This window comes from Streptomyces sp. A2-16 (genome assembly GCF_018128905.1).
In the GTDB taxonomy this organism is placed as follows: Bacteria; Actinomycetota; Actinomycetes; order Streptomycetales; family Streptomycetaceae; genus Streptomyces.
Genome location: NZ_CP063808.1, coordinates 5,922,620 through 5,978,532, shown reverse-complemented (window position 1 = coordinate 5,978,532; position 55,913 = coordinate 5,922,620). Strand labels below are relative to the sequence as shown.

The window sequence follows — 55,913 nt, the reverse complement described above, 5'->3', positions numbered from 1 at the left end:
GCCCCCGCACCGGCCGGCGCCACAGGCGGTGCGCCGTGGCGACCGGATGGGGGCGGGTGGCGAATCCTTCCGCCACACGCAGCTCACGGGTCTTGAGCCAGTCCTTCCACTCCTTGTCGCCGCGCCCCATGTCCATCAGCCGCGCCCCGCGCCGGCCCGCCGCCTCGGCCATCCGCAGATGCATGATCAGGCCGGGGGAGTAGTAGCGCAGTTCGGGGTCGTACGCGGTGAACCACGGGGCGAAGACCGTGCGGGAGGTCGGCCCGAAGTGGGCTGCCACCGGCCGGTCACCGGCGTACAGCACCGACAGGAGGCCGGTGAAGTGCTCCTCGCGGATCTGGAAGAGGTCCTCCACCAGCTGCACGATCCAGGGCCGCGCGAACCGGTCCATCCGGCCCGTCCTGCGGTACTGGGCGGACTTCCACTGCATCAGCGTGCGCAGCGGCCCCGGGTCGCGCTCGTCGAACACGAACCGCATCTCCCCCAGGTCACGCGTGAGCCGGCGCTCCTTCTTGAGGGTCGTCTTGGCCAGCCCCGGGTACGCCCCGCGCAGCCACTCCGGGTAACTGTCGCTGCCGACCTTCAGATCGATCACCGGGGAGGGGAACGTCCCCGTGACGTACGGGGCGAAGGGCTTCTGCTCCTCGACGAGGTGGTCGAACTCGAACACCGAGAGCCGGCAGGCCTTCAGCAGCGCCCGGGTGTCCCAGGTGACGCCGGGGCGGTGCACGAGGCCCTGGCAGTCGGACAGTCCGAGGCCGATGGCCCGGCCGACGCCGAAGGGACCGCGTTCGTACGGGAGGAAGCCCACGGCCTCGCCGCGCTGGTGCAGGACCGCCACCCGGGCGGCGCCGGCGCGGTGTCTGCCGATCCCGGCCGCGAACTCCGGCGCCAGGAACGGGTTGGCGTAGTCGGGCGACTCGTCCATCGCCCGGTGCCAGGCCGTGCGGAGCGAGGCGGCGAGCTCTTCGGGTCTGTGGATCGTTATGTCCGTGTCACTGCTCTTGGATCGCATGGGCGATCGTTCCCCCCAATTCCCCCCACGACGCGGCGTCCGCGTCCCGCCGATCGAAGTGTCGGCAAGGATCAAACGTCGCCAAACAGTACGCATGCTGTCAAGGGTGTCTGCCGTAACGGAAGAGTGCGGATCGGACGCCCTCGGTTCCCGGCCTCGGATCCCGTCCCCGGTTCCCGCAGCCGGTCACGGCAACAGCCGCCGTTCCTTGGCGACGGCGACCGCGCCCGCCCGGGTCTCGACGCCCAACTTGCCGTAGATCCTTCCCAGATGGGTCTTGACCGTCGCCTCGCTGATGAACAGGGCCCGGGCGATCTCCCGATTGCCGAGGCCACGGGCGAGTTGGGCGAGGATCTCGTGCTCGCGGGCGGACAGGGCGGGGCGCGGGCTGCGCAGCCGGGTCAGCAGCCGGTCGGCCACCGGGGCGGACAGCGTCCCGCGGCCCGACGCCGCGTCACGGATGGCCGAGAACAACTCCTCCGGCTGTTCCGCCTTGAGGAGATAACCGGTGGCGCCCGCCTCGATGGCGCGGGTGATGTCGGCGTCGGTGTCGAACATGGTGAGCACCAGCACGCGCGGGCCCCCGTCGCCTCGGCCGGTCAGCCGCCGGGTGGCCGTCACCCCGTCCATGCCCCCGTCGAGTTGCAGATCCATCAGGACGACGTCGGGGTCGAGGTGGGCCGCCATGGCGAGCGCCTCCTCACCGGTCGCGGCCTCCCCGACCACGTCGATGCCGTCCGCGCTGGAGAGCAGGGCCCGCAGCCCGGCGCGGACGACGGCATGGTCGTCGCAGAGCAGCAGCCGGACGGGGGAGGCCGACGGCACCGTACTCACAGGGCGGGCTCCTTGACGACGAGCGGAACGGCGGCCGACACCACGGTGCCCTCTCCCGGCGTGGACTCCACGGTGAGCGCGCCGCCGGCCTGGCGGGCCCGGATCCGCATGGCGGGCAGGCCGTGCCCCCGCGTCGACCCCTCGGCCCCCGGGGTCCCGGCCCCCTCGAATCCCCGCCCGTTGTCGGCGACGTCCAGCGAGACCTGGTCGTCCAGCCATGTCAGCGTGAGCGCGGCCCGGGTCGCCGCCGCGTGCTCCCGCACGTTGGCCAGGGCGCCCTGGGCGATGCGCAGCAGCGCCGCCGCGACCCGCTCCGGCAGCGGCCCCGGCTCCCCGTCCAGCCGGAACTCCACGGCCAGCCCCGGACCGCTCTCCCGCCGGGCGAGCTCGCCGAGGGCCTCGGCGAGGGACCGCTCCGCGAGGTCGGCGGGCGCCAGGTCGTGCACGAAACGCCGGGCCTCGGCGAGGCTGCGCGAGGTGATCTCCGCCGCCGCCCGGACATGTTCCCGCGCCGCGCCCTGATCGGCCCCCCACACCCGCTCGGCGGCCTGGAGCAGCATCCGCTGGCTGGACAGGCCCTGCGCGAGGGTGTCGTGGATCTCCGCGGACAGCCGCTGCCGCTCCGCCAGCACCCCGGCCCGCCGCTCGGTGGCGGCCAGTTCGTGCCGGGTGCGCACCAGGTCCTCGATCAGCACCCGCTGCCGGGCGCCCTGCCGTTGCAGATGGACGAGTACGGCGGTGGCGACCGCGGCGACGGCCGGCGGGGCCACGACCATGTTCGGGTTGAGCGGTCCGTCGGCCACCCGTATCTCCGAGAGCACGACCAGCGCGGTGAGCACGGCAGCCGCCGGCACCGCGATCCTCGGCGGCAGTGCGTGCAGTCCCGCGAAGAGCAGGGGCATCACGCACCAGGTGGCGCTCGGCGCGAGCACGAGCAGGACGACCCAGACGGCGGTGGCCGAGCCCAGCCACACCAGATGACGCCGGGTGGGCGGCAGCCCCGGGCGCGGCGGCGGCGCCAGCAGGTGTCCGAGGACGTACAGCAGACAGAAGAAGGCGAACAGCGCCACCACCCAGCCGGTGCGCGCCCCGCCCTGGTCGCGGCTCAGGAAGCGGGCGAACGACGAGGCGAGGAGCAGGAAGAACGCGCCGTGCACGACCGCGCCCAGCCAGCGCTCGTCCGGATCGGTGTGGTCCATGCTCCGTGTCTAGCGTGCCGGACGCGGCACCGCATCAACCGATCGGCTGACATGGCCCTCGCCCGAACCTCCCCCGGGCGAGAGCCTGCCGGCCGATCGGGACACCCGGTCGCCGCACCGAGGCTTGGCAGCACACCGACCCCCTCCGAAAGGCCCAGGATGCCCGCCAGGAACCTCACCGCGAACCGTGCCGCCCTCGGCCACCGCGTCGGCTACGCACTGCGCCACCCCGACCGCGTGCCCCGGCACGTGGCCCGCGCCGCCCGCGACCTGTGGCTGCGCCACCGGCACCCGGACCACATCTCCTACTACCGAGCCGTGATGCGCTCCGACACCCGCGCCGACCCGGACGCGGCCGTCGGCAGCCGCAACCGGGAGCGCTGGCTGGCGCTCGGGGCGATGCAGTTCGACTACCTGCTCGGCCACGGTCTGCGTCCCGGGCACCGCATGCTGGAGATCGGCTGCGGCAACCTGCGCGGCGGATGGCGCTTCATCCGCCATCTGGAGCCGGGCCACTACTACGGGATCGACATCTCGCCGGACATCCTCTTCGCCGCGCAGGACACCCTGGTGGCGATGGACCTCCAGAAGCGGCTGCCGACCCTGACCCCGGTCCGCGACCTGACCTTGCACTTCCTGCCGGACGCCCACTTCGACGTCGTCCACGCGCACAGCGTCTTCTCGCACTCGCCGCTGCCGGTGATCGAGGAGTGCCTGGCCCACGTCGGCCGGGTGCTCGCCCCGGGCGGCTGGTTCGACTTCACCTTCGACCGCACCGAGGGCGAGGAACACCACGTGCTCCGGGAGGACTTCTACTACCGCGTCGGAACCCTCGTGGCCCTGGCCGAGAAGCACGGCCTGCGCGCCCGCTTCATGGACGACTGGGAGGAACTCCCGCACGGCCAGTCCAAGATCCGCGTGACGCACCAGGAGACGGTCCGGTGAGTTCGGGGTGCGCGGCGGGGAAGGACACCGAGTCGTGCCAGGGCCGACATGGGGGTTCAGGGACTCGGTCACGGCGACCGTCCAAGGAACGCAGGTGCGGCTCGTGAAGCAGCGCAGGTTCCGCGCGGCCGGCCCGAGATCCGGGTGACGCACCAGGACACGGTCCGATGCGTACGGCGGGCGGAAATTGCCTGGTGCCGGGGCCGGTGAGGGCACAGACTCGTGCCATGGCTGACATGGGGGAGTTCCGGGACGCGGTCACGGCGTGGGCGGCCGGTGGCCCGGGCGAGCCCGCACGCGCACTGGCCGCAGAGCTGTCCGTCCGGACCGTCGTCCTGCTCGAAGGGCCGAGCGACGTGGCGGCGGTGGAGGCGCTGGCCGCGAGCCGGGGCCGGGACCTGGCCGCCGAGGGGCTCTGCGTCCTCGCGATGGGCGGGGCGATGAGCGTGGGCCGCTTCGCCGGACTTCTCGGCCCCTCGGGCCTCGGCCTGCGCCTGACGGGACTCTGCGACGAGCGGGAACGCCCCTTCTACGCCCGCGGCTGGGAGCGGGCCGGCGCGGCACCGGACGGCTACTTCGTCTGCGCTGCGGACCTGGAGGACGAGCTCATCCGCGCGCTCGGTGTGACACGGGTGCGGGAGCTCGTGCGCGAGGAGGGAGACCTGCGGCCCCTGCAGACCTTCCTGTCCCAGCCCGCCCAGCGGGATCGCACCGCCGAGCAGCAGCTGCGCCGCTTCCTCGGCACGAAGAAGGGGCGCAAGATCCACTACGGCCGCGTCCTCGTCGAGGCCCTCGACCCCGACCGTGTGCCCGCCCCGCTCGACGACCTGCTCGCCGTGCTCTGAGCGGGGGCGCCCGCCGGCCTCGCGCGCGGACGGCGGGTGCGGGGCGAGGGCGCCGGAATCGCCCGAGTCGGCCAGGTGGACGAACGGTGTGCGTGGCGTGGTCACCGATATCACCGCCCGGGGTCTTGTTAGGACAATCCCCGGGGATCTAGGGTCTTCCCCGGGGAGCAAGCGCTTTCCCCGCACGTCAGCGTCCCCCTGCCGGACGCCCGAGGAGGACCGTATGCCCCGTCCAGCCCGCCGCCGCGTAGCCGTGGTCGGCACCGGCGCCATCGTCAGCGGCAGCCATCTGTCCGCGCTCAGGGCCCACGCCGAGCGCACGGAACTGGTGGCCGCCGTCGACGTGGACCAGGGCAGACTCGACGCCTTCCGGGAACTCGCGGGCGGTGAGGTCGCCGGGTACACCTCGGTCGACGCGATGCTGGACGCCGTACGCCCCGATCTGGTGCTCATCGGCACCCCGCCGTCGCTGCACCGGGAGCAGACGGTGGCCGCCCTCAAGGCCGGTGCCTGGGTGCTGTGCGAGAAGCCGCTGACGCTGTCCCTCGCCGAGTACGACGACATCGCGGCGGCCGAGGAGGCCTCCGGTGCCTACGCAAGCGTCGTCTTCCAGCACCGCTACGGCTCCGGCGCCGTCCACGCGCGCGAACTCCTCACGAGCGGCGAGCTCGGCGCTCCCCGGGTCGCGCACTGCCAGACCACCTGGTACCGGGACGCCGCCTACTACGCCGTACCCTGGCGCGGGACCTGGGCCAGTGAGGGCGGCGGGCCGACCATGGGCCACGGCATCCACCAGTACGACCTCCTCCTGCACCTGCTCGGCCCCTGGGCGGAGATCCGCGCCATGGCGGCCCGGCTGGTCCACGACACCGAGAGCGAGGACGTCTCCACGGCCCTCGTCCGGTTCGAGAACGGCGCCCTCGCCACCGTCGTCAACAGCGTGCTCTCACCCGACGAGGTGAGCCGCATCCGCATCGACTGCGCCGACGCGACCGTCGAACTCACCCACCTCTACGGCCATCGCAACGTCGACTGGACCTACACCCCCGCCCCCCACGTGGCCGCCGACCGCGCCGACGCCTGGCGCAGCCCCGCCACCGACGTGCCCAGCTCCCACGCGGCCCAGCTCGGCGCGCTCCTCGACGCGTACGACAACGGTGTCAGGCCGCCCGGCAGCGGTGCGGACGCGCGTGCCACCCTCGAGTTCGCCGCCGCGCTCTACAAGTCGGCGTTCACGGGCCGGCCCGTGCACGCGGGCGACATCGCCCCCGGCGACCCGTTCTACCCGGCCATGCACGGCGACCACCCCCACTGGGCCCCCAAGGAGCGCGCATGAGCATCCGCGTCAGCCACGTCCACGGCGAGCACATCGCCGTCGAGGCGGCGAACGGCACGGAGATCCTCCGCTACGTCTACCGCCCCGACCCCGACGCCTTCGAGGCCAAGAAGCCCTACGCCCACCCGGTGCGCACCCTCGGCGGCCGCACGGTGACCGGCTACCGGCCCAACGACCACCGCTGGCACAAGGGCCTGCAGATGACGGCGAGTCATCTGTCGGGGCAGAACTTCTGGGGCGGCAACTGCTACGTCCACGGGCAGGGGTATCTGCCCCTGCCCGAGCGCGTCGGCTCGATGCGGCACGACGGCTTCCCGCAGCTGACGGTCGAGGACGACCGCCTCACCTTCACCGAGGAGCTCACCTGGGTGGAGAACGGCGGCACCGAATGGGCGCGCGAGGTCCGCGGCATCACCGTCCACTCGGTCGACGAGGAAGCCGGCTCCTGGGCCCTGGACTGGTCGATCCGCCTCACCAACACCCGCGACGAGCCCCTCGCCTTCGGTTCCCCCACCACCGCGGGCCGTGAGATGGCCGGCTACACCGGACTCCAGTGGCGCGGCCCCCGTGACTTCACCGGCGGCGCGGTCTTCGCCCCGGACACCGACGGCGACGCGGACAAACTGATGGGCAGCCAGAGCCCCTGGCTCGCCTTCACCACCGAGCACGACGACGTGGACGCCCACTCCACACTCGTCTTCGCGCACGCCCCCGAGAACCTCGACGCGCGGTCCGCGATCCACGAGTCGCACTGGTTCGTGCGCTCCGAGCCCTTCCCGACGGTCGCGTTCTCCTGGGCGTTCTTCGAGGAGTTCGAGCTGCCGCCGGGGGAGTCCTTCGAGTACCGCTACCGGCTGGTGGTCGCCGACGGCGCCTGGGATTCCGAACGGGTGGGTGAGCACCTGAAGGGGCTGCCGTGGTGAGCGGCGGACCCGGGCAGGTCGAGCCGGACCCGGTCCAGCCGCTGCTGCCGCACCCGCTGCCCGGCGCCGTCGGCCTCTCGCACCTGAGCGCCTACGACTGGGAGGCCGCCGACGGCGTCTGCGGCGGCAGCCCGCATCTGCACCTGGTGTGCACCGAGGCCTACGTCGTCACCGGCGGCCGGGGTGCCGTCCAGACCCTGAGCCCCGACGGCTACCGCGAGATCCCCCTGGAGCCCGGCTCGATCGCCTGGTTCACGCCGGGCACCGTGCACCGCATGGTCCAGGGCGGTGACCTGCGCATCACGGTGCTGATGCAGAACAGCGGCCTGCCCGAGGCCGGGGACGCCGTCTTCACCTTCCCGCCGGAGGTGCTCGCCGACCCCGAGCGGTACGCGGCGGCGGCCCGGCTCCCGTCCGGCACGGGACCGGAGACGGCCACCGCCGCCCGACGCCGCAGGGACCTCGCCGTCGAGGGCTACCTCGCGCTGCGCGAAGCCCTGACCGACGGCGACAACGTTCCGTACCTGGAGTTCCAGCGCGCCGCCGCCCGCCTGGTGCGGGACAAGGTGCCGCACTGGCGCGAACTGTGGCGGGCCGGAGCACTGGCCACCGCCGAGCGCACCGGCACCCAGCTCGACGCCCTCGCCACCGGAGAGCCGGCGTATCTCAAGGAGGCGACGGCGCACGAGGCCGCCCCGACCCGCCTCGGCGGCTTCGGGATGTGCGGCAGACGCGACGAGTACAACCTTCCGGGGACGACACTGCCGTACCGCGGCGAGTAACACGGTTCGTCCCGGGGGGAGTTCCGAGGGGGGCCGTAGAAAGTCCGAGGAAGGGATGAGGTGACCTCGGCATGCCCGGACACAGGACAAAGGGGTTCTGCGCTTCGGCCGTCGCACTAGCGCTCTGCGCGCTGGCGGCCGGTTGCGGGGGATCCGGGGAATCGGTCGGCGGCGGCAAGGTCGTGCTCCGCTACACGTGGTGGGGCAACCCCGACCGTGCGGAGCGCACCGAGCAGGCCGTCGCCCTGTTCGAGAAACAGCACCCGAACATATCCGTGCAGACGTCGTTCTCGGGATACGACGCCTACAAGCAGAAGCTCGCCGTCCAGGCCTCGGGCGGCGACGCACCCGACGTGATGCAGCTCGACTACCGCCAGATCGACCAGTACGCCTCCGGTGGCGTCCTGCTCGACCTGGCGAAGCAGAAGGCCGTCCTGCGCACCTCCGAGATCGACCCCGGGCTGCTCGCCACCGGCCGCGTGGACGGCGGCCAGTACGCGATCCCGCAGGGCCGGGGTACCGAGACCGTCGTCTACGACGTCAAGGCCTGGCGGGGCTCCGGGGTGCCGCTCCCTCGCGCGGGCTGGACCTGGTCCCGATGGGCCGACTCCGTGCGGGAGTTGAAGAAGAGGACCGGCAAGCCCGGTGCCACCGACCCCGGGCAGAGCGAGGACGCCTTCGAGGTCTGGCTGCGCGGCCGGGGCAAGGCCCTCTACACCAAGAGCGGCGGCCTGGGCTTCACCGCCGCCGACCTCACCAAGTGGTGGACGTTCACCGACGAGTTGAGGCGCGAGGGCGTCGTCTCCCCGGCCGAGCAGACCACCCAGCTCGACGGCTCCGTGGAGAACACCCCGCTGGGCCGCGGCAAGGCCGTCTCCGACACCAACTGGGACGCCCCGTCGAGCGGTTACCTCGCCATCGTCCCGACCGGGATCGCCCTGGCGCCCATGCCGTCCGGCCCTGACGGCACTCCCGGCCAGTACTTCAAGCCTTCGATGTTCCTCGGCGTCTCCGCCCACACGGGCCACGCAGAGGAGGCCGCCCGGCTCGTCGACTTCCTCCTCAACGACGACGACGCGGCGAGGATCCTGGGCGCCACCCGCGGCATCCCCGTCAACGAGACCATCCGCAAGGAGACCGCACCGCTCCTCAAGGACTTCGACAGGACGGTCGCCGACTACCAGGCCTCCCTCGAAGGCAGGTTGAAGGATCCGCCGCAGGCCCCGCCCTCCGGTGACAACGCCCTCCAGAGCACCTTCCAGCGCGACTACGACCAGGTCTCCTACGAGCGCATGTCGCCCCGCGAGGCCGCCGAGAACTACGTCACCGAGGCGAAGGTGGAGCTGAGGTCATGACCACCACCGCGATCCCGACGGCGACGAAGGGGGCCGGCGCCGCCACCCCGAAGCGCCGTCCCCGGCGTGAACGCGAGGGCGCCGCCTGGGTGTTCCTCTCCCCGTGGGTCCTCGGAGCGAGCGTCCTCACCCTGCTGCCGATGGCCGTCTCGCTGTACCTGTCCTTCACCGACTACAACCTCTTCGACCCGCCCCACTGGGTGGGACTGCGCAACTACACGCAGATGTTCACCGAGGACCCGCGGTACTGGCGCTCGGTCGTCACGACGGTGACGTACGTCGTCATAGCCGTGCCCCTGCAGCTGGCGCTCGCCCTGGTCGTGGCCCTCGCCCTGAAGTCCATGAAGCGCGGCAAGGCCTTCTACCGTTCCGCGTTCTACGCCCCCTCGCTGCTCGGCGCCTCCATGTCGATCGCCCTCGTCTGGCGGGCCGTCTTCAACGACGGCGGCACCGTGGACAACCTGTTCGGCACCGGCGGCTGGGTCAACAAGCCCGGCTGGGCGCTGCTGGCCGTCGCGCTGCTGACGGTGTGGCAGTTCGGGGCGCCGATGGTCATCTTCCTCGCCGGGCTCCAGCAGATCCCGGCCGAGCTGTACGAGGCGGCCGCGGTGGACGGGGCGGGCCGGTGGCGGCAGTTCCTGTCCGTGACCGTGCCCATGCTGTCCCCGGTGCTCTTCTTCAACCTGGTCCTGCAGACCATCCAGGCCTTCCAGGTCTTCACCCCCGCCTTCGCGGTGAGCGCAGGCAAGGGCGGCCCCGCCGACTCCACCCTCGTCTACACCATGTACCTCTACGACCGCGGCTTCGTCGCCTCCCACATGGGCTACGCCTCCGCCATGGCGTGGGTGCTGCTCCTGGTCATCGGTGTCGTCACGGCGGTGCTGTTCCGCACCTCGCGTTCCTGGGTCTTCTACGCGTCCGAGGGGGACCGATGACCACAACTGCCCTTGCCCGCAAACCCGTTCGTTGGGGACGAGTGGCCCTGCACCTCGGCTGCCTGGCCGCCCTGATGGTGATGCTCTACCCGCTGGCCTGGCTCCTTGCCACCTCGCTCAAGCCCGCAGACGAGGTCATCGCGAGCCTCGACCTCCTGCCCGGCCACCTGGAGTGGTCCAACTACGAGACCGCCTTCGAGGGCGTCAACGAGGTCTCGGTCTGGCGGCTGCTGTCCAACTCCCTGCTGATCGCGGGCGGCGCGGTCCTCGGCAACGTCATCAGCTGCTCGCTCGCCGCCTACGCCTTCGCCCGGCTCCGCTTCCGCTTCCGCGGCCCGATGTTCGCGTTCATGATCGCCACGATCATGCTGCCGCACCACGCGATCCTGATCCCGCAGTACATCATCTTCAACCAGCTCGGCCTGGTGAACACCTACTGGCCGCTGATCCTGCCCAAGTTCCTCGCCACGGAGGCGTTCTTCGTCTTTCTCATCGTGCAGTTCATGCGCGGTCTGCCGCGCGAGCTGGAGGAGGCGGCCCGTATCGACGGCTGCGGGCCCTTCCGCAGCTTTTTCCGGATCGTGCTGCCCCTGACCCGGCCCGCGCTGATCACCACGGCGATCTTCACCTTCATCTGGACGTGGAACGACTTCTTCACCCAGCTCATCTACCTCTTCGACCCGGACAAGTTCACGCTCATGCTCGCCCTGCGCTCGTTCGTGGACGCCTCCAGCCAGTCGGCGTTCGGCCCGATGTTCGCGATGTCGGTGATCGCGCTGCTGCCGATCGTGCTGTTCTTCCTGGCCTTCCAGCGGTTCCTGGTGGAGGGCATGGCCAGTTCGGGACTCAAGGGATGAGCGACATGCGCGCACGTGAGCCCGGTGAGGTCTTCGGCCCCCGCATGACCCTGTTCGCCGACATGCTCGGCGTCGGCCTGGCGACGACTGTGGCCGGCCTGCCCGTGGTGACCTTCCCGGCCGCGCTGTCGACCGCGTGCGCGGTGCTGCGGGGTGCGGGGGAGGGGCAACCCGCCACCGCGGGACGGTACTTCGCGGTCCTGCGGCGCCGGCTCAGGGCCGGTGACCTGGTGGCGGGCGCCGCCGCCCTGGCCGGTGCGCTGCTGTTCCTGGCGGACCTGGCGCTGGCCCGGGCCGGGCTGCCGGGGGCACCGCTGTTCGCGGTGGTGGCCGCCGGCATCGGCGCGGCCGCCCTCGTGGTGGGCCTGCGGGCCTGCGCCCGCCCCGAGTCGCTCACCGACTGGCCGGGCGCCCTGCGGAGGGCTGCCCGGGACGCCGTGGCGGACGTCGGCGGGAGCGCCCTGGTACTGCTCGCCGTGGCCACGGCGGCACTGTGCGCCTGGATGCTGGTGCCGCTGGCCTTCCTGGTCCCCGGGCCGCTGGCGCTGGCGCTGACCGCGGTGCAGGTCCGACTCGGCGGCATGTTCAGGAGCGTGCCCGGGACGCGGGGCGATGCCGGAGGTGTCAGCGGGTCGCCGTGAAGGACCGCAGCCGCAGCGAGTTGCCGACCACGAACACCGACGAGAACGCCATGGCCGCGCCCGCCAGCATCGGGTTGAGCAGTCCGGCCGCCGCGAGCGGCAGTGCGGCCACGTTGTAGGCGAAGGCCCAGAAGAGGTTGGACCGGATCGTCCCCAGGGTGCGGCGGGCCAGGCGGATGGCGTCCGCCGCGGCCCGCAGGTCGCCCCGGACGAGGGTCAGGTCGCCCGCCTCGATCGCCGCGTCGGTGCCGGTGCCCATCGCCAGTCCCAGATCGGCCTGGGCGAGTGCGGCCGCGTCGTTGACACCGTCGCCGACCATCGCGACCGAACGGCCCTGCGCCTGGAGCCGCTTGACGACGTCGACCTTGTCCTCGGGCAGCACCTCGGCGATCACCTGCTCGGGGTCGATGCCGACCTCGCGGGCCACGGACTCGGCCACGGCCCGGTTGTCACCGGTCAGCAGGATCGGGGTGAGGCCGAGCGCGCGCAGGCGGGCGATCGCCTCACGGCTGGTGTCCTTGACCGCGTCGGCGACCTCCAGGACGGCCCGTGCCTCGCCGTCCCAGGCGACCGCGATCACCGTACGGCCCGCCGACTCCGCCGTGGTCTTCATGAGCCGAAGCTCCTCGGGCAGCTCGATCGCCCACTCCTGGAGCAACCGCTCACGTCCGACGAGGACCGCGTGACCGTCGACGACTCCCTGCACTCCGAGCCCCGGCACGTTCGCGAAGTCCTCCGGGGCGGGCAGTGAACCCAGCTTCTGCAGCGCTCCGTCGGCGACCGCGCGGGCCACCGGGTGCTCCGACGCGTGCTCCAGAGCCCCCGCCAGTCGCAGGACCTCGGCCTCGTCGGTGCCGTAGGCGGTGTGCACGGCCAGCAGGGTCATCCGGCCGGTGGTGACGGTGCCGGTCTTGTCCAGGACGACGGTGTCGACGCGCCGTGTGGACTCCAGGACCTCGGGCCCCTTGATGAGGATGCCGAGCTGTGCGCCGCGCCCCGTCCCGACCAGCAGCGCGGTCGGCGTGGCGAGGCCCAGTGCGCACGGGCAGGCGATGATCAGCACGGCCACGGCGGCGGTGAACGCGGCGGCCGAGCCGGCGCCGTTGCCGAGCCAGAAGCCGAGGGTGCCGAGGGCGAGCGCGATCACCACCGGCACGAACACCGCGGAGATCCGGTCCGCGAGCCGCTGCGCGGCCGCCTTGCCGTTCTGGGCGTCCTCGACCAGCTTGGCCATCCGCGCGAGCTGGGTGTCGGAACCCACCCGGGTCGCCTCGACGACGAGCCGTCCGCCCGCGTTGAGGGTGGCGCCGGTGACCGTGTCGCCGGGGGTGACCTCCACCGGCACGGACTCACCGGTGAGCATCGAGGCGTCCACGGCGGAGGAGCCCTCGATCACGGTCCCGTCGGTGGCGATCTTCTCCCCGGGACGGACGAGGAAGCGGTCGCCCACCGTCAACTCCGCCACCGGCACGGTCTGTTCACGGCCGTCCGCGTGCAGCACGGTGACGTCCTTCGCGCCCAGCTCCAGCAGCGCCTTGAGGGCCGCGCCGGCCCTGCGCTTGGAGCGGGCCTCGAAGTACCGCCCTGCCAGGATGAACGCGGTGACCCCGGCCGCGGCCTCCAGGTACAGGTTCCCGGTGCCGTCCCCGCGGGCGATCGTCAGCTCGAAGGGGTGCTTCATGCCCGGCGTGCCCGCGGTCCCGAGGAACAGGGCCCACAGCGACCAGCCGAAGGCGGCCGCCGTACCGACCGAGATCAGCGTGTCCATGGTGGCCGCGCCGTGCCGGGCGTTGGTGAAGGCCGCCTTGTGGAAGGGCCATCCGGCGTACGTCACCACGGGCGCCGCCAGCGTCAGGGACAGCCACTGCCAGTACTCGAACTGCAGCGCCGGGATCATCGCCATCGCGACGACGGGGACCGACAGCACCACGGCGGTCACCAACCGCTCGCGCAGGGAACGCAGTTCGTCGGGTTCCTCGCTGCCGGAGGCGGCGGGCTCCGGTGGTGCCGGCTCCCGGGCCGTGTAGCCGGTCCTCTCGACGGTCGCTATCAGATCCTGGACCGACACCCCGGCGTCAAACGTGACCTTGGCCTTCTCGGTGGCGTAGTTGACGGTGGCGGTGACCCCGTCCATGCGGTTGAGCTTCTTCTCGATGCGCGCCGCGCACGAGGCGCAGGTCATGCCGCCGATGGCGAGTTCGGTCTCGGCTGCCGCGGTGGTGGTCATCGCCGCTCCTCATGGGTACCGGGTGGGGGTATGGTGGCTTGCGTCTCATGTATACCCCGGGTGGGTATCCGAGGCAAGTTGCTCAACGGGTTGACTTCATACCCCCCAGGGGTATGGTGAGGTGCATTGAGAACCCCTATCGGAGGTGCCGACCATGCACACGGGTCTGAAGATCACCGCATTCGCCGCCGCCCTCGCCGCGACGTTCGGCACCGCCTACGGCGTGGGCCAGGGCATCGGCCCCGTCGTCGACGAGAAGGCGCCCGCACGCCATGACGCGCACACGGACGAGACCACCACCCCGGCCCATGGATCACCACCGGCCGGCGGGCTCCAGATCTCCGAGGGCGGCTACACCCTGGACCTGCGCACCCCTCGACTCACGGCCGGACGCACCGCCGACCTCCGCTTCGCCATCCGCGGCGACGACGGCCGCGCGGTCACCGCGTTCCGCCGCGAGCACGACAAGGAACTCCACCTCATCGTCGCCTCGCGCGATCTGAACACCTACCGTCATCTGCACCCCACCCGGGCCGCCGACGGCACCTGGAGCATCCCCGTGTCCCTGCCCCGAGCGGGCGGCTACCGGGTCTTCGCCGACTTCACCCCGGAGAAGAAGGGCGCCGAGAACCTCACCCTCGGCGCGGATCTGGCCGTGTCGGGCACCTACGCTCCGCAGAACCTCCCGGCGCCGAACACCCTCGTCACCACCGACGGCTACGAGGTGAAGCTCGGCGGAGCGCTGCGCCCCGGGGCCGCCCGCGAGCTGAAACTGACGGTGTCCCGGGGCGGCAGGCCGGTCACCGACCTGGAGCCCTACCTCGGCGCCTACGGCCACCTGGTCGCCCTGCGCTCCGGTGACCTCGCCTACCTCCACGTCCACCCGGGCGGCGAACCCGGCGACGGCTCGACCGAGCCCGGCCCGGACATCTCCTTCACGGCCACGGCGCCCAGCGGCGGCAGCTACCGGCTCTTCCTCGACTTCAAGCACGAGGGCAAGGTGCACACCGCCGCGTTCACGGTCCGGGCGGGTGGAGCGGCGACCGCCGAGCAGGCCCCCGGGGAATCCTCCCCGGAGGCTCCCCACGAGACCGCGGGCGAGCACGGCCACTGAGTCGGGAGTCTTGCCCGGCGTCCCTGGGACGTCCGCCGCACCGGACCGGGCTGCCGGGGCACAGGGCCCCCGTCCCCGGGTCGGGCGCCGGTCGCGCGTCGCACGCCGGTGGTGCCCGGATCGCTCGACCGGCGCGGCGCCGTCAAGCCGTCCTCGCCGCCTCAGCCGATGCGCGTCCCCGCGCCGCCGACCCGGACCCGGGGGTCGCCCGGCCGCAGGGTCACCGTGAGCTCGCCGGGACGGCCCAGGTCCTCGCCCTGGTGCAGGGTGAGGACGGCGTCCTCGGGGACCAGGCCGAGCTCGCGCGCGTAGGCACCGAATGCGGCGGCCGCGGCACCGGTCGCCGGGTCCTCGACGACACCGCCGACGGGGAAGGGGTCACGGACATGGAATACGGTGTCCGACTCCCGCCACACCAGCTGGACGGTGGTCAGGTCCAGCCGGTGCATCAGCGCTTCGAGGCGCGCGAAGTCGTACGCCAGGTCCGCGAGGCGCGCGCGAGTCGCCGCCGCCAGGACGAGATGGCGGGCACCGGCGAAGGCGATCCGGGGCGGGAACGCCGGGTCGAGATCCGTGGCCGGCCAGTCGAGCGCGGCGAGCGCCTCCGCGAGGTCGGCGTCGGAGATCTCCTCGACATGGGGAGCGACGCTGGTCAGCGTGGCCCTGACCGTCCCGCCCTCCTCGGTGACCGTCACCGGCACCGTCCCGGCAGGGGTGGCGAACACCAGCTCCCCCGGGCCGATCCGCTCGGCCAGCGCCACCGCGGTCGCGACGGTGGCGTGCCCGCAGAACGGCACCTCTGCCTTGGGGCTGAAGTACCGGATGGTGAACGCCCGTCCCTCCGGCCCGTCGAGGCCCTCGGGCGGCGCGGTCAGGAAGGCGGACTCCGAGTATCCGAGCTCGGCGGCGATGGCCAGCATGTCGCCGTCGTCCAGGACACTGGCGTCCAGTACGACACCGGCGGGGTTGCCGCCCTCGGGGGTGCTGGAGAAGGCGGTGTATCGCAGGACCTCGGGTCGCGGCGCGTTCGTCGTCATGACGGCGACAACAGGAGATCTGCCTGCGGCTATTCCGCGTTCCCGGCCGTCGGGTGGACCGGCGCATTCCCGGCCCCAGGAGGACCGGGCCCGCTCCTCAGCCCAGGGCCCGGTCCAGGTTGAACGCCGCGCTGATCAGGGCGAGATGGGTGAACGCCTGCGGGAAGTTGCCCTGTTGCTCGCCGGTGTTGCTGATCTCCTCGGCGTACAGGCCCAGATGGTTGGCGTAGGTGAGCATCTTCTCGAAGGCCAGACGTGCCTCCTCGATCCGCCCGGCGTGCACCATGGCCTCGACGTACCAGAACGAGCAGATCGAGAAGGTGCCCTCGTCGCCGCGCAGTCCGTCCGGGCTCGCCATCGGGTCGTAACGGTAGACCAGGGAGTCCGACACCAGTTCCTCGGTCAACGCGTCCAGCGTGGAGAGCCACTTGGGGTCCGTCGGCGCGATGAACTTCGTCAGCGGCATCATCAGCACGGCCGCGTCCAGCACGTCGCCGTCCTCGTGCTGCACGAACGCCTGCCGGCTCTCCGACCAGCCGCGCCGCATGATCCGGCGGTAGATGGTGTCGCGGCACTCCCGCCAGCGGTTGAGGTCGGCGGGCAGCCCGCGCCGGTTCGCCATCCGGATCGCCCGCTCGATCGCCACCCAGCACATCAACCGCGAGTACAGGAAGTTCTTGCGGCCGCCGCGGGTCTCCCAGATGCCCTCGTCGGGCTGGTCCCAGTGCGCGCACACCCACTCCACCAGCGTGCACACGTCGTCCCACTGACCGCTGGAGATCGGTTTGGCCCACTTGTCGTAGAGGTAGATCGAGTCGATCAGGGCGCCGTAGATGTCGAGTTGGAGCTGGTCGGCGGCCGCGTTGCCGACCCGGACCGGCGCGGAGCTCCGATGCCCTTCCAGATGGAGGAGTTCACGCTCCGTCAGATCGGTGCGCCCGTCGATGCCGTACATGATCTGGAGCGGGCCCGAGGGGCCGTGTCCCTCCGGGCTGACATGTCGGATCAGGAAGTCCATGAACTGCTCGGCCTCGCTGGTGAAGCCGAGCCGCAGCAGCGCATACACACAGAAGGCCGCGTCGCGCACCCACACGTACCGGTAGTCCCAGTTGCGCTCGCCGCCGAGCTGTTCGGGCAGGCTCGTGGTCGGGGCGGCCACGATGGCGCCGGTGGGCGCGTAGGTGAGCAGCTTCAGGGTGAGGGCGGAGCGGTGCACCATCTCCCGCCAGCGGCCCCGGTACTTGGAGGCCGAGAGCCAGTGCCGCCAGTAGGCGACCGTGCTGTTGAACTGCTCCTCCGCCTCGGTGCGCGCGCACCGGCGCGGGGTTACCTCGCCGCCGACCTGGTCCAGCGCGAACACCGCCGACTCGCCCTCGGAGAGCTTGAAGTCGGCCCGTACGTCCGGGCCTTCGGTCTCCAGTGTCACCGTCGCGGTCAGCCCGAGGGACAGCTTCGGGGACTCGAACACCGCGACGTCCCCGACCATGCGCAGGGTGTGCGGCTGGGCCCCGTAGTCGAAGCGCGGGGCGACCCGCGTGCGGAACGGGATCGAGCCGCGCACGCACAGCACCCGACGGATCAGCCGGTGCCGCTCGATCTCCACCGTGTCGCCGTCGACCGGCATGAAGTCCTGGACCTCGCCCACGCCGTCCTCGGTGTAGAACCGGGTGATCAGGACGTTGGTGTCGGGGAAGTAGAACTGCTTGGTCCTGGCTGGCACCGCCGCCGCCAGTTCGAAGCGGCCGCCGCGCTCCGCGTCCAGGATCGACGCGAAAACGCTCGGCGCGTCGAAGGACGGGCAGCAGTACCAGTCGATCGTGCCGTCGGTCCCGACCAGTGCCACACTGCGCAGGTCGCCGATCAGGCCGTGCTCGGCGATCGGCAGGTATGCCGTGCCGTTCCCAGGTGCTCCGCTCATCGCAGCCTCCTGCCGATCAGCCTAAGCAGGATCGGCCACGGGTGTCAGGGGAACGGCCGTCCCGTTCGGCCTCTCGTGCGGCCCCCGGCTCGGCCCCCCGTGCTGCCGCCTCCGGTTCGGCCCACCGGCGCGGCCCTCCCCTCGTGCGGTGCGGGCCCTCAGACGGTGAGGACGCGTACCCCCGCCTCCTCGAACCGCCGGACCGTCTCCGGCGCCGCCGCCGAGTCCGTGACCAGCGTGCCGACCCTCTCGGCACCGCAGATCCGGGCGAACGCCCGCTGCCCGAGCTTGCTGGAATCGGCGGCCACGACCACCCGCTCGGCCCGCTCGCACAGCAGTCGGTTGATCGCCGCCTCCGCCTCGTCGTGGGCGGCGGCACCGTGCGTGGCGTCGAAGGCGACGACACCGAGCACCGCCACGTCGAGAGTGATCTGACCGAGCACCCCGTCCGCGAGCGGCCCGACCAGCTCGTACGACTGGGGACGCGCGACCCCGCCCGTCAGCACGATCTTGAACTGAGGGCGTACGGCCAGCTCATTGGCGATGTTGAGCGCGTTGGTGACGATCGTCAGCGCGGGCGAGCCGCTGGAGAGGTCCCCGCGCACGGCGAGCGCCCGCGCCACCTCGGTGGTGGTCGTGCCACCGGTCAGGCCCACGGCCTCGCCGGGCGCGATCAGCTCCCCGACCGCCTTGGCGATGCGCTGCTTCTCGGAGGCGTGGCGGGCCGTCTTGTACCGCAGCGGCAGCTCGTACGACACCCCGTGCACGACGGCGCCGCCCCGGGTGCGCACCAGCATCTGCTGTTCGGCCAGCTGGTCGAGGTCGCGGCGGATCGTCGCGGCCGAGACCTCCAGCTCGACGGCCGCTTCCTCGACGTCCAGCCGGCCCCGATCGACCAGCAGCTCCAGCAGCGCCTTCCAACGGGCGTCCCGGGACATCCGCACCCTCCGCTCCTCCGCCTCCCGGTGACCCTAGCGCACCGCACCTGTGCGCGAATGCTTGATTGTGCTTGAAAGTGCGCTGTATCTTGCAGGAAAAATCAAAACGACGGAGGTGTGCCCATGACCCATGTCGAGGACGAGCTGACCAGTCAGCCCGAGTGCTGGACCCGTGCGGCCGCGGCGGCCGCGCACCACTCCGACGCGCTCCCCGCGGCCGGGGAACGGGTCGCGATCGTCGGCTGCGGCACCTCGTACTTCATGGCACAGGCGGTGGCGGCGCTGCGCGAAGGCGCGGGCCAGGGAGAGACGGACGCCTTCGCCGCCTCGGAGTTCCCCCGCGGCCGCTCCTACGACCGGGTCGTCGCCCTCACCCGCTCCGGCACGACGACCGAAGTCCTGGACCTGCTGGGCCGGTTGAAGGGCGGCACCCGCACCACGGCCCTCACCGCGGACCCCGCCACCCCCGTCATGACCGCCGCCGACGAGGTCGTCGTCCTCGACTTCGCCGACGAACGCTCCGTCGTCCAGACGAGGTTCGCGACCACCGCCCTCACCCTGCTCCGCGCCCACCTGGGCCTGCACACCGACGCCGTCGTCGCCGACGCCCGCACCGCGCTCTCGACGCCCCTGCCCGACGGCCTCGTCGCGTGCACGCAGTTCACCTTCCTCGGCCGGGGATGGACCGTGGGGCTGGCCAACGAGGCCGGGCTGAAGATGCGCGAGGCGTCCCTCGCCTGGACCGAGGCCTACCCCGCGATGGAGTACCGGCACGGTCCGATCAGCATCACCACCCACGGCACCGCCACCTGGATGCTCGGCGAAGCCCCCGAAGGGCTGGCCGAACAGGTGCGGGAGACCGGCGGACTGTGGGTGCCGGGCGCCCTGGACCCCCTGGCCGAACTGGTCCGCGTGCAGCGCCTCGCGGTCGCCGTCGCCGCCGCCCGCGGCCTCGACCCGGACCAGCCCCGCCACCTCACCCGTTCGGTGATCCTCGACCGCCCCTAGGAGACGTCGTGCCCCTGGTCACCACCGGCGAGCTCGTCACCCGCGCCGCCACCACCCGCTCCGCGGTCGCCGCCTTCAACATCATCACCCTGGAACACGTCGAGGCCGTCATCGCCGCCGCCGAGTCCCTCGACTCGCCCGTCGTACTCCAAGTCAGCGAGAACGCCGTCAAGTTCCGCCACGGCCGCCTCCACCCGCTCTCCCGCGCCGCCGTCACCGCGGCCGAACACGCCGCCGTACCCGTCGCGTTGCACCTCGACCACGTCCAGAGCGACGACCTGCTCCGCCAGGCGGCCGACGCCGGCTTCGGCTCCGTGATGTACGACGCGGCCCACCTGCCCTACGCCGAGAACCTCGCCGCGACCCGGGCCGCCGCAGACTGGGCGCACTCCCAAGGACTGTGGATCGAGGCGGAGTTGGGTGAGGTGGGCGGCAAGCAGGGCCGGCCCCCGCTGGACGCCCACGCCCCCGGCGCCCGCACCGACCCCGTCGAGGCCCGCGCCTTCGTCACCGACTCCGGCGTGGACGCCCTCGCCGTGGCCATCGGCAGCGCCCACGCGATGACCGAACGCACCGCCACCCTCGACCACGACCTCCTCAAGCACCTCTCCGCCGTGCTGGAGGTGCCCCTCGTCCTGCACGGCTCCTCCGGAGTCCGCGACGACGAACTCACCGCGGCGGTCGCGGGCGGCATCGCCAAGGTCAACGTCGGCACCGCGCTCAACGTCGCCATGACGGGCGCGATCCGGGAGTTCCTGGCGGCTCACCCCGAGGCGGTGGACTCCCGCAAGTACCTGAGCGCGGGGCGGGACGCGATGGTCGAGGCCGCCCGGCGGATCATCAGGCTGCTCGGGCCGTGAGAACGGGCTGGTAGAAGCCGCCGGCGGCCGGATCGTGCCACCGCACGCCGGTGAAACCGGCCGCGGTCACGAACTCCGTCAACTGCGAACGGGTCAGCGCCCAGGAGGTCGTACGGCGCACGCGGACGGCCCAACCGTCCCCGTCGCCTGGCACGAGCTGGAAGTGCTCCACGTCGTAGCGCTCACCGTCCTCGTGCCAGTGCCACAGCTGGAAGGTGACCACCCGGTCGTCGGAGGTCCCGGAGACCTGCGGGGGCGATGCGCCGGGTCTGGTCCGGCGGATCTCGTCGTAGTCCCGGAGCGTGAGCAGCAGCAGGCCGTCGTCCCGCAGCACCCGCCGCATGCCCGCGAGCGCGGCCCCGACATCCGGGGCCGTCAGCAGATGCGCCACCGAGTTGTCGGCGCAGACCACCACGTCGAAGACACCCGGCGCGAACGGCAGCCGCCGCATGTCCGCGGCGGCCGTCGGCAGCAGGGCGCCGCGGGCCGATGCCTCCACCGCGGCGCGAGCGGCGGCCACGGGACTGAGGTCGCTGCCCACGACCCGGTGCCCCGCCAGGGCCAGGCCGATCGCCTGGGTCCCGATCCCGCACGCGCAGTCGAGGACCCGGTGCGGGCCCGGCCCCAGGAGGGCTCCCAGAGCCGCCGCCTGATGGGCCATGCTCGCGTCCCAGTCCGCGAAGATCCGGTGGTAGTCCGGAGCCAGCGAGTCGTAGAAGTCGCGCGCCGAGGAATCAGTCACTCGATCTCTTCACCGCTTTCAGCACCACGAACTTCGGGTCGCTGGCGACCAGTTGGCTGTTGCCGAACAGCTTCCGCAGCTTCACGTGGTACCCGAGGTGGCGGTTCCCGACCACCCACAGCTCACCGCCGGGCCGCAGCGCCCTGCGCGCATCGGTGAACATCCGCCAGGCCGTCGTGTCCGTCGTGGCCTGGTGGGAGTGGAACGGCGGGTTGTTGAGGACGAGGTCGACGCTGCCCGCCGGGACCCCCGCCAGACCGTCCCCGACCCGGAACTCCGCGTGCCCCGGCACCCCGTTGGCCTTGTACGTCCCCTCGGCCGAGGCGACGGCCTGGAAGGACTCGTCCACGAACAGCACCTCGGCCTCGGGGTCGGCGAGGGCCACGGCCGTGCCGACGACTCCGTTGCCGCAGCCCAGGTCCACGACCCGCCGGGAGCCGCGGCCGTCCGGGAGGTGCTGGAGGAAGAACCGGGTGCCGATGTCGAGGCGGTCCGCGCAGAAGACGCCCGCGTGGTTGAGGACGGTCCGGCCGGAGGCGGCACCGATGCCCTCGGGAAGCGTGTAGCCGTACGGCCAGGGGTTGGCGGGCCGTTCGAGCGTCGGCTCCGGGGTGCAGTGGATGAGCCGGGCCTTCTTCTCGGCCAGCGAGGTGCGGGTCGGCCCGAGGATCCGTTCGAACAACCGGAGCGTCGAGGTGTGGATCTCCTTCACCATTCCGGTGCCGACCACGACCGTGCTCTCGTGCACCGCGGGCGCCAGCCGCAGCAACTGGTCCTCCAGCAGGGCCAGGCTCTTCGGCACCCGCACCAGCAGGACGTCGATGCGGCCGGGCGGCGGGTCCTGCGTGGTGAGCAGCCGGACGGTGCCGGGCTCGACGTCGGCGCGCCCGAGGTTGGCCCGGGTCGCCTCCTGGCTGAGGAAGGAGTCGGTGATCTGCACCGGCCGGTGCGCGGCCAGCGCGGTGACCAGGGCGCCCCAGCGGTCCCCGACCACCACGACCGTGCCGGACAGGGCCACCCGCTCGTCCGCCAGATGCCTCAGCAGATACTCGTCGGAGGCGTCCCAGGCGCGCAGCCGGTCACGCGGGTCCTCGGGGAAACGGGTGAGCGCGAGCTCGCCCCAGGGGGTCGTCATACGGTCGTCCATCGTGCGTCAAGGCTATCGGAGTCGCAGCTCAGACCGGCTCGGGCAGGATGGAGGGCATGGAAGCCGAGCTGTTCCCCCGGCCCCGCGCGCAGGTCGCGCCCGGTGCGGTGCATGTGCCCGACTGGCTGGTCCCGGCACGGCAGCGCGAGCTCCTGGAGGCCTGCCGGGAGTGGGCGCGTCCGCCCGCCGGACTGCGCACGGTGCGCACCCCGGGCGGCGGCACCATGACCGCCCGGCAGGTCTGCCTGGGCTGGCACTGGTACCCGTACGCCTACGCCCGCACGGTCGCCGACGGCGACGGGTCACCGGTGAAGCCCTTCCCGCCCTGGCTGGGCGAGCTGGGCCGGCGGGCGGTCCGGGACGCCCTGGGCGCCGACGTCCGCGGATACGACATCGCACTGATCAACTTCTACGACGGCGACGCCCGCATGGGCATGCACCGCGACAGCGACGAGAAGTCGGACGCGCCCGTGGTCTCCTTGAGCCTCGGCGACACCTGTGTCTTCCGCTTCGGCAACCCCGAGACCCGGACCAGGCCCTACACGGACGTCGAGCTGCGCAGCGGCGACCTGTTCGTGTTCGGCGGCCCGTCGCGGCTCGCCCACCACGGGGTGCCCCGGGTGCATCCGGGCACCGCGCCGCCCGAGTTGGGGCTGACCGGGCGCCTCAACATCACGCTGCGGGTCAGCGGCCTGTAGGCCGTCGGCACGAACGGATCATGGGAGACTCGCCCTCATGAGCGGCAAGGCGGACCCCCGGCCGGCGGGGGAAGGGACGACCTCGAGGGCGCGGCTGGACCGGGGGCGCGGTGCGCTCGGGCCCGCGTTGGAGCTCGTGCACACCGGGCGGGCGCCCACCCGGGCCGTGCTCACCGCCGAGCTGGGGGTGACCCGGGCGACGGCCGGCGCGGTCGCGGCCGAGCTGGAGGCGCTCGGACTGATCCGGGTCGACGCCCGGCCCACCGCGGCCACCGGTTCGCAGGGCAGGCCCTCGCACCGCCTCGCGGTTGCCGAGGACGGCCCGGTCGTGCTCGCCGCCCAGGTGCACGCCGACGGTTTCCGCGCCGCCCTGGTCGGTCTGGGCGGCCGTATCGTCGCCACCGCCCCCGGCTGCGAGACCGTCGACGCCGACCCGGCGAAGGTCCTCGGGTCCGTCGTGGAGGCGGGCGCCGACCTGCTGCGCACGACCGGCAGACGCTGCGTGGGCGCCGGACTGGCCGTGCCGTCCGCGGTCGCCGAACCCGACGGCCTCGCCCTCAACCCCCTGCACCTCGCCTGGCCCGCGGGCGCCCCCGTCCGCCGGATCTTCGACGAGTGCGTGCGGGCCGCCGGCATCGCCGGACCGGCCTTCGCGGGCAACGACGTCAACCTCGCCGCGCTCGCCGAGCACCGGCACGGCGCGGGCCGCGGCGCCCGGGACCTGCTGTGCGTGGCGACCGGACACCGGGGCGTGGGCGGCGCGCTGGTGCTCGACGGGCGTCTGCACACGGGCAGTTCGGGCCTGGCCCTGGAAGTCGGCCACCTCACCGTGAACCCCGAGGGCCGCCCCTGCCACTGCGGCAGCCGGGGCTGCCTCGACGTCGAGGCCGACCCGCTGGCCCTGCTCACGGCGGCGGGACTCGACCCGGGCCCCGAGCAGTCCCTGCTCCGGCAGGCCGACGACCTCGTCCGCGACCACTATGACGACCCCGCCGTCCGTACGGCGGCCGAGTCGCTGATCGACCGCCTGGGCCTGGGCCTCGCCGGTCTGGTCAACATCCTCAACCCGGACCGGATCATTCTCGGCGGCCTCCACCGCACCCTCCTGGACGCCGATCCGGAGCGGCTGCGTGCCGTCGTCGCCCAGCGCAGCCTGTGGGGACAGAGCGGCGGTGTTCCCATCCTGGCCTGCACCCTGGACCACAACAGCCTCGTCGGGGCGGCCGAGTTGGCGTGGCAGCCGGTGCTGGACGACCCGCTGGGGGCACTGACCCGTGGCTGAACTCCTGGTCGCCGAGGGGCTGCGCCTGGTCGAGGTGGCGCCCCCGGTGCTCCCGGCCGTGGCGCGGACGGCCATGGACCGTGAGTGGGACAAGGCGGTCCTGGCCAATCCGGCCCTGTTCGACGGCCCGGTGGCGGTCTGCGCCGGACTGTCCCGCGAGACCCCGGACACCCTGCTCGTCTCCTGGTCCCGGGTCACCTACCGCTACTTCGCCCTGCGCCGCGTCCCGGGCGCCACCGTGCAGCGGTCCCTGTTCGTCAGCGTGGTGCAGCCGGCCGAGGACGGACGCGTCCTGGTGGGCCGTATGTCGTCGGCCACCGCCGCGCCCGGCCGCTGGCAGTTCCCCGGCGGATCCGTGGAGCCACCCGTCGGCGACGAGCCGCTCGACGAGCACGCGCTGCGCCGCCACGCGGCACTGGAGCTGGCCGAGGAGACGGGCGTCGACCTCCCGGCCGCCGAGCTCACCCGCTGTCTGGTCACCCACGGCGAGGACGGACAGGTCGGCGTCCACTACCTGGCGCCGCCGCTCCCCGCCGACCTCCTGCGGGAACGCTTCAGGACGCTGGTCGCCGCCGACACGGCCCTGGGGCGCGTCCCGGAGTTCGACCGGATCGCGCTCGTCGGCTCACCCGCCGAACTGCCGGACCTCGCCGGTCCGCACGTGGCCTACCTGGAACCCGTCGTCCGGTGGGCGGGCCGCCGAGTAGGCTCGTGACATGCGGATCTCCGTCTCCTCGGACATGGACGAACCAGTGGCGCGCACCCTCGTCGACGAGTTGCGCACACGTGGCCACGAGGTCGTCGCGTACGGCGCCCTGAGCCCCGGCGCCGACCCGCGATGGGCCGTCTGTTCGCAGGCCGCGGCCCGTGAGGTGGCCGAGGGGACGGCCGACCAGGCGATCGTGTGCTGCTGGACCGGCACCGGCGCCTCCATCGCCGCGAACAAGGTCCCCGGCGTACGGGCCGCGCTGTGCACGGACGCGGGCACCGCGGACGGCGCCCGCCGCTGGAACGACGCCAATGTCCTGGCCCTCAGCCTCCGCCTCACCTCCGGGCCCCTCCTCAGGGAGATCCTCGACGCCTGGTTCACCGCGGAGGCGAGCGAGGACGCCGAGGACCTGGCCAACGTGGCCCACGTGCGAAGCCTGGACGCCGGCCGGGGCTAGCGGCCCGCGTCCCGTCCTGTCAGTGGACCAGGGGCGCGGCCACCTTCAGCTCGTCGCGCTCGATCAGCCGGCGGACGGATTCCAGTACGGCGTCCTCCGGTTCGTAGCGCGGGGCGTAACCGAGCAGGGTCCTGGCCTTGTCGATGCTGAGGCACTGGCTGCGGTAGAGGTGCTCCCAGCTCGCCTCGGCGTGCTCCGGGGCCGTGTCCTGGCGGAACCGGTCCCAGGTCACCGTCTCCAGCGTCGCGGTCCGGCCGAACCAGCCGGCGGCGATGTGGGCGTACCCGCGCACGTTCAGCGCGGTGGGGGCGACGACGGTGAAGTCCTCGCCCGCCGCCGCGTCCCGCTCCTCGACCGCCCGCTCGAAGGCCTGGGCGACATCGTCGGCGTGCACATGGTGCATCAGCTCGACACCGAGACCCGGAACCCGCAGCGGCTGACCGGCCGAGAGCGTGTACCAGACCGCCGGGTCGAGGTTCCCCAGCGGACCGATCGGGTGCCAGCCGGGGCCGACGATGTGCCCGGGGTGCAGGGACGTGGTCACCAGGCCCCCGGACGCGGTCTCCTCCTTCAGCATCCGGGCGATCCGGTCCTTCTGGATGCCGTACTCGCCGACGGGCGGGGTGCCGGTGGCCTCGGAGATCGGCAGCTTGTGGCTGGGACCGTGGCGCCACACGGTGCCGCAGTGCAGCAGGTGTCCCACCTCGCCGCGCAGCCGCTCGACCAGCGCGGTGGCCGACTCCAACGTGAAGCAGACCAGGTCGATCACGGCGTCCGGGGCCAGCCCTGCCACCCGGTCACCGAAGGTGCCCGCACCGTCCTCCTGCTCCCGGTCGGCGACGACCTGGCGGACCTGCTCCCATTCGGGAGCCTCGGTGTAGGCCGTGCGGGTGCCACGGCTGATGTTGATCACTTCATGGCCGGCGCGGACCAATCGGGGAACCAGGAAGGTGCCGATGTGCCCGCTGCCGCCGATGACGACGACTCGCATGTTCTTCCCATCAGTGTCAGGTCGGTGGGGTCAGTCTGGTCAGGTCCGCGGCGACGCCGTCAAGCTCCACAGGGCCGCGACCAGCGGTCGGCGCAGATCTGCCCGGCGGACGCACAGACCGATCGGGAAGGGTTCGGGCCGCGGATCGGCGGGCACTTCCGACAGCCGTTCGCGCACCGCGCTGTGCTCCAGCACGAGGCGGGGGACCACCCCCGTGCCGCAGCCCAGGGCGACCAGCGTCAGCAGCCCCTCGTGCCCGTCGGGCTCGCAGGCCACGTCGGGGACCGTGCCGCGGGCGCGGAACCAGCGGTCGGCCGCCTCGCGGACCAGCCCGCGGTGCGGGAGGACGAACGGCCCGTCCAGCTCCGGGTCCGGCCGGTCCCGCGCGGTGACGAGGACCAGCTCGGTCACCGCCACCGTCCGGCTCACCAGCCCCTCCGGCAGCCGGGCCGGGATCCCCGCGACGGCCACGTCCACCTCGCCCTCGTCCAGCCGGGCCGTCGCGGCCGCCGCGTCACCGGTGCGCAGGTCCAGCCGTACCTGGGGATGGACCGCGCGGAACGGCGCCAACAGGTCCGGCAGCAGGGCCTGGCAGGCCGTCACCGTCGCGAACACCGCGAGACGGCCGGTCAGTTCGGCCGGGTCGGGGTGCTCCTCGCGGTAGGCCCGCCACAACTCCAGGGCCTGGACGGCGTACTCACGGAAGCGATGCCCCTGCGCGGTCAGCGACACCCCGCGCGGACCGCGGTCGAACAGCCGATGCCCGAGCTCGGCCTCGAGCCGCTGCACCGTCCTCGTCAGCGTGGCCGGACTGACATGGCAGTCCAGGCTCGTCCGCCCGAAGTTCAGCGTCTGCGCGAGGTGCAGGAAGAGCCGCAGCTCGCGGTGATCATCCATGTGACCTCGGCCTTTCATTCCGTGCAACAGGGCGCTGCGGAAGTTGCGCTTGCTGCAACAGTCGACCGGAGCCTACAACTCCACCATGACCTCCACCACGTACGACTCCGCTGTCTTCGCCCTCGAGACCATGGACGTCCCCGGCGGCGCGGAGACCGTCCTGCGCGGCGGCCGCCACCTGTTCCCCCTGCTGCCCGCGGCCTTCGCCGGGGTCCGCCGCATCGGTGTGCTCGGCTGGGGCCCGCAGGGTCGCGCCCAGGCACTCAACCTGCGCGACTCCCTCGCCGGTACGGACATCCGGGTGGCCGTGGGGCTGCGCCCCGGTTCCCGCTCGGCCGCCGACGCGCGCACCCACGGCTTCGCCGAGGAGGACGGCACGCTCGGCGACTGGCTCGCGGTCGCCGCCGACAGCGACCTGGTCGTGCTGTTGATCGCGGACGCGGCCCTCGCCGCCCACCACCAGGAGATCTTCGCGGTGCTGAAGCCCGGCGCCGCGATCGGACTCTCGCACGGCTTCCTGCTCGGCCATCTCCGCGAGACCGGTGGCGAGTTCCCCGCGGGCCACCCCGTGATCGCCGTCTGCCCCAAGGGCATGGGCGACTCCGTGCGTCGCCTCTACCAGCAGGGCGCCGAGGTCAACGGCGCCGGGATCAACAGCAGTTTCGCCGTGCACGCCGACCCCGACGGACGGGCCGTCGACCTCGCGCTCGGCTGGTCGGTGGCGCTCGGATCGCCGTACACCTTCCGGACCACGCTGCACAGCGAGTACCTCTCGGACATCGTCGGCGAACGCGCGATTCTGCTCGGCGCCGTGCACGGCATCGTCGAGACGCTGTACACGCGGTACCGGCTGGCAGGGGACGACGAGGTGACGGCGTACGAGAGGTCCTGCGAGAACGTCACCGGGCCGATCGCGCGCACCGTCTCGCACTCCGGCCTGCGGGCCGTCCGCGACGCTCTCGACCCGGCCGGCCGGGACGTCTTCGACCGTGCGTACACGGCGACCTACGGGCCCGCCCGCGAGATCGTCGCGGAGATCTACGACGAGGTCGCCGACGGCACCGAGCTGCGCAGTGTGATCCTGGCCGAACGGCGGCTCGGGGCACGGCCGATGAGCGGGATCGGCGGCTCGCCGATGTGGGCAGCCGGCGAGCAGGTGCGGGCCCGCCGCGGTGAACGCGAGCTGCCCGTCGACCCGTTCACGGCCGGTGTCTTCGTCGCCACCATGCTCGCCCAGATCGACGAGTTCGCCGAGCGCGGCCACCCCTGGTCAGAGATCGTCAACGAGTCCGTCATCGAGGCCGTCGACTCCCTTCTGCCCTACATGCACGCGCGCGACGTGGCGTACATGGTCGACAACTGCTCCCGCACGGCCCGCCTCGGCGCCCGCCGCTGGGGCCCGCGGTTCCAGGCCGCCTATGAGCAGATCGCCTACCCGGCCGCCGAACTCCCGGCGGACGAGGGCCTGATGGCGGCCTTCGTGAACCATCCCGCCCACGGGGCGCTGGCCGCGGCCGCGAAACTGCGGCCGTCGGTGGACATCTCGGTGGCGTAGGGCCGCTGTCAGTGGCGGCGGCTAGCCTGCGGGCATGATCGAGACGACCGAGGGCGACCGCGCCTTCCCGCCCGCCCTGGCCGAGGTGGCCCGCGTGGAGTTCGACTACGACGAGGGCGAGGGCGTCGACTTCGAGCCGTACGACGCCTTCGACTCGGCCGAGGAGACCACCGACTGGCTGCGCCACTGGACCGGCAACCACGCCCTGGACGGCGACGCCTACCGGGTCTTCGGACAGGACGGCACCGGTGGCCTCGCCGCCCTGTGGCGGGTGCGGCCGGGGCGGCCCCTGGCCGAGCAGCCCGTGGTGTTCCTGGGCTCGGAGGGCGAGCGCGGTGTGGTGGCGGCGAGCCTGTCCGACTTCCTGTGGGTGCTGGCCGACGGCCTGGGGCCGATGGAGGTCGTGGAGTACGAGCAGTACGACCCCCGGCCGAACCCGGCGCTGACCGCACTCGCCGAGCGGCACGCCACCACTCCGCGCCGCCCCACCCGCGACATCGTCGAAGCGGCGCGGTCGGAGTTCCCGACGTTCTCCGAGGACATCGACGCCCTCTGCCGGTGAACGGCCTCAGGGCGCCTTCCACTCCACGGCCAGGGCCCGACCGGGGTTGTCCGTGAAGATGCGTCGCACCAGTTCGGCGCCCGAGCCACCGAGCTCGGCCGCGAGCCGTGGCCGCACCCGGCGCAGCAGATACGGCATCCCCGGGCCGCCGTTCACCGAGCGGGCGCCCGCGGTCGTGGTGTCGCCGCCGAGCAGCAGACGGTCTCCGTGGCCCGCCTCGGCCAGGGCCCGTACGGCGTCCGGCATGCGCCAGTCCGTGGCGTGGTGGGCGCGCGAGGGCCCGTCGAAGGCCAGATAGCAGCCGGACGCCGCGGCCTGGCGGTGCACGGTGAGGTCGGGGGAGCGGTTGAGGTGCCCGAGGACGACCCGCTGCGGCGGCACGCCCAACTCCCCGCACAGCACGTCCAGTACGTCCAGCGCGCCGGTTCCCAGTTCCAGGTGGACGGCGATCGGCGCCCCCGTCGCGTGATGGGCCTCGGCCGCCGCGGTCATCGTCCAACGGGCGTGCGCGTCGAGCGCGTGGAAACCGCCCGCCACCTTGATCAGCCCCGCGCGAACCCCCGAGACCCCGATGCCCTCGGTCAGTTCGGCGACGAACACCTCGGCCAGCCTGCCGCGCAGCCCGGCGAGCGTGTCGTCGTCGTAGTGGACGGCCTGGTGCAGCCCGGTCGCAGCGACGATCCGCACCCCGGTCTCCCGCGACAGCGACGGCAGATCGGCGGCCCGCCGCCCCAGCCCGTACGGCGTCCACTGCACCACGGCGCCACCGCCCTGCGCCGCGAACGCGGCGAGCTCGGCCCGCGCGGCGGACAGGCTCCGCAGTTCCTGCCCGGGCAGTCGAGGGCTGCCGAAGAAGAGATGGTCGTGGGCGTCGCACACGCCGAGCTGCTCGGCGGGGATGTCACCGGCCACGGTACGGATCGCGCCCGCCGTCACCACTGCCGCCCTCGCTTCAGTCGCTCGCGCCCCGGCGCCGACACGTGCAGCACCTCGAACACCTCGCCGTCCGCCTTGGGCGACTCGTGCGTCCACAGCGAGAAGTGGACGAGCTCCCAGCGGGCCGTGTCCACGGCGGCGGCCGCGAACACCGCACCGTCCTGCCCGGCCAGCAGCTCTGTCCCACCCACCGCGTCCGCCGTCACGTCGGTCAACTCCGCGCCCTCCGGCACCGGTTGAAGTCTCCTCACGGCCCACCGCGGCGGTGCGCCGGCGGCTCGGCCCTCCTCGTAGGACAGACCGGTCCACTGCCGCACCGACGGCCGCCCGAAGTCGTCGCTGAGCACCTGGAAGGCGCCTCCCCAGAGGAACGCGTTCATGCCCGCCACGGTGTTCCAGAGGTAGAAGGGCGCGTACTGGTTGACGGGCGAGCCGTTCACCCCGCGCTCGCGCATCAGATACGTCTTGAAGCCCAACCCCTCCCAGTCGTCCAGCAGATGCCCTACCCGGGCAACGCGCGCGCGGATGATCTCCATGTCGTAGTCGGCGGGCAGGGTGAGCTCGTACTGCATGGCGTGCATCGGGCGCCTCCTCAGGCGGGACGGTCCACGGCGGCGACATGGGTGTCCCACTCGGTTGTCATGCCGTCTTCCGTGGCCTCGACGACCGCGAGATGGGTCATGAAGGTGCGCGGCCCGGCCCCGTGCCAGTGCCACTCGCCCGGCTCGATCCACACCGTGTCGCCCGCGCGGATCCGCTCGACGGCAGCACCCCTGCGCTGCACCAGCCCCTCGCCCTGAAGGACATGGAGCACCTGGCCGTGCGGATGGCGGTGCCACGCGGTGTGGGCGCCGGGCGCGAAGTGGACGTTGAACATCCGCAGCCGGGACGGTGCGGGGGGTGCGGCCAGCTCGTCGAGCCACACCGTGCCGGTGAAGTTCTCCGCCGCTCCCTGCTGGGTCTCCGGTCGCTGTCGGGTGATCTGCACGTGGATGAACTCCCTCAATCCGTCCGGGGCTTGAGCAGTGAGAGCAGACCCCGCACACCGGTGTCGAACGCGGCGGGCGAGCCGGAGGCGCGGGCGAGGACGTAGCCGCCCTGGACGGTCGCGAGCACGGTGGCCGCGATCTCCTCGCCGTCCAGCGAGGACGCGAACCGGCCCTGCTCCTTGCCCTCCTCGACGATCCCGGCGATGCGCTCGCGGAGCCAGTCGATGGTCTCGTCGACGGGCGCGCGCAGTTCGTCGCTGGCGACGATGTCCGGGTCCATGGTGAGCCGGCCGATCGGGCAGCCGCGCAGCACATCGCGCTCGCGCCGCAGATACGCCTCGATGCGCTCGTACGGCGTGCCCGGGCCGCCGAGCACCTCCTCCGCGGTGGCACGCAGCTCTGCCGCGGTCCTGCGGATCGCGGCCAGCGCGAGGTCGGGCTTGCCCTTGAAGTGGTGGTACATGCTGCCCTGTCCGGCGCCCGCGCGCTCCAGGATGGCCTTGGGGCTGGTCCCCACATAGCCGCGCTCCCACAACAGCTCACGGGTGGACTCGATCAGTCGGTCCGAGGTGCTCATGGACGCACTGTACATACTAGTAGTTACAGAAGTCGAGACCCTCGGGGAGCAGCCGTCAACGGGCCGCGTACTCCCCGGGAGGTACACGAACTGCCGCTGGCCGTACGACGACCCGGCCCCCTCCCCGGAGCCAGTCTCGAAGCATCACCGAAGGACACCTTCAGCAACTCCAGGGAGATGAACCGACATGCAGACTCTCGCGCACTGGGACGGCGGACCGGGCCCGTGGATCCTGTTCTTCCCGCTGATCTGGGCAGCCGTCGTGCTCGGCGTCGTCACCGTCCTGCGCCGCACCGTCCGGCGTGGCCGCGGCGGACCCTGGCGCACTCCGGCCGACGTCGGCCCCTCCGGCGACTCGCCCATCGCCGTGCTCGGCCGCCGCTTCGCCTCCGGAGAGATCGACGAGGACGAGTACTGGCGCCGGCTGTCCGTCCTGGACGAGCAGTTCGGCCGGGCGGCGGGCAAGGGCGGTGCGGCATGACCGCCACGACCGCCTCGACGAGGACGCTGCCCGCCGCCCGGGTGGTCGACGCCGTGAAGGTGTACGGCAGCGGCGACACCGGCGTACGGGCCCTGGACGGGGTGAGCGTCGACTTTCCGGCCGGCCGCTTCACCGCGATCATGGGCCCCTCGGGCTCCGGCAAGTCCACACTCATGCACTGCGCGGCCGGCCTCGACTCGCTCACCGAGGGCACCTCCTACATCGGCGACACCGACCTCGGCTCCCTCGACGACCGCCGCCTGACCCTGCTGCGCCGGGACCGCGTCGGCTTCGTCTTCCAGGCGTTCAACCTGGTGCCGACGCTGACCGTCGAGGAGAACATCCGGCTGCCGCTGGACCTCGCGGGCGGCAAGGGCGACCAGGAGTGGATCGACGCGCTGATCGACGTCGTCGGTCTGCGCGACCGGCTTCGTCACCGGCCGGCCGAACTCTCCGGCGGACAGCAGCAACGCGTCGCCGTGGCGCGGGCGTTCGCCGGCCGGCCCGACGTCGTCTTCGCCGACGAGCCCACCGGAAACCTCGACTCCCGCTCCGGCGGCGAGGTCCTCGGCCTCCTCGGCAGGACCGTGCGCCGGACGGCCCGTACGGTCGTCATGGTCACCCACGACCCGGTCGCCGCCGCCCACGCCGACGAGGTCGTCTTCCTCGCCGACGGACGTCTGGTGGACCGGATGGACGCCCCGACCGCCGAGCGGGTCCTGGACCGGATGAAGGCGCTGGAGACGGCGTCGCCCACGCAAGCCCCTTCGGGACCGCAGACGCCCCCGCGGACCTGGACGGAGGGGTCCTCGTGAACGCCTCCCTCCGTCTGAGCGTGTCCTCGCTGCGCGCCCACAGGCGTCGTTTCGCCGGAACCTTCCTCGCCGTGTTCCTCGGGGTCGCCTTCCTCGCCGGAACACTGATCATGGGAGACACTCTCCGCGCCGGCTTCGACACCATGTTCGGCAACGCCACCAGCGGCACCGACGCCGTGATCCGCAGCGCCGATGCCATCACCACGCCGGGCGAGAGCGCAGGGGTGCGCGAGCCGGTCCCCACCGACCTGGTCGGGACCGTCGAGCAGGTTCCCGGCGTCGCGGCCGCCGCCCCCGACATCCAGGGCGCCGGCCAGCTGGTCGGCGCGAACGGCGAGCCCATCGGCGGCCAGGGACCGCCGACCCTCGCCGGGAACTGGATCGACGACTCGCGGCTCAACCCGTATCGGCTCGCCGAGGGCCGCGCGCCGCGGAAATCCGGCGAGGTCGTCGTCAACCGCGGCACCGCCGAGAAGGGCGACCTGAAGATCGGCGACACAACGATCCTGCGGACGCCCGACCCCGTCGAGGTGACCGTGGTCGGCCTCGCGACCTTCGGCGGCGAGGACGGCATGGCCCAGGTGACCTACACCGGCATGACGCGGGCCGACGCCGAGAAGTACCTCACGGCCAGGCCCGGTGAAGCCTCGGACATCAAGGTGCGCGCAGGTCCCGGCGTCAGCCAGCGGGAGCTCGTCGACCGGCTGACTCCCGTACTGCCCGAGGGCGTCGAGGCGATCACCGGTCAGGAGGCGACCGAGGAGAACACCGACATGATCTCCAGCCGGTTCCTGGCCGTCTTCACGACCTTCCTGCTGGTGTTCTCGGGCGTGGCCCTCCTGGTCGCCACCTTCTCCATCCACAACACCTTCGCGATCGTCGTCGCCCAACGCACCCGGGAGAACGCCCTGTTGCGCGCGCTCGGCGCCTCCCGTCGCCAGATCACCGCGTCGACCCTGACCGAGGCGAGCGTCGTGGCCGTGGCCGCCTCCGCGGCGGGTCTCGCGGGCGGCATCGGGGTCGCCGCGGGCCTCCAGGCACTGTTTCCGGCGATCGGATTCCCCTTCCCCGAGGGCGACGTGGTGATCGGCGCGCTGTCGATGACGCTGCCGCTCGCGGTCGGCGTGGTGGTCTGCCTGGGCTCCGCGCTGCTGCCCGCCGTACGCGCCGGACGCACCGCGCCTCTCGCCGCACTGCGCGAGACGGCCGTCGACCGGTCGGGCGCCTCCCGCGTCCGTGCCGTCACCGGGGCCGGCCTGGCCGCGCTCGCCGTGGCCGTCACCCTGACCGGCGTCCTGGTGTCACCGTCGATCTGGCTCGCGGGAACCGGCGCGGTCCTGGCCCTCGTCGCGTTCGTGGTCCTCGGTCCGGTCGCCTCGACCACGGCCGTTCGCGTGCTCGGCGGCCCGCTGGACCGGCTCCGCGGCGTCACCGGCTCCCTCGCCCGGCGCAACGCCCTGCGCAGTCCCAGGCGGACGGCCGCCACCGCGAGCGCGCTGATGATCGGCGTGGCCGTGGTCTCCCTGTTCACCGTGTTCGGGGCGTCCCTGAAGGCCACCATGGACCAGACCGTGTCCCGGTCCTTCGCGGGCGATGTCGTGGTCAGCACCCCGTCGTTCGGCGCGGGCGGCAGCGGTCTCAGCCCCCGGCTCGCCGGGGCGGTCCAGCGACTGCCCGAGGTGGACACCGCCGTCGGCCTCGGTCGAGGTGTCGCCGAAGTCGACGGCAACGGACGGGCGTTGACCGTCTCGGACCCGCTCGCACTGGAGCGCACCTTCGACCTCGGCACCGTGCGGGGCTCCTTGAGCGCTCTCGGCGCCGACGGCATCGCCCTCACCCGGACGGAGGCGGCCAAGCAGGGCCTCACGACCGGGGACAGGACCGAACTCGCCTTCACCGACGGCGAGAAGGACACTTTCACGGTCCGCGCGGTCTACGACCGGTCCGAGCTGGCGGGGGACTACGTCATCACCCGTGCGGCCTGGGCCCCGCACCGCACGCAGGACTCCGACACCCTCGTCGCGGTCTCCTTCAAGGACGGTGTGAGCACCGACGCGGGCAAGGCGGCGGTGGAGAGGGTGGCGGCGCGGTACGGCCATCCCGAGGTGCAGACCCGCGACGAGTACGCGCGGTCCTCGGCCGGCGGCATCGACATGATGCTCACGCTGGTCTACGCGCTGCTCGCCCTCGCGGTCCTCATCGCGCTGCTGGGCATCGCCAACACGCTGACCCTGGCGATCCACGAGCGCACCCGCGAGCTGGGCCTGCTGAGGGCCGTGGGCCAGACCCGTTCCCAGCTCCGTGCCATGGTCCGCTGGGAGTCGGTCCTGGTCGCCGCCTTCGGCACGGTCGGCGGGCTCGCTCTCGGCGCCTTCCTGGGCTGGGTCCTGGTCGAGGCCTCGGACGGCGCGAGCGACAGCACCTTCGCCTTCGCGGTGCCACCCCTGCAACTGGCGGTGGTCGCCCTGGTCGGCGTCACCGCGGGAGCCCTCGCGGGCCTGCGCCCGGCCCGGCGCGCGGCACGCCTGGACGTGTTGCGGGCGATCGCCACCGAGTGACGGGCAAGGGCTCACCGGACCACCGCTGAGCCGTGCGCCGAGAGAGATCCGGCGGGGCGCGCCGGTGCCGGGACGAAGAACGCGCACAGCCCCGAAGGGCCGAGCACGATCCCCGTCCCGGCACCGGGCGCGAGTGACCCGCGGGTGAACGAGCGGGAGGAGAAGGCGTCACCGCCCGGTCAGCCGGCAACGGCCGACCGGGCGGGAGCGTGTTCGGGCCTGCGTCCGTCGGCCCGCACCTCGGGGAACCGGAGCGCGGTCCTGTCGACGACGGTGCGCCGCGGGGGCCGCGCGGCGGCGGGCGTGGGCAGGGTGAACCACACGGCCTTCCCCGACTCGCCGTCCGGCCGCACGCCCCAGCTCTCGCTGACCGCGGCGACCATCGCGAGCCCGCGCCCGCACGTGGCGAGCGGCTCGGTGTCCTGGATGTCGGCCACGACCGGCAGACGCGGGTCGTGGTCGTGCACCGAGACCATGAGCCGGTCGAGCAGCAGCTCGATCTTCACGGTGCACGTCTTGTCGGGCTGGGCATGGCGGTGGACGTTGGTCAACAGCTCCGTCACACCGAGCACGGCCCGGTCTATGAGGGGGTCCATATGCCAGTAGCGCAACTGTGCTGAAAGGATTCTGCGGACCTGGCCGATCCGCGACGGCAGAGCCTGGAGCTCCACCGTGCAATGCCTGCTCGGGTGACTGATCACGGCTGCGACTCCCCGACGTGAGGTCCGGAAGAACACGGAATTCGGATCGATTCAGCAGGTGACTGATTGAGAACGGCCGCCTGCTGTCGTGCCCGGCGGGCTGGTTCGCAGCGTGATCGCCGGTAGACCCAGAGTGATGTGAGACCAGCGTGACTCAGGAGGTGCGGTCCCGCAACTCGCGGTGACTCAGTCGCCACGCCCCGCAGCCCGGCGTACGGCCTCGATGAACCGGCGCGCGGCGGGTGGCCCCGGCTCGCCCGGAGCGGGGTCGTGATCACCCAGGGTCAGCAGATACCGGTTGCCGTTGAGGTCGGCCAGGGCGCGGTCGTCCGCCGCGAACCAGGGCTTGGAGGCGCGCACCGCCTGTACCGGCGCGCTGTCGATCTCGCTGCCGTAACTGGTGAGCAGTTCCAGTCTGCCGTCGTTGATACGGACCTGACCGGCCCGGGTGAGCGAGCGCAACCTCTTTCCGATCCGCACGCCCGTAGCCGTGAACTCCGGCTCCGCCATGCCGCCCCGCCCCCTTGTGCGCGTCGGTGTGCCGGCCCGTGCCGCCGCGTGGGCCGAGAGCCGGCTTCTGTCGTGATCCAGTGTGCGCCCCCGTTCGAAACTCCGTCCCGCCCGGTGCAGTCTGCCCGCCACGGGCGTCCAGCACCAGTACGCACGACATCTCACCGGAAGCGACCGGAGCACTCGTGCGAATGCGCCCCCGCCGCCGCGTTCCGTGGCGACCCCAGGGGTGCCTTTGAGGCCCTCAAAGGTGTGTTTATGCAGGTGAGAAGCGTGCGGAAGGTGTCTATGATCGGTACGTCGGCCGTGCGACGTGCCGTCGGCGCGAAGTGTTAGGAGCCCCGCCGTGAGCACCCCTCAGCAGACCCGGACCGGCGATACCCTCGACGTCGACCGCAGCGACACCACCTACCGCGGCTGGCTGAAAGAAGCCGTCCGCAAGGTCCAGGCCGACGCCAATCGGTCGGCCGACACGCACCTCCTGCGCTTCCCGCTCCCCGAGAGCTGGGGCATCGACCTGTACCTCAAGGACGAGTCGACCCACCCCACCGGCAGCCTCAAGCACCGGCTCGCCCGTTCGCTCTTCCTCTATGGCCTGTGCAATGGCTGGATCCGGCCGGACCGCCCGGTGATCGAGGCGTCCAGCGGCTCCACGGCGGTGTCCGAGGCGTACTTCGCGAAGCTGATCGGCGTCCCGTTCATCGCGGTCATGCCCCGCACGACGAGCGCCGAGAAGATCCGCCTGATCGAGTTCCACGGTGGCCGGTGCCACTTCGTGGACGACCCGCGCACCATGTACGAGGAGTCCGCCCGCCTCGCGATGGAGACGGGCGGCCACTACATGGACCAGTTCACCTACGCGGAACGGGCCACGGACTGGCGCGGCAACAACAACATCGCCGAATCCATCTTCCGCCAACTGGAGTTGGAGCGTTTTCCGGAGCCCGCGTGGATCGTCGCCACGGCCGGGACCGGCGGCACCTCGGCGACCATCGCCCGGTACGTGCACTACATGCAGCACGACACCCGCATCTGTGTGGCCGATCCGGAGAACTCCTGTTTCTTCGAGGGCTGGACCACCGGCGATCCGGACGTCACGTGCGACTGCGGCTCGCGCATCGAGGGCATCGGCCGGCCGCGCATGGAGCCGAGCTTCGTGCCCGGGGCGATCGACCGCATGATGAAGGTCCCGGACGCGGCCAGCGTCGCCGCCGTACGCGCCCTGGAGCGGGCCATCGGCCGCCGTGCGGGCGGCTCGACCGGCACCGGGCTGTGGAGCGCGCTGAAGATCATCGCAGAGATGGTGGCCGAGGGGCGTCAGGGCAGTGTCGTCACCCTCCTCTGCGACCCCGGCGACCGGTACCTGGACAAGTACTACTCCGACACCTGGCTGGCCGACCAGAACCTGGACATCGAGCCCTACACCACAGCGATCACCTCCCTGCTCGAAACGGGCATCTGGCCCGACTGACCGCTCACGCGGGCGAGGGGTGAGGGGCGACCAGGGAGCGCCAGGTGGCTCCGTGGTGAACCGGTGTTCGGGGTGTTCTGCGGGGTCGCGGACCGTGGTTCTGTGCCGACGGGTTGCGGTCGGGCGTCATGGGTCCCGGGTGCGGGTCGCGGTCCTCAGCGGTGAGCCGCCGGTCAGGAGTGCGGCGAGCCGTCGGCCTTGGCCCGCGCCGGGGGAGTCGCGGGCCGGGGCCCTTCGGGTGCCTCCGCGACCGAGGTCCTGCGCCATGAGTCGCCGACCGGCGGTCTCCCTGCAGCTCTCGCCGAGACGTTTCCCACCGCGCTCCGGCCGGCATCCCGGTCTCGCCCCGTGCCGGTTTCCCCGGTTGCGCCCGCGGCTGGCTTCCCCGGTCTCGCCTGGGCCGGCTTCTCCGGTTGCGCCCCCGCCCGGCTCCTCAGTCGCGATCCCCGACTAGGTGCCCCGACAGGCGGCCCACGGCGCCCCGCCTCCGGTACTAGCCCCCCCCCGCCACGCGGCTAAGCAGTGAGTCGTCGGTCCAGGGTCCGGACCGCGTCGCGGAAGGCCCGTCCCAGACCGGCGCGGCCGAGCCTCGCGACCGCGCGGAACGCCGCCGTGCCGTCGACGGCGAACGTCCAGCGCACGTGGGTGCCCGCCCCGGAGGGGGTCAGGCGCCACTCCTCGACGATGGCGCGGGCGCCGGGCGCGTTGGCCACGTCGACCCGGTAGGCGTACACCTCGGGGTCCTTGGCCGCGAGGATCGTCTCCTGGAAGCGTCCGCCGCCCTTGAGGTGGATCTCCCGGGTCGAACCGTCCCCGGTCGGGCGCGCCAGCGTCACCGCGGAGAACCACTCCTCCCAGCCCGGCACGTCCTCGGCGAGCGCCCGGTAGACGGCCTCCGGCGGAGCGGACATCTCCTGCTCGAACACCATCCGTACGGGCGCTCTCGCGATGAAGTCGAGCCCCACCTCACGCAGTTGGTGAGCCATGGACACACCCCCCAGGTGTCGAACGGGAAGTGCCACCCTAGCTGACGATCAGTCAGCTGTCTGTATCGTCAACGGACTCGCCCGCCACGACCAGCCTCCGCAGATGCTCCGAGACCTCCGCGCGCGCCGATGCCGGCAGCCCCGCGTCCGTCACCAGCGTGTCGACCTGCTCCAGCGAGGCGAACGAACTCAGGCCCACCGTGCCCCACTTGGTGTGGTCGGCGACCACCACCACCCGCCGCGCCGACTGCACGAGACGCCGGTTGGTCTCGGCCTCCGCGAGGTTCGGCGTCGACAGCCCGGCCTCGACCGATATGCCGTGCACACCGAGGAAGAGCACATCGAAGTGGAGCGCGCCGATCGCCTGGTCGGCCACCGGCCCCACCAGCGAGTCGGACGGAGTGCGCACCCCACCGGTCAGCACGACGGTCGCCGCACCCTGACGCGGACCCGTGGTGCGCTGCGCCGCGTGGAACACGTCGGCCACCCGCACCGAGTTGGTCACGACGGTCAGATCCGGCACGTCGAGCAGATGATGGGCCAGCGCGTACGTCGTCGTACCGCCCGACAGCGCGATCGCCGTGCCCGGGGCGACCAGCTCCGCCGCGGACCGCGCGATGTCCTCCTTGGCGGTCAGCTCCAGACCCGACTTCGCCTCGAAGCCCGGCTCGTGGGTGCTCGCCTCGACCACCGGGACCGCGCCGCCGTGCACCTTCTCCAGCACACCCTGGCGGGCCAGCGCGTCCAGATCGCGCCGTACGGTCATGTCCGACACGCCGAGCTTGCGGGTCAGCTCGTTGACACGCACCCCGCCTCGGCGCCGGACCTCGTCCAGGATCAGGGAGCGCCGCTGCTCCGCGAGGAGGTTCTGATTCTCACTCACGTACGCTCCGGTCCTTTCGCCTGAGGCCGTCCGACACGCCCTGCGCACCCTCTCCCACAAGCACATTTTGCCCGTCCCTGGTGCGCGGGACGTCCCATACTCGCACGGGCCCCCACGGGGAGCGCCACCGACCGCCCCGTCACGCCGATGTCACCGGGGTGACGCCCGGGGTTCGGCGTCACCCGGATCGGGGAGATTCTGTGCCGAGTGGTGTGCGCGAAACGCCGAGCGGAGATCCTTGTGCCCGCACGGACAGATGCCGACGGCGCGTCACGGGGGAAGTGCGACGACAGTGGAAGATGTCATGACCATGGGCGCGGACGGCTCGGCCGCCCGGCCCGAAGAATCCGGTACCGCCCTGGAACTCCTGGTCCACGGAGTGGGGGGCACCACGCCGGAGAAGATGCTCGACGATCCGCGCACGGTGCGGATCACCGGCGACGACGTCGCGGCCGTCTTCCGGCGCGCCGACGACGTCGACGCCGAGGACAGACCGCGCGAGGGCCGGCCCGGCCCGGTGCCCGAGGCGTACGTCTGGTGCAATCTCACCTCCGGCAACGGCACCCGCGCCCTGTGGCTGCTGTTGCTGCCGTTCATGGTGGTCAACCTCGCCCACTGGATGCGCCCCACCGCACGCGACCGCGTACGGACCGTGCGCTTCTACGGCCTCCTGGTCCGGCTCGCGGGCCTGACCCTGACCGTGCTGCTGGTCGCCGCGGCCTGCGAGGTCGCCCTGGATCTCGTGGCCTGGCAGTGCGCGGGCACGCGCGCGTGCGCCGAGTCGCACTCCTGGCTCGGCTTCCTGTCGCCGGACGTCTCGAACGGCGGCTGGTGGAGCGGGCCGGGCCGCCGGCTGGCGCTCGCGGCCCTGGTCCCGGCCGCACTGACCGGACTGCTCTGGTACCTGTCCCACCGCACCTGGAGGGCCTACGAGTCGCAGCAGCCCATGGCCCGTGACACCGGGCCGGAGGAGGACGACACGCGCACCGCGCTCGGCCGGCCCGGCTTCTGGTACGGCCGCCGCCTGGTCGCCCGGCTGCGGGCCGCGCACACCGCCGCGGGCCTGCTGACGATCGCCGCGGCGGTCAGCTCGACGGCCGCCCGCTTCGACCACGAGCCGGGCGGCCCCGCCCTCCTCGACACCCTCGGCCGGCTCCTGGAGGCCGGTCTCGTCGCCGCCGGGGCGGCCGTCGTCTGGGTGGTGTGCCGCCGGGGCCGCAGCGAGCGGCGGCTCGACCGGCAGCTCGACGAGCATCTCGTACGACGCCTGCCGCTCACCTCGCTCGTCCTGCTGGCCCTGGCCGCGGTGTACGCCGGGTGGGAGCGGCCGGGCTGGCAGTCGCAGGGCCGCCTCGCGGGGGACGCCACCTTCGGCGGCATCGCCTTCGCGCAGGGACTGCTGGTCGTCGCCCTGGCCGTGGCCGCCCACCTGCTGTACCGCACGCATCCCGACCCGCGCGCGGCGATGCGGGGCCTGGCCGGACCCGCCGTGGCCACGCTGGCCTGCGCCCTGGGCGGGGTGATGTCCGGTGGCGTCTCGCAGCGCGTGGCGGACTGGCTGGACGGCACCGGCGCGAGCATCCCCGGGCCGCCCGTCCTGCTGACCTGGCAGGCGTCGGTGATCCCGCTGGTCCTTCTCGTGCTGCTGGGGCACTGCGCCTGGCTCGGCCGGCGCACCTGGCGGGCGGGCCGGGCCCAACTGGGGTCGGTCGAGAGCGAGTACCCCGCGGAGCCCAAGGACGCGACCCGCACCCGCCGCATCGCCCGCACCCGCGCGATGGCGGCGCTGACCGACCGGGGGCCGCGCCTGCTCGGGGTGACGTCGGCCAGCACCCTCCTGCTCGGCGCCGGAGCCCTCGTCGGCGCCCTGACCTCGCACAAGACACCGGCCAGGGCCGCGGAGGGGGCGTACGCCGTCGTCCAGAGCGCCGCCGACACCGCGCAGGCACTCGGCTCCTGGCTGATCGGCCTCGGCTTCATCCTGTTCGTCACCTGGGGCCGCCGCGCCTACAAGGACCCGTCCGCGCGCCGGACCATCGGCATCCTCTGGGACGTGGGCACCTTCTGGCCGCGTGCCGCCCACCCCTTCGCCCCGCCCTGCTACGCCGAGCGCGCGGTACCGGACCTGACCTGGCGGATCGCGACCTGGATCCGTGCCACGCGCGGCCGGCTGGTGATCTCAGGACACTCCCAGGGCAGTGTGCTCGCGGCCGCCGCGGCCTGGCAGCTGGAGCCTTCGGTCCGGGGGCGGGTCGCTCTGCTGACCTACGGCTCCCCGCTGGAGCGTCTCTACGGCCGCTGGTTCCCGGCCCACTTCGGTCCGGCCGCGCTCACCGCGCTCCACCACGACGTGGACTGCTGGCGCAACCTCTACCGGCTCACCGATCCCATCGGCGGCCCGGTCCGGCTGCCCGGCGACTGCGGCCCCGAGGTGGACCGGGAGCCCCTCATGGACCCGCTCGCCTACGGCCGTACCGCCCAGCACCCGCTGCCCGCGCCGATCCTCGGCCACTCCGACTACCAGGCCGACCCGGTGTTCGCCGAGGAGCGGGCGCGACTGCTGGGCCGCCTTCAGCCCGATGTGCCCGGCCCGCGGTCTCAGGACGACTCGGGCAGGTCCTCGGCGTAGAGCAGGGTCAGATCGTCCTTGGTCGGGTCGTCCACCTGGGCGACCCGGCTCGCGTGCCGCTCCACCATCGCCTCGAAGGTCTGGCGCGCGGTACGGCCGTTGCCGAAGGCGGGGCCCTTGGGCAGCACGGTGAAGTACTTCAGCAGGGCCTCCGCGGCGCCGGGCGCCAGCCGGTACTCGTGCTCCTCGGCCTGCTGTTCCACGATGCTGAGGAGTTCCTCGGGGTTGTAGTCGCTGAAGGTGATGGTCCGTGAGAAACGGGAGGCCACACCCGGGTTGACCGACAGGAACCGCTCCATCTCGGCGGTGTAGCCCGCGACGATCACCACGACCGCGTCCCGGTGGTCCTCCATCAGCTTCACCAGCGTGTCGATGGCCTCCTTGCCGAAGTCCCGGCCGGAGTCCTCGGGCGACAGCGCGTACGCCTCGTCGATGAACAGCACTCCGCCGCGCGCCCTGTCGAAGGCCTCCTGGGTGCGGATCGCGGTGGAACCGATGTGCTCGCCGACCAGGTCGACGCGGGACACCTCGACGAGGTGTCCCTTCTCCAGCACACCGAGGGAGGCGAGGATCTCGCCGTAGAGCCGGGCGACCGTCGTCTTGCCGGTGCCGGGGGAGCCGGTGAAGACCAGGTGGCGCTTGACCGACGCCGCCTTGAGGCCGGCCTGCTGGCGGCGCCGGCCGACCTCGATCATGTCGGTGAGCGCCCGTACCTCGCGCTTGACGCTGTCCAGACCCACCAGGGCGTCGAGTTCGCCGAGGACGGCCTTCGAGGTGCGCGACGGCTTCTCCGGTTCGGCCGGCGCGACCAGCGGCTCCTGTTCGGTGATCCGCTGCTCCGGGATCGCCCCGAGCAGCCCGGGGGAGCGGGACTCGGTCTGCACGACCGTCTCCCGGACCGCGGGCGGGGTCGGGCCGCCGCTCTCGTCGCTCGTGCAGTCCTCGACCACGGGACCCGCTCCGGTCGCCGCGTCCGGGGCGTCCGCGAACTCGTAGCCCCCGCGCGCGCACCGCTCGGTGCGGCACTTGCGCAGCGTCGAACGGCTGCCGTCTATGACATGGAAGCCGTAGCCTCCGCTGCCCGTCACCCGGCAGTTCAGGAAGCTGCCGCGGCCGCCGGCCGACACATAGAAACCGGCCTCCGCGGGGGAGTCGACGGTGCAGCGCTCGATCGTCGGGTCGGCGCCCTTGGTGACGATCACGCCGGTCTGCGTGCCGTCCACGGTGCAGTTGTTGAGGGTGCCGCCACTGCCGTGGTCGCGGAACCAGGCGCCGGTCGCCGCGTCCCGGATCCGGCAGTCGTCGAGCTGGGCCGTGGCGCCGTCGCTCACCGAGACGGCCGTGTTGCGCACCTGCGAGATGTCGCTGTCGACGACGTCCGCGCGGGAGCCGCGGTCCAGGACGAACAGGGCGTCCGGCACGTCGTGCACCCGGCAGGAGTCCAGTACGGCGGTGGCGCCGTCGCTGACCCAGACGGCCGGGTAGTCACCGGTGCTGTCGAAGATCTCGCACTGGTTGGCGTCCACGCGCGTGCCCGGATCCCACACCGACAGACCGTTGCGCCCGAACTGACGGACCGTCGTGCGGGTCAGGGTCAGCACCGAGCGGGAACGCAGGTCGACCGCGTTCTCCGGGATGTCGTGGATACGGCAGTCGGCCAGGGTCAGCACGGCGTCGGTGTCGAGCGTGACGCCGTCGCCGGTGGTGCGGTGCACATCGCAGTCGGTGAGATGCGCGGTGGCCCGACCGGTGATCTGGACGCCGCTGCCGCGGACCTCGTAGACCTCGCAACCCACGGCCTCCAGCGCGGAGTTCTCGCCGGTCGCGGCCAGTCCCGAGCCCGAGGTGTGGTGGACCCGGCAGCGCTCCAGACGGGGGTGGGCCCCGCCGCGCACCGAGACGCCGGACTGACCGGCCGCCACGATCTCGCACTCCTCGAACACCCCGCCCGCGCCGTCCAGCACGGCGATGCCGACGCCGGCCGGGTTGTCGACGGTGCAGCGCCGCACGGTCGGGCGCGCGCCGCCGCGCACCTCGATACCGGCCGCGGACCGGGTGATGATCCGGATGTCGGCGAGCTCCGGGGTGCCCTCCTCGACGAGCAGGGCGGGCGCGGCCGCGTCCTGACCCTCCACGTGGAGGTCCTGCACCACGGCAGAGGCGCGCACGGTCAGCGGCACCCCGTCCACGGGCGCGATCCGCACGGAACCGGGCGACCCCTCGGGGCCCCGCAGGGTCACCGCCCGCTGCACGACGAGGTTCTCCCGGTAGGTGCCGGGCGCGACCGTGAGGACGTCGCCGTCGGCCGCGGCCTCCAGAGCAGCGGCGAGCGACGCGTACTCACCTGTGCGGCGCCGCCACCGCGATGTACCGGTGTGCGTCACCTGGACCGTGCCCTGTGCCATGGCGTTGCTGTGCCCCCACCTCGTAGTACGCGGGTTTGTGCTGCCGAGGAACCTCGGCCGGTCCACCGTAGCGTGCGCGCGGGTGGTGGGTTGACCAGAGCCGTAAGGCCGTCAGCTGCCGGTGCCGGTCCGGCCCCAGTCCGGGCCCGCGCGGTCCCAGGCCTGGTCCCAACGGGCGTACCGGAGACGGACCATGCGCCACACGGCGAGCCGTCTGCCGGCCTCGATCAGGCCCGCGGTCAGCAGGGCCGCACCTGTGCCCGCGAGGACGGCATGGGTGGTGGCGGTGGCGGAGTCGAGCGGCCGGGCCGCTATGCGTCCGTGGAGATCCGTCCACAGACTGAAGTGGTCGCCGCGGTGCGGGCTCTGGAGACCGGCCATGACCGTGCCGTGGTGGGTGGTGCCGTCCGGTGCGGTCCAGTCGGCCACCACTCTGCTGCGCACTTCCCGCCCCGAGGCGGCCTCGGGGTCGGCGTCCAGCGGCGAGCGGTCCAGCTTGCGGATCACGGTCGCCGTCACCAGCCGCCGGGCGTCGTGCTGTTCGCGGACCGCCCGCTGCAGCGCGTCCTGGGCCGCGTGCCCCGTGAACACGCCGAGCACCGGACCGACGACCAGGATCAGAAGCAGGGCCAGCAGCCCCACCCAGGCCTCGGCCAGGTCGGTTCCCCGGCGCAGCGGGTTGCGCCGCCAACGCCACAGTCCGCTGATCGCTCGCACCGTCCGCACCCCCTTCCCGCTCCGTGATAACCCCCCGCGGAGTCGTTCACCCGCAAGGCCGGCCGAAGAGAGAGCGAAATCACCTGCGGCCGGGGCCTCTCATGAACTCCTCATGAAGGCCCCAACGCGCGGGCCCCCGGGCCGGGTTCCCGCCGGCGGGAACCGGATGGATCTTTGACGGAACCTTGTCCGCCGTCGCCCCCGCGCCGCCCCTGGCCGCCTACTCGAGAATCCTGACGGGGTCACCCACACGGATCGTGCCGCGGGACCGGGGCACCAGATTCTGTCCGAACACGAGCTTGCCGCCGAAGCGCCGGTGCCGGCCCAGGGTGTGCAGCGGCTCCTTGCCACGGACGGCGGCCGCCTGGTCGGTGGTGGTGACCACGCACCGCCCGCACATCTTGGCCACCCGGAAGGTGACGTCCCCGATCGCGATCAGCGACCAGTCGTCCTCGGCCCAGGCCTCGGTGGCGCGCACGACCACGTTCGGCCGGAAACGGTTCATGGGCAGGGGGCCCTCGGCCGCGTGCCGGCCTTCGGAGATGAGGGAGTTGAGGGCGTCGAGGGACGCCTCGGAGACGAGCAGCAGCGGATATCCGTCGGCGAAGGTGACGGTCTCGCCCGGGAGCGCGTACTCGGGCTCGACGGGGCGGCGGGTGGCGGGGTCGTCCATGTGGACGAGCCGGGTCCCGGCTCCGAGGTACTCGCTGCACCACGCGTGCGCGGCCGCGTCGGCGGCGGGCACCCCTTCGACCTTGTCCCCGAAGAGATCCAGCGTGACGGTCCCGGCCGGTTCGGGGACGGGCACGGGCAGCGGATCCATGCCGGGCGCGGACAGCACGACACCGCCGCCGGGCATCAGCTCGGCGGCGGCCTGCGCGAGGCGCGGCTGCTGTCGCTGGGTGACGACCCTTCCCCCGTCGTCGACCAGCGCCCAGCGCCGGTCTCCGGTCAGCCCCCAGGGCTCCACGTCGGCCTCTTGGAGTTCCAGAGCCCGGAACGCCTTGACCGGATGGATGTGAATCGACGACAGCTGAGCATTCCCCATGGGGCCATCGTGCCAGGCGGCAGTGACAGCCCGGGAGGGGAATCAGTACCCGCGGTACTGCTGGTTGTTGTACGGGTCCTGGTAGGGAGCCGCCTGAGCGGGCCGGGGCGCCGCGGGCCGCATGGCCTCGTAGCCCGTGCCCATGCCGGGACCAGCCGGACGCGGCTGCTGCTGCGGCCCGGGGTAACCGCGGGGCGCGGCTGCCTGCTGCGGGATGTACGCCCCGGGCGCCTGCTGCAGCGGCGAGGGCTGCTGCGCCTGCGGGTAGCCGTAGGACTGGGAGGGACCCGCGGGAAGGGCGGGGAGTGCGGACGGCAGCGCCGGCAGGTTGCTCGCCGGGATGTCGTACGCGGCCGGGACCCGGATCGGGGCGATCTGCGGGGTGCCCCGCTCGGCCACGAGTGAGTCGTAGATCGGAGTGTCCGGGAAGGAGGCGGAGTAGTAGCCGCCGCCATAAGTGGAGCGGGGGGAGGTCATGGCACATAAGTTAAGCCCACGATGTGCTGGTTGGGGAGACCGATAAGAGGGTTGTTTTCCGTGTCGGCAGTGACGCGGGACCCCCAATGCGAGCGAACTCGGCAAAAAAGGACGCCAATCAAGGTCCCAGCCGTGTAAAGGCCGAGTTCCGAGCGGGTTACCGAGGGTTGACCGGCGATCTTCCTGTGCGCGGGATGGGAGTTCGCTGTCCCGGGGGAATAGGTTGAGCGGGTAGAACTCCGAGGGCCGCCGGGGCGCGTCCTGGCCTGCCGACATCTGATGGGGGCGGACATGTCAATGCCGAAAGGATCGAACGCTCCGGTGCCCACGACGGCACTGCGGGTCGAATTGGGCCGGCGTTCCGGGCCGGGGGTTCCCGACGTGGATGCCTCGGCGCTGCTGCTGGTCGGCGGAAAGGTGCGTTCCGACGCCGACTTCGTCTTCTACAACCAGCCTCAGCACTCCTCCGGAGCCGTCCGTCACGAGGGCAAACGAACCGAGGGCGGCCGCGTGACCGACACCCTGCTCGTCGACCTCGCGCGCGTGGAGCCGTCGGTGGAGACCGTCGTACTGGCCGCCTCCGCGGACGGCGGGACCTTCGCCCGTGTCCCGGACCTGTACATCGAGGTCAGGGATGCCGCCCAGGGCACGGTCGTGGCGCGGTTCGACAGCACGGGCGCGAGCGTGGAAACCGCTTTCGTGCTCGGCGAGTTCTACCGCCGTCAGGGCGCCTGGAAGTTCCGTGCCGTCGGTCAGGGCTACGACAGCGGACTGGAAGGTCTGGCAACCGACTTCGGCATCACCGTGGACGAGCCCCAGCAGGCCGCGCCCGCCGCACCGCCGGTGGCGGCTCCGGTGACCATGCCCCCGCCGGTCACCGCCCCACTGCCCGCACCCGCCGCGCAACCGGTCCGCCTCACCAAAGTCACGCTCACCAAGTCGGCCCCGTCCGTCTCCCTCGCCAAACAGGGCGGCACCTCGGGCTCGATGCGCGTGAACCTCAACTGGCAGGTACGCAAACAGTTCTCGGGCTGGAGCGGCAAACGCGGCCGGGCGATGGCCATGCACGCCGACCTCGACCTCGACCTGTGCGCCCTGTACGAACTCGCCGACGGCCGCAAGGGGGTCGTACAGGCGCTGGGCAACGCCTATGGAGCCCTGCACCAGCCGCCGTACATCCACCTCGACGGCGACGACCGCACCGGTGCCGTCGCGAGCGGCGAGAACCTCACCGTGAACCTCGACCACAAGCGGGACTTCCGGCGCATCCTCGTCTTCGTGACCATCTACGAGGGCGCGCGTTCCTTCGCGGACCTGCACGCCACGGTCACCCTCCAGCCGCAGCACGGCGCCCCGATCGACTTCTCCCTCGACGAGTGCACCGTGCCCTCGACGGTGTGCGCGCTCGCGCTGATCACCAACACCGGCGACGACCTGGTCGTCCAAAGAGAAGCCCGCTATCTGGTGCCCGAGCGCGGCGTGAGCCCGCAGCGGACGGTGGACCACGTCTACGGTTGGGGCATGAACTGGACACCGGGCCGCAAGTGAGTCCTCACCCCTCCTCGCCGGCGACGGCGTCCGGGCGCGCGTAGGTGCGGCCCTTCCAGGCCGCGCCGCGCCCCCGGTAGTGCTGCACCGCCGAGTCGACCGTCATCAGGAGATAGAGGAACGCGGTGAACGGCAGCAGGGGAGCGAGCCACAGGGGCTGCCGGTAGTAGCGGAGCATCGGGACGTACGTCCCCGTCATGACCAGCCACGCGAGGGCACCGAGCACCCAAGCCGCCGTACCTCCCGTGGCCAGTCCCGTTGCGACGGCGATCGGCGGCACCAGGTAGACCAGTACGAGCCCGGCGACCGTTCCCAGCAGCACCAGGGGGTTGTGGCGCAGCTGGGCGTAGGCGCTGCGCGACACCATGCGCCACAGGTCGTGCAGCCGGGGATAGGGACGCACGCTGTCCACCCGCTCGGCCAGGCCCAGCCAGATGTGGCCGCCCCCGCCCTTGACGGCCCGCGCGAGCGCCACGTCGTCGATGACGGCGTGCCGGATGGCGTCCGGGATCCGCGCCCGCTCGGCGGTGTCGGCGCGCAGCAGGACACAGCCGCCCGCCGCGGCCGCCGTCCGCGCGCCCTTCCTCCCGATCCGGCGGAACGGGTACAGCTGCGCGAAGAAATACACGAACGCCGGCACCACGAGCCGCTCCCACAGGCTCGCCACCCGCAGCCGGGCCATCTGCGAGACCACGTCGAAGCCCCCGGCGTGCGCGGCCGCGACCAGCCGTCGCAGGCTGTCCGGCTCGTGGGCGATGTCGGCATCCGTCAGCAGCAGGTACTCGGGGCCACGCGCGCGTGCCAGGCCGATCCCGTGGTGGACCGCCCACAGCTTCCCCGTCCACCCCGCCGGCGGCTCGCCCGGCGAGGACACGGTCAGCGGCAGTCCGTCGTGCCGGCGCGCCAGGTCGCGTGCCAGCTTCCCGGTGCCGTCGGTACTGCCGTCGTCGACGAGGAAGACCTCCGCCCGCCCCGGGTAGTCCTGGGTCAGCAGAGAGGGAAGGCTCGCGGGCAGCACCTCGGCCTCGTCGCGAGCCGGCACCACCACAGCCACCACCGGCCAGGCCAGCGGATCCCGCTCCGGCGGGAGTCTCACGTCCGTGCGCCAGAAGAAGCCCTGGCAGAGCAGCAGCCACAGCCAGGCGGCGAGGGATACGGCGGCGGTCCACGCGATGGCGCTCACGCGCGCAGTCTGCCCCACGGAAGGGGCGCCCAAGGGCTCATCGTCTATCGTGGCCGGGTGAAGATCGCGCTCTTGGACTCCGGAATCGGTCTGCTGGCGGCCACCGCCGCGGTACGGCGACTGCGCCCCGACGCCGATCTCGTGCTCTCCCTCGACCCCGACGGCATGCCCTGGGGTCCCCGGACGCCGGACGACATCGTCGGGCGCGCTCTGGGCCTCGCCGAGGCCGCCGCCGCGCACGGTCCCGACGCTCTGATCATCGGCTGCAACACCGCCACCGTGCACGCCCTGACCGCCCTGCGCGCCCGGCTCGAGCCGGACCTGCCGGTCATCGGCACCGTGCCCGCGATCAAGCCCGCCGCGGCGGGCGGCGGCCCCTTCGCCATCTGGGCGACCCCCGCCACCACCGGCAGCCCCTACCAGCGCGGGCTCATCGAGGAGTTCGCCGACGGGGTGCCGGCGACCGAGGTGCCCTGCCACGGCCTCGCCGAGGCGGTGGAGCACGCCGACGAGGCCGCCATCGACGCCGCCGTCGCCGCGGCCGCCGCCCTGACCCCCGACGAGGTGACGACCGTCGTCCTGGGCTGCACCCACTACGAACTGGTCGCCGAGCGCATCCGCGCCGCCGTGCAGCGCCCCGGCCGTCCCCCGCTCGTCCTGCACGGCTCGGCCGGCGCGGTCGCCGCGCAGGCGCTGCGCCGCCTCGGCGAGCAGCCCGCGCCCGGGACCACGGCCACCGGCACCCTCACGGTGCTGCTGAGCGGACGCGAGGGCGTCGCCCTGCCCGCGCCCGCCCTGGCCTACGCGGAGGGCCGGCTCCTGCGGACGGCCACTCCCGCCCGCTGATCGTCGCGAACGGCCGGAAAGCCCACCCGCGGAAGTCACTCTCCGCGACGAACTACCCGCGCGCCGAAACCTGAGTAACCTCATAGCTATGAGGGACCACCCCCACGGCGAGCACACCTCGCAGCACACCGATGTCTGGACCGGCCGCGCCTCCAACCGGATCCAGTGGCTGCTGGCGCTCGGCGGCGCCGCGATCGTGGCGCTCGGCATCGAGCTCGCCGTCGACTCGGCGTGGTCCTCCGGCATCGCCCCGCTCGTCATGTCCGTGGTGGGCTGCATCGCCGCCGGACTGCTGGTCCTCTTCCTCACGCTCGGCTTCGTCCATGTCGCCCTCAGGGTCGACATGGAGTCCCTGGAGGTGCGCTGCGGCCACATCGGCGTGCCGCGCCGCCGCATCCCGCTGGCCCATGTCGCCGGCGCCGAGTTCATCGCGCACGTCACTCCGCGCCAATGGGGCGGCTGGGGCTACCGCTGGCGCCCCGAGAAGGGCACGGCCGTCGTCGTACGCCGTGGTGAGGGCCTGGTCCTTCGACTGTGGGACGGCCACACGTTCACGGTCACCGTGGACGACGCGGAGGCCGCCGTACGCATCATCCGCGACCGGCTGCGGCCGGGGGCCGAGGAGCCACGACGCTGAGACCGGGACGGCCGGTCACTTCGGGGCGGGTTCGTCGCTGAGCGGGTGAGCCGTCGCCAGTCCTGCCAGGAGGCCTGCGCCCACCGACACCGTCGTGAAGCTGAGGGCGTTGCCGACCGCGGCAATCGCCGCCAGCGCCGTCAGGGCCGCGCCCGCGCTGAGGACGACCGGTGTGCTGCGGGGAGAGCGCCACAGCGCGTACAGCAGCCAGCAGAAGGCCGCCGCCAGCAGCAGCGCCCCGATCACCCCCTGCTCGGCCGCCATCTGCAGCGGAGCCGAGTGCGGCTTGCCGTCGGGCAGCAGCGACCGGGCCGCCGTCGTGCTGAGCTCCCCGAAGCGGCCCGGTCCCACACCGAGCGCGGTGTCCTCGCGGGCCAGGTGCAGGGCCTCGTGCCACAGCTCGATGCGATGCGGGGTGAGCCGGCCGCGCAGTGACTCGGTGAGCCCGCCCGGCACCGCCTTCCCGGCCATCGCCCAGATCAGGCCGGTCACCGCGGCCGCGGTGAGGGCGAGAGCGGCGATACCCGGACCGCGGTGACGCATCCGCCCCGCCGCGAGCGAGCTCAGCAGCACCGCGGTGCAGGTGAACAGACCGGAGACCGAGCCCAGGGCGGCCGAGGCCACCGCGATGCCGACGGCGAGCAGCCCCAGGAGGACTCGCAGAGCGGGCGATCCGGTGGCCCAGGCGGCGCAGCACGCGGCACCGGTGGCGAGGGTCAGCAGGGCGGCGGTGGCGCCCGCGTGACCGAGGGGAGCGACGATCTCGGGTCCGGGCGCGAGGTGGGGGAGTGCCACCGTCAGACCCAGTCCGGTCAGTGCGGCGGCGCAGGGGGCGGCGACCGGCAGCAGGGCCCCCGAGATCCGGCCGGCGGCATACCCCGCGGCGACGGCCAGCAGGGCGAGCAGCACGCCCTCCGGACGGCCGTCGTGCGCGGCCGCGGTGATCAGCGACCAGGCGGCACAGGCGCCGAGCACCAGCACGCCCACCCCGTCGGAAACGTTTCGTCTGTCGCCGTCCTCGTCGGAACCGGCCACAGTCGTCATTCCCGTGGTACCCACCCCGCCCCCCGAAACCCCGGTCCCCCGACCTGCGGCCCCCGCCGCCCGGATTGCCACCGGCCCGTACGAAAGGGACTCCGGCACACCGTAACGGCTGATGGTCGATTTGTGGACGAGTTGTGCGCGGTTGCCCGGCCATGACACGGCTCACATCCCTGGCCCGGGGCCCCGGTCACCAGGCGGACCGCGCTGTCGATGCCGAGGTCAACCGCCGTACACTCCCGGGGTGACCGTCACCGCAACTTCCGTGGACGAGTCGGACCGGCTGGAACCGCAGTCCGCGCCCGCCTCCCGCTGGGCCGCCCGACTCCGCCGCCTCGTCCCGGCCGCCGCCGCTGCGCTCTCCGGAGTGCTGCTGTACGTCAGTTTCCCGCCCCGCACCCTGTGGTGGCTGGCCCTGCCCGCCTTCGCCGTCCTCGGCTGGGTGCTGCGCGGCCGTGGCTGGAAGGCGGCCTTCGGTCTCGGCTATCTCTTCGGCCTGGGCTTCCTGCTGCCGCTGCTGGTGTGGACCGGCGTCGAGGTCGGCCCCGGGCCCTGGCTCGCACTGGTGGCGATCGAGGCGATCTTCGTCGCGCTGGTCGGCGTGGGCGTCGCCGCCGTCTCGAAGCTGCCCGGCGCACCGGTGTGGGCCGCCGCCGTCTGGATCGCCGGAGAGGCGGCACGCGCGCGTGCGCCGTTCCACGGCTTTCCCTGGGGGAAGATCGCGTTCGGCCAGGCCGACGGCGTCTTCCTGCCCCTCGCCGCGGTGGGCGGCACGCCCGTCCTGGGCTTCGCCGTCGTTCTGTGCGGTTTCGGCCTGTACGAGATCGTGCGTCTGGTCGTGGAGCGGCGGGGCACCGGTGCCGTACGGCGTCCGGCCGCGGCCGTGGCCCTGCTGAGCGTGGCCGTGCCGGTGGTCGGCGCGCTCGCGGCCCGGACGCTGGTGAGCGACAAGGCCGAGGACGGCACCGTCACCGTCGCGGCCATCCAGGGCAACGTGCCGCGCGCGGGGCTGGAGTTCAACGCCCAGCGCCGGGCCGTGCTCGACTACCACGCGCGGGAGACCGAGCGGCTGGCCGCCGAGGTGAAGGCCGGCACGATCGCGAAGCCCGACATCGTGCTGTGGCCGGAGAACTCCTCCGACGTCGACCCCTTCACCGACGCGGACGCGGCCGCGGTCATCGAGAAGGCGGCCAGGGCCATCGACGCACCGATCTCCGTCGGCGGCGTCGTCGAGCGCGACGGCAAGCTCTACAACGAGCAGATCCTCTGGGACCCGGTCAAGGGCCCCACCGACACCTACGACAAGCGGCAGATCCAGCCGTTCGGCGAGTACCTCCCGCTGCGCGGGCTCGTCGGCGCCATCAACAAGAACTGGACCTCCATGGTCCGCCAGGACTTCAGCCGCGGCACCAAGCCGGGCGTGTTCCGGATGGCCAACGCCAAGGTCGGCCTGGTCACCTGCTACGAGGCGGCGTTCGACTGGGCCGTGCGCTCCGAGGTCACCGACGGCGCGCAGCTGATCTCCGTGCCGAGCAACAACGCGACCTTCGACCGCAGCGAGATGACCTACCAGCAGCTCGCGATGTCCCGGGTGCGTGCCGTGGAGCACAGCCGGACCGTCACCGTGCCGGTGACCAGCGGTGTCAGCGCGATCATCATGCCGGACGGAAGGATCACCCAGAGGACCGGCATGTTCGTGGCCGACTCGCTGGTGCAGAAGGTCCCGCTGAGGTCGACGCAGACCCCGGCCACGCGGCTCGGGATCCTGCCCGAGATGGCCCTGGTGCTGGTCGCGGCGGGCGGGCTCGGCTGGGCGATCGGCTCGGGGCTGCGCGGGCGCCGGACCGAGGACGCGTAACCGTACGCTCCTCCCTCGCCGTCCGGAAGATCACCAGGGTGTCCTGGGCGGCGGTTAGGGTCGGCGCATGGCTACCCCTGATTTCATTCGCACCCTTCGGAAGTCCATCGGGCACGACCTCCTCTGGCTCCCCGGCGTCAGCGCCGTCGTCCTCGACGACCAGGACAGAGTGCTGCTCAACCGTCGCTCGGACACCCGCAAGTGGTCGCTGATCGGCGGTATCCCGGAACCGGGGGAGCAGCCCGCGGCCTGTGCCGTGCGGGAGGTCGAGGAGGAGACGGGCGTGCACTGCGTCGTCGAGCGGGTGATCGTCGTCCAGGCGCTGCGTCCCGTGACGTACGAGAACGGCGACAACTGCCAGTACATGGACATCTCGTTCCGCTGCCGGGCCGTCGGCGGCGAGGCGCGGGTCAACGACGACGAGTCGCTGGAGGTGGGGTGGTTCGCGGTGGACGCCCTGCCGGAACTGAGCGAGTTCGGGGTGCAGCGGATCAAGCAGGCGCTCACTGACGCACCCACATGGTTCGACCCTATGAGTTCCGAATGAAGTATGGGGTGTGACCACATGTGGTGAGGGTCGGGTGCTGCCTAGGGTCGGACCATGACGGCTAGCAGCGCCCTCCCGGCCCCCCACGCCCCCACACTCGACCTCGGCGGCCGCACCGCCCTCGTCACCGGCGCCGCCGGCGGTATCGGCCGTGCCTGTGCGCTGCGGCTCGCGGCGGCCGGGGCCAAGGTGAGAGCGGTCGACCGGGACGCGGCCGGTCTGGACGAACTGGCCGAACGGTCCGCGGGGCTGGCGGGCACC

Annotated in this window: 54 protein-coding genes (2 of these 54 running past the window's edge); 29 read left to right on the top strand and 25 right to left on the bottom strand. The window is 72.6% G+C overall.

Features of this window, described 5'->3' with window-relative positions; genetic code table 11:
- From IOD14_RS26820 to IOD14_RS26810, 3 genes are all read right to left on the bottom strand, one after another.
- Positions 1-1,015, bottom strand: the 5' portion of a protein-coding gene (locus IOD14_RS26820) for a GNAT family N-acetyltransferase (protein ID WP_123987375.1). The gene continues 128 nt to the left of window position 1, outside the view; 1,015 of the gene's 1,143 nt are visible here — the first part of the coding sequence; its start codon is at positions 1,013-1,015; its stop codon lies beyond the left edge, outside the window.
- 186 nt (positions 1,016-1,201) lie between these two features.
- Positions 1,202-1,849, bottom strand: coding sequence for a response regulator transcription factor (locus tag IOD14_RS26815; protein ID WP_123987374.1), 648 nt, complete (start codon positions 1,847-1,849; stop codon positions 1,202-1,204).
- Complete coding sequence (locus IOD14_RS26810) at positions 1,846-3,048, bottom strand: sensor histidine kinase (protein ID WP_212671754.1); 1,203 nt, start codon at positions 3,046-3,048, stop codon at positions 1,846-1,848. Before IOD14_RS26810 ends, IOD14_RS26815 begins: the two co-directional genes overlap by 4 nt.
- Before the next feature lie 159 nt (positions 3,049-3,207).
- Here IOD14_RS26810 and IOD14_RS26805 point away from each other — a divergent pair, with 159 nt between their 5' ends.
- From IOD14_RS26805 to IOD14_RS26765, 9 genes are all read left to right on the top strand, one after another.
- Complete coding sequence (locus tag IOD14_RS26805) at positions 3,208-3,993, top strand: class I SAM-dependent methyltransferase (RefSeq protein ID WP_212671753.1); 786 nt, start codon at positions 3,208-3,210, stop codon at positions 3,991-3,993.
- Positions 3,994-4,220: 227 nt separating this feature from the next.
- Positions 4,221-4,838, top strand: coding sequence for a TOPRIM nucleotidyl transferase/hydrolase domain-containing protein (locus tag IOD14_RS26800; protein ID WP_212671752.1), 618 nt, complete (start codon positions 4,221-4,223; stop codon positions 4,836-4,838).
- Positions 4,839-5,061: 223 nt separating this feature from the next.
- A complete protein-coding gene (locus tag IOD14_RS26795; protein WP_123987370.1) occupies positions 5,062-6,174 on the top strand; it encodes a Gfo/Idh/MocA family oxidoreductase in 1,113 nt (370 codons plus the stop codon).
- Positions 6,171-7,097, top strand: a complete 927-nt coding sequence (locus tag IOD14_RS26790; protein WP_123987369.1) for a PmoA family protein — start codon at positions 6,171-6,173, stop codon at positions 7,095-7,097. The genes IOD14_RS26795 and IOD14_RS26790 overlap by 4 nt, the downstream gene beginning before the upstream one ends.
- Positions 7,094-7,879, top strand: a complete 786-nt coding sequence (locus tag IOD14_RS26785) for a cupin (protein ID WP_249126072.1) — start codon at positions 7,094-7,096, stop codon at positions 7,877-7,879. Before IOD14_RS26790 ends, IOD14_RS26785 begins: the two co-directional genes overlap by 4 nt.
- Before the next feature lie 71 nt (positions 7,880-7,950).
- Positions 7,951-9,234, top strand: a complete 1,284-nt coding sequence (locus IOD14_RS26780; RefSeq protein WP_212671751.1) for an ABC transporter substrate-binding protein — start codon at positions 7,951-7,953, stop codon at positions 9,232-9,234.
- On the top strand, positions 9,231-10,169 hold the full coding sequence (locus tag IOD14_RS26775; RefSeq protein WP_212671750.1) for a sugar ABC transporter permease: 939 nt from the start codon (positions 9,231-9,233) through the stop codon (positions 10,167-10,169). The genes IOD14_RS26780 and IOD14_RS26775 overlap by 4 nt, the downstream gene beginning before the upstream one ends.
- Positions 10,166-11,026, top strand: a complete 861-nt coding sequence (locus IOD14_RS26770) for a carbohydrate ABC transporter permease (RefSeq protein ID WP_212671749.1) — start codon at positions 10,166-10,168, stop codon at positions 11,024-11,026. The genes IOD14_RS26775 and IOD14_RS26770 overlap by 4 nt, the downstream gene beginning before the upstream one ends.
- Positions 11,023-11,667 carry a hypothetical protein gene (locus IOD14_RS26765; protein ID WP_212671748.1) on the top strand — a complete coding sequence of 215 codons (645 nt, stop codon included), beginning with the start codon at positions 11,023-11,025 and terminating at the stop codon, positions 11,665-11,667. Before IOD14_RS26770 ends, IOD14_RS26765 begins: the two co-directional genes overlap by 4 nt.
- Here IOD14_RS26765 and IOD14_RS26760 read toward each other — a convergent pair.
- Positions 11,651-13,894 carry a heavy metal translocating P-type ATPase gene (locus tag IOD14_RS26760; protein WP_212671747.1) on the bottom strand — a complete coding sequence of 748 codons (2,244 nt, stop codon included), beginning with the start codon at positions 13,892-13,894 and terminating at the stop codon, positions 11,651-11,653. The genes IOD14_RS26765 and IOD14_RS26760 overlap by 17 nt on opposite strands.
- Before the next feature lie 154 nt (positions 13,895-14,048).
- Here IOD14_RS26760 and IOD14_RS26755 point away from each other — a divergent pair, with 154 nt between their 5' ends.
- Positions 14,049-15,008: a hypothetical protein gene (locus IOD14_RS26755; protein WP_123987363.1), complete on the top strand. Its 960-nt coding sequence runs from the start codon at positions 14,049-14,051 to the stop codon at positions 15,006-15,008.
- Positions 15,009-15,169: 161 nt separating this feature from the next.
- On the opposite strand, the gene IOD14_RS26750 is transcribed toward IOD14_RS26755, so the two are convergent.
- The 3 genes from IOD14_RS26750 to IOD14_RS26740 all read right to left on the bottom strand — a co-directional run bounded on the left by IOD14_RS26750 (position 15,170) and on the right by IOD14_RS26740 (position 18,901).
- On the bottom strand, positions 15,170-16,045 hold the full coding sequence (locus tag IOD14_RS26750; protein ID WP_212671746.1) for a PhzF family phenazine biosynthesis isomerase: 876 nt from the start codon (positions 16,043-16,045) through the stop codon (positions 15,170-15,172).
- 97 nt (positions 16,046-16,142) lie between these two features.
- On the bottom strand, positions 16,143-17,963 hold the full coding sequence (locus IOD14_RS26745) for a glycoside hydrolase family 15 protein (protein WP_123987361.1): 1,821 nt from the start codon (positions 17,961-17,963) through the stop codon (positions 16,143-16,145).
- Between the two features lie 158 nt (positions 17,964-18,121).
- Entirely contained in the window at positions 18,122-18,901 is a 780-nt protein-coding gene (locus IOD14_RS26740; RefSeq protein ID WP_123987360.1) for a DeoR/GlpR family DNA-binding transcription regulator, read from the bottom strand.
- Between the two features lie 123 nt (positions 18,902-19,024).
- Between IOD14_RS26740 and IOD14_RS26735 the strand changes: the two genes are divergently transcribed.
- Both IOD14_RS26735 and IOD14_RS26730 read left to right on the top strand, forming a co-directional pair.
- Complete coding sequence (locus IOD14_RS26735) at positions 19,025-19,909, top strand: sugar isomerase (protein WP_212671745.1); 885 nt, start codon at positions 19,025-19,027, stop codon at positions 19,907-19,909.
- Between the two features lie 8 nt (positions 19,910-19,917).
- On the top strand, positions 19,918-20,769 hold the full coding sequence (locus IOD14_RS26730) for a class II fructose-bisphosphate aldolase (protein WP_123987358.1): 852 nt from the start codon (positions 19,918-19,920) through the stop codon (positions 20,767-20,769).
- Here IOD14_RS26730 and IOD14_RS26725 read toward each other — a convergent pair.
- Both IOD14_RS26725 and IOD14_RS26720 read right to left on the bottom strand, forming a co-directional pair.
- On the bottom strand, positions 20,750-21,511 hold the full coding sequence (locus IOD14_RS26725; protein ID WP_212671744.1) for a class I SAM-dependent methyltransferase: 762 nt from the start codon (positions 21,509-21,511) through the stop codon (positions 20,750-20,752). The genes IOD14_RS26730 and IOD14_RS26725 overlap by 20 nt on opposite strands.
- On the bottom strand, positions 21,504-22,646 hold the full coding sequence (locus IOD14_RS26720; protein WP_212671743.1) for a methyltransferase: 1,143 nt from the start codon (positions 22,644-22,646) through the stop codon (positions 21,504-21,506). The genes IOD14_RS26725 and IOD14_RS26720 overlap by 8 nt, the downstream gene beginning before the upstream one ends.
- A gap of 68 nt (positions 22,647-22,714) precedes the next feature.
- On the opposite strand from IOD14_RS26720, the gene IOD14_RS26715 reads away from it, so the two are divergent.
- From IOD14_RS26715 to IOD14_RS26700, 4 genes are read left to right on the top strand one after another with little or no spacing between them, the layout of a single operon-like run.
- Entirely contained in the window at positions 22,715-23,356 is a 642-nt protein-coding gene (locus IOD14_RS26715; RefSeq protein ID WP_212671742.1) for an alpha-ketoglutarate-dependent dioxygenase AlkB, read from the top strand.
- Positions 23,357-23,393: 37 nt separating this feature from the next.
- Positions 23,394-24,638 carry an ROK family protein gene (locus IOD14_RS26710; RefSeq protein WP_123987354.1) on the top strand — a complete coding sequence of 415 codons (1,245 nt, stop codon included), beginning with the start codon at positions 23,394-23,396 and terminating at the stop codon, positions 24,636-24,638.
- Positions 24,631-25,353 (top strand): NUDIX hydrolase, encoded by a 723-nt coding sequence (locus IOD14_RS26705; protein ID WP_123987353.1) that lies wholly within the window; start codon positions 24,631-24,633, stop codon positions 25,351-25,353. Before IOD14_RS26710 ends, IOD14_RS26705 begins: the two co-directional genes overlap by 8 nt.
- Position 25,354: 1 nt before the next feature.
- Positions 25,355-25,804: an RpiB/LacA/LacB family sugar-phosphate isomerase gene (locus tag IOD14_RS26700; protein ID WP_123987352.1), complete on the top strand. Its 450-nt coding sequence runs from the start codon at positions 25,355-25,357 to the stop codon at positions 25,802-25,804.
- Between the two features lie 19 nt (positions 25,805-25,823).
- Here the strand turns inward: IOD14_RS26700 and IOD14_RS26695 are convergent, their stop codons facing one another.
- Positions 25,824-26,795 (bottom strand): NAD(P)-dependent oxidoreductase, encoded by a 972-nt coding sequence (locus tag IOD14_RS26695; RefSeq protein ID WP_123987351.1) that lies wholly within the window; start codon positions 26,793-26,795, stop codon positions 25,824-25,826.
- 39 nt (positions 26,796-26,834) lie between these two features.
- Complete coding sequence (gene ilvY, locus IOD14_RS26690; protein ID WP_123987350.1) at positions 26,835-27,692, bottom strand: HTH-type transcriptional activator IlvY; 858 nt, start codon at positions 27,690-27,692, stop codon at positions 26,835-26,837.
- 85 nt (positions 27,693-27,777) lie between these two features.
- Here ilvY and IOD14_RS26685 point away from each other — a divergent pair, with 85 nt between their 5' ends.
- Both IOD14_RS26685 and IOD14_RS26680 read left to right on the top strand, forming a co-directional pair.
- A complete protein-coding gene (locus IOD14_RS26685) occupies positions 27,778-29,247 on the top strand; it encodes a ketol-acid reductoisomerase (protein ID WP_212671741.1) in 1,470 nt (489 codons plus the stop codon).
- Between the two features lie 34 nt (positions 29,248-29,281).
- Complete coding sequence (locus tag IOD14_RS26680) at positions 29,282-29,809, top strand: SMI1/KNR4 family protein (RefSeq protein WP_123987348.1); 528 nt, start codon at positions 29,282-29,284, stop codon at positions 29,807-29,809.
- Positions 29,810-29,815: 6 nt separating this feature from the next.
- Here the strand turns inward: IOD14_RS26680 and IOD14_RS26675 are convergent, their stop codons facing one another.
- From IOD14_RS26675 to IOD14_RS26660, 4 genes are read right to left on the bottom strand one after another with little or no spacing between them, the layout of a single operon-like run.
- Positions 29,816-30,748 carry a phosphotriesterase gene (locus tag IOD14_RS26675; RefSeq protein WP_212671740.1) on the bottom strand — a complete coding sequence of 311 codons (933 nt, stop codon included), beginning with the start codon at positions 30,746-30,748 and terminating at the stop codon, positions 29,816-29,818.
- On the bottom strand, positions 30,742-31,326 hold the full coding sequence (locus IOD14_RS26670) for a DUF4865 family protein (RefSeq protein ID WP_212671739.1): 585 nt from the start codon (positions 31,324-31,326) through the stop codon (positions 30,742-30,744). Before IOD14_RS26670 ends, IOD14_RS26675 begins: the two co-directional genes overlap by 7 nt.
- Positions 31,327-31,337: 11 nt before the next feature.
- The gene (locus IOD14_RS26665) at positions 31,338-31,733 is read right to left on the bottom strand and encodes a cupin domain-containing protein (RefSeq protein WP_212671738.1); all 396 of its coding nucleotides are present in this window, start codon (positions 31,731-31,733) and stop codon (positions 31,338-31,340) included.
- 14 nt (positions 31,734-31,747) lie between these two features.
- Positions 31,748-32,326 carry a TetR/AcrR family transcriptional regulator gene (locus IOD14_RS26660; protein ID WP_174269054.1) on the bottom strand — a complete coding sequence of 193 codons (579 nt, stop codon included), beginning with the start codon at positions 32,324-32,326 and terminating at the stop codon, positions 31,748-31,750.
- A 172-nt stretch (positions 32,327-32,498) separates the two neighbouring features.
- Here IOD14_RS26660 and IOD14_RS26655 point away from each other — a divergent pair, with 172 nt between their 5' ends.
- Genes IOD14_RS26655 through IOD14_RS26645 form a run of 3 tightly spaced genes read left to right on the top strand, consistent with a single transcriptional unit; the run spans position 32,499 to position 36,165 of the window.
- On the top strand, positions 32,499-32,792 hold the full coding sequence (locus tag IOD14_RS26655) for an SHOCT domain-containing protein (protein WP_123987344.1): 294 nt from the start codon (positions 32,499-32,501) through the stop codon (positions 32,790-32,792).
- Positions 32,789-33,607, top strand: coding sequence for an ABC transporter ATP-binding protein (locus tag IOD14_RS26650; protein WP_174269053.1), 819 nt, complete (start codon positions 32,789-32,791; stop codon positions 33,605-33,607). Before IOD14_RS26655 ends, IOD14_RS26650 begins: the two co-directional genes overlap by 4 nt.
- Positions 33,604-36,165: an ABC transporter permease gene (locus IOD14_RS26645; protein WP_212671737.1), complete on the top strand. Its 2,562-nt coding sequence runs from the start codon at positions 33,604-33,606 to the stop codon at positions 36,163-36,165. Before IOD14_RS26650 ends, IOD14_RS26645 begins: the two co-directional genes overlap by 4 nt.
- A gap of 179 nt (positions 36,166-36,344) precedes the next feature.
- Here the strand turns inward: IOD14_RS26645 and IOD14_RS26640 are convergent, their stop codons facing one another.
- Both IOD14_RS26640 and IOD14_RS26635 read right to left on the bottom strand, forming a co-directional pair.
- A complete protein-coding gene (locus IOD14_RS26640; protein ID WP_123987342.1) occupies positions 36,345-36,866 on the bottom strand; it encodes an ATP-binding protein in 522 nt (173 codons plus the stop codon).
- Between the two features lie 186 nt (positions 36,867-37,052).
- On the bottom strand, positions 37,053-37,376 hold the full coding sequence (locus IOD14_RS26635; protein ID WP_123987341.1) for a hypothetical protein: 324 nt from the start codon (positions 37,374-37,376) through the stop codon (positions 37,053-37,055).
- Between the two features lie 346 nt (positions 37,377-37,722).
- Here IOD14_RS26635 and IOD14_RS26630 point away from each other — a divergent pair, with 346 nt between their 5' ends.
- Complete coding sequence (locus IOD14_RS26630; protein WP_123987340.1) at positions 37,723-38,847, top strand: PLP-dependent cysteine synthase family protein; 1,125 nt, start codon at positions 37,723-37,725, stop codon at positions 38,845-38,847.
- A gap of 515 nt (positions 38,848-39,362) precedes the next feature.
- Here IOD14_RS26630 and IOD14_RS26625 read toward each other — a convergent pair.
- On the bottom strand, positions 39,363-39,833 hold the full coding sequence (locus tag IOD14_RS26625) for an SRPBCC family protein (protein WP_123987339.1): 471 nt from the start codon (positions 39,831-39,833) through the stop codon (positions 39,363-39,365).
- 52 nt (positions 39,834-39,885) lie between these two features.
- On the bottom strand, positions 39,886-40,716 hold the full coding sequence (locus IOD14_RS26620) for a DeoR/GlpR family DNA-binding transcription regulator (protein ID WP_123987338.1): 831 nt from the start codon (positions 40,714-40,716) through the stop codon (positions 39,886-39,888).
- A 304-nt stretch (positions 40,717-41,020) separates the two neighbouring features.
- Between IOD14_RS26620 and IOD14_RS26615 the strand changes: the two genes are divergently transcribed.
- Positions 41,021-43,345, top strand: a complete 2,325-nt coding sequence (locus IOD14_RS26615) for a hypothetical protein (RefSeq protein WP_212671736.1) — start codon at positions 41,021-41,023, stop codon at positions 43,343-43,345.
- Here IOD14_RS26615 and IOD14_RS26610 read toward each other — a convergent pair.
- From IOD14_RS26610 to IOD14_RS26595, 4 genes are all read right to left on the bottom strand, one after another.
- On the bottom strand, positions 43,315-45,750 hold the full coding sequence (locus IOD14_RS26610) for a right-handed parallel beta-helix repeat-containing protein (protein ID WP_212671735.1): 2,436 nt from the start codon (positions 45,748-45,750) through the stop codon (positions 43,315-43,317). The genes IOD14_RS26615 and IOD14_RS26610 overlap by 31 nt on opposite strands.
- Before the next feature lie 111 nt (positions 45,751-45,861).
- Positions 45,862-46,467, bottom strand: a complete 606-nt coding sequence (locus tag IOD14_RS26605; RefSeq protein ID WP_123987335.1) for a hypothetical protein — start codon at positions 46,465-46,467, stop codon at positions 45,862-45,864.
- 220 nt (positions 46,468-46,687) lie between these two features.
- Positions 46,688-47,515: an MOSC N-terminal beta barrel domain-containing protein gene (locus IOD14_RS26600; RefSeq protein WP_212671734.1), complete on the bottom strand. Its 828-nt coding sequence runs from the start codon at positions 47,513-47,515 to the stop codon at positions 46,688-46,690.
- 42 nt (positions 47,516-47,557) lie between these two features.
- The gene (locus IOD14_RS26595) at positions 47,558-47,992 is read right to left on the bottom strand and encodes a DUF6643 family protein (RefSeq protein ID WP_123987333.1); all 435 of its coding nucleotides are present in this window, start codon (positions 47,990-47,992) and stop codon (positions 47,558-47,560) included.
- A gap of 297 nt (positions 47,993-48,289) precedes the next feature.
- Here IOD14_RS26595 and IOD14_RS26590 point away from each other — a divergent pair, with 297 nt between their 5' ends.
- Entirely contained in the window at positions 48,290-49,540 is a 1,251-nt protein-coding gene (locus IOD14_RS26590; protein WP_212673403.1) for a TerD family protein, read from the top strand.
- A 4-nt stretch (positions 49,541-49,544) separates the two neighbouring features.
- Here the strand turns inward: IOD14_RS26590 and IOD14_RS26585 are convergent, their stop codons facing one another.
- Complete coding sequence (locus IOD14_RS26585) at positions 49,545-50,723, bottom strand: glycosyltransferase (RefSeq protein WP_249126071.1); 1,179 nt, start codon at positions 50,721-50,723, stop codon at positions 49,545-49,547.
- Positions 50,724-50,780: 57 nt separating this feature from the next.
- On the opposite strand from IOD14_RS26585, the gene IOD14_RS26580 reads away from it, so the two are divergent.
- Both IOD14_RS26580 and IOD14_RS26575 read left to right on the top strand, forming a co-directional pair.
- The gene (locus IOD14_RS26580) at positions 50,781-51,569 is read left to right on the top strand and encodes an aspartate/glutamate racemase family protein (protein ID WP_123987331.1); all 789 of its coding nucleotides are present in this window, start codon (positions 50,781-50,783) and stop codon (positions 51,567-51,569) included.
- Between the two features lie 88 nt (positions 51,570-51,657).
- The gene (locus IOD14_RS26575) at positions 51,658-52,206 is read left to right on the top strand and encodes a hypothetical protein (RefSeq protein WP_123987330.1); all 549 of its coding nucleotides are present in this window, start codon (positions 51,658-51,660) and stop codon (positions 52,204-52,206) included.
- Positions 52,207-52,221: 15 nt separating this feature from the next.
- Here IOD14_RS26575 and IOD14_RS26570 read toward each other — a convergent pair whose 3' ends face one another.
- Positions 52,222-53,250: an O-antigen ligase family protein gene (locus IOD14_RS26570; RefSeq protein ID WP_123987329.1), complete on the bottom strand. Its 1,029-nt coding sequence runs from the start codon at positions 53,248-53,250 to the stop codon at positions 52,222-52,224.
- Between the two features lie 241 nt (positions 53,251-53,491).
- On the opposite strand from IOD14_RS26570, the gene lnt reads away from it, so the two are divergent.
- The 3 genes from lnt to IOD14_RS26555 all read left to right on the top strand — a co-directional run.
- Entirely contained in the window at positions 53,492-55,105 is a 1,614-nt protein-coding gene (gene lnt, locus IOD14_RS26565; RefSeq protein WP_212671732.1) for an apolipoprotein N-acyltransferase, read from the top strand.
- Between the two features lie 67 nt (positions 55,106-55,172).
- Positions 55,173-55,652, top strand: a complete 480-nt coding sequence (locus tag IOD14_RS26560) for an NUDIX domain-containing protein (protein WP_123987327.1) — start codon at positions 55,173-55,175, stop codon at positions 55,650-55,652.
- Between the two features lie 54 nt (positions 55,653-55,706).
- Positions 55,707-55,913 carry the 5' portion of a 3-hydroxybutyrate dehydrogenase gene (locus IOD14_RS26555; RefSeq protein WP_123987326.1) on the top strand. The gene runs 594 nt beyond the window's last position, so 207 of the gene's 801 nt are visible here — the first part of the coding sequence; it begins with the start codon at positions 55,707-55,709; its stop codon lies off the right edge, out of view.

Excerpts from the sequence above, each read along its gene's own strand:
- IOD14_RS26655 (WP_123987344.1), top strand. The coding sequence starts at position 32,499 with ATGCAGACTCTCGCGCACTGGGACGGCGGACCGGGCCCGTGGATCCTG.
- IOD14_RS26775 (WP_212671750.1), top strand. The coding sequence starts at position 9,231 with ATGACCACCACCGCGATCCCGACGGCGACGAAGGGGGCCGGCGCCGCC.
- IOD14_RS26770 (WP_212671749.1), top strand. The coding sequence starts at position 10,166 with ATGACCACAACTGCCCTTGCCCGCAAACCCGTTCGTTGGGGACGAGTG.
- IOD14_RS26745 (WP_123987361.1), bottom strand. The coding sequence starts at position 17,963 with ATGAGCGGAGCACCTGGGAACGGCACGGCATACCTGCCGATCGCCGAG.
- IOD14_RS26670 (WP_212671739.1), bottom strand. The coding sequence starts at position 31,326 with ATGCACGCCATGCAGTACGAGCTCACCCTGCCCGCCGACTACGACATG.
- IOD14_RS26695 (WP_123987351.1), bottom strand. The coding sequence starts at position 26,795 with ATGCGAGTCGTCGTCATCGGCGGCAGCGGGCACATCGGCACCTTCCTG.
- IOD14_RS26595 (WP_123987333.1), bottom strand. The coding sequence starts at position 47,992 with ATGACCTCCCCCCGCTCCACTTATGGCGGCGGCTACTACTCCGCCTCC.
- IOD14_RS26610 (WP_212671735.1), bottom strand. The coding sequence starts at position 45,750 with ATGGCACAGGGCACGGTCCAGGTGACGCACACCGGTACATCGCGGTGG.
- IOD14_RS26600 (WP_212671734.1), bottom strand. The coding sequence starts at position 47,515 with ATGGGGAATGCTCAGCTGTCGTCGATTCACATCCATCCGGTCAAGGCG.
- IOD14_RS26765 (WP_212671748.1), top strand. The coding sequence starts at position 11,023 with ATGAGCGACATGCGCGCACGTGAGCCCGGTGAGGTCTTCGGCCCCCGC.
- ilvY (WP_123987350.1), bottom strand. The coding sequence starts at position 27,692 with ATGGATGATCACCGCGAGCTGCGGCTCTTCCTGCACCTCGCGCAGACG.
- IOD14_RS26615 (WP_212671736.1), top strand. The coding sequence starts at position 41,021 with ATGACCATGGGCGCGGACGGCTCGGCCGCCCGGCCCGAAGAATCCGGT.
- IOD14_RS26780 (WP_212671751.1), top strand. The coding sequence starts at position 7,951 with ATGCCCGGACACAGGACAAAGGGGTTCTGCGCTTCGGCCGTCGCACTA.
- IOD14_RS26575 (WP_123987330.1), top strand. The coding sequence starts at position 51,658 with ATGAGGGACCACCCCCACGGCGAGCACACCTCGCAGCACACCGATGTC.
- IOD14_RS26790 (WP_123987369.1), top strand. The coding sequence starts at position 6,171 with ATGAGCATCCGCGTCAGCCACGTCCACGGCGAGCACATCGCCGTCGAG.
- IOD14_RS26635 (WP_123987341.1), bottom strand. The coding sequence starts at position 37,376 with ATGGCGGAGCCGGAGTTCACGGCTACGGGCGTGCGGATCGGAAAGAGG.
- IOD14_RS26810 (WP_212671754.1), bottom strand. The coding sequence starts at position 3,048 with ATGGACCACACCGATCCGGACGAGCGCTGGCTGGGCGCGGTCGTGCAC.
- IOD14_RS26710 (WP_123987354.1), top strand. The coding sequence starts at position 23,394 with ATGAGCGGCAAGGCGGACCCCCGGCCGGCGGGGGAAGGGACGACCTCG.
- IOD14_RS26700 (WP_123987352.1), top strand. The coding sequence starts at position 25,355 with ATGCGGATCTCCGTCTCCTCGGACATGGACGAACCAGTGGCGCGCACC.
- IOD14_RS26740 (WP_123987360.1), bottom strand. The coding sequence starts at position 18,901 with ATGTCCCGGGACGCCCGTTGGAAGGCGCTGCTGGAGCTGCTGGTCGAT.
- IOD14_RS26685 (WP_212671741.1), top strand. The coding sequence starts at position 27,778 with ATGACCTCCACCACGTACGACTCCGCTGTCTTCGCCCTCGAGACCATG.
- IOD14_RS26805 (WP_212671753.1), top strand. The coding sequence starts at position 3,208 with ATGCCCGCCAGGAACCTCACCGCGAACCGTGCCGCCCTCGGCCACCGC.
- IOD14_RS26625 (WP_123987339.1), bottom strand. The coding sequence starts at position 39,833 with ATGGCTCACCAACTGCGTGAGGTGGGGCTCGACTTCATCGCGAGAGCG.
- IOD14_RS26650 (WP_174269053.1), top strand. The coding sequence starts at position 32,789 with ATGACCGCCACGACCGCCTCGACGAGGACGCTGCCCGCCGCCCGGGTG.
- IOD14_RS26570 (WP_123987329.1), bottom strand. The coding sequence starts at position 53,250 with ATGACGACTGTGGCCGGTTCCGACGAGGACGGCGACAGACGAAACGTT.
- IOD14_RS26715 (WP_212671742.1), top strand. The coding sequence starts at position 22,715 with ATGGAAGCCGAGCTGTTCCCCCGGCCCCGCGCGCAGGTCGCGCCCGGT.
- IOD14_RS26795 (WP_123987370.1), top strand. The coding sequence starts at position 5,062 with ATGCCCCGTCCAGCCCGCCGCCGCGTAGCCGTGGTCGGCACCGGCGCC.
- IOD14_RS26735 (WP_212671745.1), top strand. The coding sequence starts at position 19,025 with ATGACCCATGTCGAGGACGAGCTGACCAGTCAGCCCGAGTGCTGGACC.
- IOD14_RS26755 (WP_123987363.1), top strand. The coding sequence starts at position 14,049 with ATGCACACGGGTCTGAAGATCACCGCATTCGCCGCCGCCCTCGCCGCG.
- IOD14_RS26800 (WP_212671752.1), top strand. The coding sequence starts at position 4,221 with ATGGCTGACATGGGGGAGTTCCGGGACGCGGTCACGGCGTGGGCGGCC.
- IOD14_RS26760 (WP_212671747.1), bottom strand. The coding sequence starts at position 13,894 with ATGACCACCACCGCGGCAGCCGAGACCGAACTCGCCATCGGCGGCATG.
- IOD14_RS26590 (WP_212673403.1), top strand. The coding sequence starts at position 48,290 with ATGCCGAAAGGATCGAACGCTCCGGTGCCCACGACGGCACTGCGGGTC.
- IOD14_RS26660 (WP_174269054.1), bottom strand. The coding sequence starts at position 32,326 with ATGTACAGTGCGTCCATGAGCACCTCGGACCGACTGATCGAGTCCACC.
- IOD14_RS26720 (WP_212671743.1), bottom strand. The coding sequence starts at position 22,646 with ATGACGACCCCCTGGGGCGAGCTCGCGCTCACCCGTTTCCCCGAGGAC.
- IOD14_RS26750 (WP_212671746.1), bottom strand. The coding sequence starts at position 16,045 with ATGACGACGAACGCGCCGCGACCCGAGGTCCTGCGATACACCGCCTTC.
- IOD14_RS26680 (WP_123987348.1), top strand. The coding sequence starts at position 29,282 with ATGATCGAGACGACCGAGGGCGACCGCGCCTTCCCGCCCGCCCTGGCC.
- IOD14_RS26560 (WP_123987327.1), top strand. The coding sequence starts at position 55,173 with ATGGCTACCCCTGATTTCATTCGCACCCTTCGGAAGTCCATCGGGCAC.